This is a genomic window from Sulfitobacter pontiacus (genome assembly GCF_040790665.1).
In the GTDB taxonomy this organism is placed as follows: Bacteria; Pseudomonadota; Alphaproteobacteria; order Rhodobacterales; family Rhodobacteraceae; genus Sulfitobacter; species Sulfitobacter pontiacus.
Genome location: NZ_CP160849.1, coordinates 1022457 through 1079040 on the forward strand (window position 1 = coordinate 1022457; position 56584 = coordinate 1079040).

The 56584-nt window shown below is 61.3% G+C and carries 52 protein-coding genes (2 of these 52 only partly in view); 31 read left to right on the forward strand and 21 right to left on the reverse strand.

Going from position 1 to position 56584, the window contains the following annotated elements:
- Together paaI and paaK are read left to right on the forward strand one after the other, a co-directional pair.
- A protein-coding gene (paaI, locus tag AB1495_RS05080) for a hydroxyphenylacetyl-CoA thioesterase PaaI (protein ID WP_074636457.1) crosses the window boundary here: on the forward strand, positions 1-97 show its 3' end. 341 nt of this gene lie to the left of the window's left edge; the window shows 97 of its 438 coding nt (coding positions 342-438); its start codon lies off the left edge, out of view; the stop codon is at positions 95-97.
- Positions 94-1404 (forward strand): phenylacetate--CoA ligase PaaK, encoded by a 1311-nt coding sequence (paaK, locus tag AB1495_RS05085; protein ID WP_074636459.1) that lies wholly within the window; start codon positions 94-96, stop codon positions 1402-1404. The genes paaI and paaK overlap by 4 nt, the downstream gene beginning before the upstream one ends.
- On the opposite strand, the gene AB1495_RS05090 is transcribed toward paaK, so the two are convergent.
- Positions 1401-2018, reverse strand: a complete 618-nt coding sequence (locus AB1495_RS05090; RefSeq protein ID WP_074636461.1) for a TetR/AcrR family transcriptional regulator — start codon at positions 2016-2018, stop codon at positions 1401-1403. The genes paaK and AB1495_RS05090 overlap by 4 nt on opposite strands.
- Positions 2019-2167: 149 nt before the next feature.
- On the opposite strand from AB1495_RS05090, the gene AB1495_RS05095 reads away from it, so the two are divergent.
- The 6 genes from AB1495_RS05095 (at position 2168) to AB1495_RS05120 (ending at position 7010) form a co-directional block, all read left to right on the forward strand.
- Positions 2168-3097, forward strand: a complete 930-nt coding sequence (locus AB1495_RS05095; RefSeq protein ID WP_074636463.1) for an AEC family transporter — start codon at positions 2168-2170, stop codon at positions 3095-3097.
- Positions 3098-3198: 101 nt separating this feature from the next.
- Entirely contained in the window at positions 3199-4032 is an 834-nt protein-coding gene (gene fghA / locus AB1495_RS05100) for an S-formylglutathione hydrolase (protein ID WP_074636465.1), read from the forward strand.
- 9 nt (positions 4033-4041) lie between these two features.
- Positions 4042-4491 (forward strand): YaiI/YqxD family protein, encoded by a 450-nt coding sequence (locus AB1495_RS05105; protein ID WP_005850449.1) that lies wholly within the window; start codon positions 4042-4044, stop codon positions 4489-4491.
- 49 nt (positions 4492-4540) lie between these two features.
- Positions 4541-5161, forward strand: a complete 621-nt coding sequence (locus tag AB1495_RS05110) for an HAD family phosphatase (protein ID WP_074636466.1) — start codon at positions 4541-4543, stop codon at positions 5159-5161.
- Entirely contained in the window at positions 5158-6078 is a 921-nt protein-coding gene (locus tag AB1495_RS05115) for an ornithine cyclodeaminase family protein (protein WP_074636468.1), read from the forward strand. Before AB1495_RS05110 ends, AB1495_RS05115 begins: the two co-directional genes overlap by 4 nt.
- Positions 6075-7010: an alpha/beta fold hydrolase gene (locus AB1495_RS05120; protein WP_074636750.1), complete on the forward strand. Its 936-nt coding sequence runs from the start codon at positions 6075-6077 to the stop codon at positions 7008-7010. The genes AB1495_RS05115 and AB1495_RS05120 overlap by 4 nt, the downstream gene beginning before the upstream one ends.
- On the opposite strand, the gene AB1495_RS05125 is transcribed toward AB1495_RS05120, so the two are convergent.
- Positions 7007-8248 (reverse strand): MFS transporter, encoded by a 1242-nt coding sequence (locus AB1495_RS05125; protein ID WP_074636752.1) that lies wholly within the window; start codon positions 8246-8248, stop codon positions 7007-7009. The genes AB1495_RS05120 and AB1495_RS05125 overlap by 4 nt on opposite strands.
- 124 nt (positions 8249-8372) lie before the next feature.
- On the opposite strand from AB1495_RS05125, the gene zapE reads away from it, so the two are divergent.
- The gene (zapE, locus tag AB1495_RS05130; RefSeq protein WP_074636470.1) at positions 8373-9431 is read left to right on the forward strand and encodes a cell division protein ZapE; all 1059 of its coding nucleotides are present in this window, start codon (positions 8373-8375) and stop codon (positions 9429-9431) included.
- Here zapE and AB1495_RS05135 read toward each other — a convergent pair.
- The 5 genes from AB1495_RS05135 to AB1495_RS05155 all read right to left on the reverse strand — a co-directional run bounded on the left by AB1495_RS05135 (position 9428) and on the right by AB1495_RS05155 (position 16450).
- Positions 9428-10069: a hypothetical protein gene (locus AB1495_RS05135; protein ID WP_074636472.1), complete on the reverse strand. Its 642-nt coding sequence runs from the start codon at positions 10067-10069 to the stop codon at positions 9428-9430. The two genes, zapE and AB1495_RS05135, sit on opposite strands and share 4 nt — an antisense overlap.
- A 97-nt stretch (positions 10070-10166) precedes the next feature.
- On the reverse strand, positions 10167-11441 hold the full coding sequence (locus tag AB1495_RS05140) for a folylpolyglutamate synthase/dihydrofolate synthase family protein (RefSeq protein ID WP_074636474.1): 1275 nt from the start codon (positions 11439-11441) through the stop codon (positions 10167-10169).
- On the reverse strand, positions 11438-12403 hold the full coding sequence (gene accD, locus AB1495_RS05145; RefSeq protein WP_074636477.1) for an acetyl-CoA carboxylase, carboxyltransferase subunit beta: 966 nt from the start codon (positions 12401-12403) through the stop codon (positions 11438-11440). The genes AB1495_RS05140 and accD overlap by 4 nt, the downstream gene beginning before the upstream one ends.
- Positions 12404-12461: 58 nt before the next feature.
- Positions 12462-13352 carry a CPBP family intramembrane glutamic endopeptidase gene (locus AB1495_RS05150; protein WP_005850461.1) on the reverse strand — a complete coding sequence of 297 codons (891 nt, stop codon included), beginning with the start codon at positions 13350-13352 and terminating at the stop codon, positions 12462-12464.
- Positions 13349-16450 (reverse strand): ABC transporter transmembrane domain-containing protein, encoded by a 3102-nt coding sequence (locus AB1495_RS05155; RefSeq protein WP_074636479.1) that lies wholly within the window; start codon positions 16448-16450, stop codon positions 13349-13351. Before AB1495_RS05155 ends, AB1495_RS05150 begins: the two co-directional genes overlap by 4 nt.
- A gap of 152 nt (positions 16451-16602) precedes the next feature.
- Between AB1495_RS05155 and ilvD the strand changes: the two genes are divergently transcribed.
- The 6 genes from ilvD to AB1495_RS05185 all read left to right on the forward strand — a co-directional run bounded on the left by ilvD (position 16603) and on the right by AB1495_RS05185 (position 22271).
- Positions 16603-18369, forward strand: coding sequence for a dihydroxy-acid dehydratase (gene ilvD / locus AB1495_RS05160; RefSeq protein WP_005850463.1), 1767 nt, complete (start codon positions 16603-16605; stop codon positions 18367-18369).
- Positions 18350-18946, forward strand: a complete 597-nt coding sequence (locus AB1495_RS05165) for a hypothetical protein (protein ID WP_074636481.1) — start codon at positions 18350-18352, stop codon at positions 18944-18946. The genes ilvD and AB1495_RS05165 overlap by 20 nt, the downstream gene beginning before the upstream one ends.
- A gap of 94 nt (positions 18947-19040) precedes the next feature.
- Positions 19041-19814 carry a DUF6478 family protein gene (locus tag AB1495_RS05170; RefSeq protein ID WP_074636482.1) on the forward strand — a complete coding sequence of 258 codons (774 nt, stop codon included), beginning with the start codon at positions 19041-19043 and terminating at the stop codon, positions 19812-19814.
- A 9-nt stretch (positions 19815-19823) separates the two neighbouring features.
- Positions 19824-20195 (forward strand): hypothetical protein, encoded by a 372-nt coding sequence (locus AB1495_RS05175; RefSeq protein WP_074636484.1) that lies wholly within the window; start codon positions 19824-19826, stop codon positions 20193-20195.
- A 73-nt stretch (positions 20196-20268) separates the two neighbouring features.
- Positions 20269-20931 carry a TrkA family potassium uptake protein gene (locus AB1495_RS05180; RefSeq protein WP_005850470.1) on the forward strand — a complete coding sequence of 221 codons (663 nt, stop codon included), beginning with the start codon at positions 20269-20271 and terminating at the stop codon, positions 20929-20931.
- Between the two features lie 77 nt (positions 20932-21008).
- Positions 21009-22271 (forward strand): TrkH family potassium uptake protein, encoded by a 1263-nt coding sequence (locus AB1495_RS05185; RefSeq protein ID WP_197145973.1) that lies wholly within the window; start codon positions 21009-21011, stop codon positions 22269-22271.
- A gap of 80 nt (positions 22272-22351) precedes the next feature.
- On the opposite strand, the gene AB1495_RS05190 is transcribed toward AB1495_RS05185, so the two are convergent.
- Genes AB1495_RS05190 through gpmI form a run of 3 tightly spaced genes read right to left on the reverse strand, consistent with a single transcriptional unit; the run spans position 22352 to position 26337 of the window.
- Positions 22352-23689, reverse strand: a complete 1338-nt coding sequence (locus AB1495_RS05190; protein WP_074636487.1) for a S41 family peptidase — start codon at positions 23687-23689, stop codon at positions 22352-22354.
- Positions 23690-23692: 3 nt separating this feature from the next.
- On the reverse strand, positions 23693-24823 hold the full coding sequence (locus AB1495_RS05195; RefSeq protein WP_064216119.1) for a murein hydrolase activator EnvC: 1131 nt from the start codon (positions 24821-24823) through the stop codon (positions 23693-23695).
- The gene (gpmI, locus tag AB1495_RS05200; RefSeq protein ID WP_074636489.1) at positions 24820-26337 is read right to left on the reverse strand and encodes a 2,3-bisphosphoglycerate-independent phosphoglycerate mutase; all 1518 of its coding nucleotides are present in this window, start codon (positions 26335-26337) and stop codon (positions 24820-24822) included. The genes AB1495_RS05195 and gpmI overlap by 4 nt, the downstream gene beginning before the upstream one ends.
- 185 nt (positions 26338-26522) lie before the next feature.
- On the opposite strand from gpmI, the gene AB1495_RS05205 reads away from it, so the two are divergent.
- The 3 genes from AB1495_RS05205 (at position 26523) to polA (ending at position 30300) form a co-directional block, all read left to right on the forward strand.
- The gene (locus AB1495_RS05205; RefSeq protein ID WP_005850479.1) at positions 26523-26702 is read left to right on the forward strand and encodes a zinc-finger domain-containing protein; all 180 of its coding nucleotides are present in this window, start codon (positions 26523-26525) and stop codon (positions 26700-26702) included.
- 62 nt (positions 26703-26764) lie between these two features.
- Complete coding sequence (locus tag AB1495_RS05210; protein ID WP_244268942.1) at positions 26765-27382, forward strand: TIGR02117 family protein; 618 nt, start codon at positions 26765-26767, stop codon at positions 27380-27382.
- A 119-nt stretch (positions 27383-27501) separates the two neighbouring features.
- Positions 27502-30300 carry a DNA polymerase I gene (gene polA, locus AB1495_RS05215; protein WP_074636492.1) on the forward strand — a complete coding sequence of 933 codons (2799 nt, stop codon included), beginning with the start codon at positions 27502-27504 and terminating at the stop codon, positions 30298-30300.
- A 24-nt stretch (positions 30301-30324) separates the two neighbouring features.
- Here polA and AB1495_RS05220 read toward each other — a convergent pair whose 3' ends face one another.
- Both AB1495_RS05220 and AB1495_RS05225 read right to left on the reverse strand, forming a co-directional pair.
- On the reverse strand, positions 30325-31080 hold the full coding sequence (locus AB1495_RS05220; protein WP_074636494.1) for a hydroxypyruvate isomerase family protein: 756 nt from the start codon (positions 31078-31080) through the stop codon (positions 30325-30327).
- Between the two features lie 49 nt (positions 31081-31129).
- Positions 31130-31708: a DUF1285 domain-containing protein gene (locus tag AB1495_RS05225; RefSeq protein ID WP_074636495.1), complete on the reverse strand. Its 579-nt coding sequence runs from the start codon at positions 31706-31708 to the stop codon at positions 31130-31132.
- 70 nt (positions 31709-31778) lie between these two features.
- Between AB1495_RS05225 and AB1495_RS05230 the strand changes: the two genes are divergently transcribed.
- The 5 genes from AB1495_RS05230 (at position 31779) to AB1495_RS05250 (ending at position 40710) form a co-directional block, all read left to right on the forward strand.
- Positions 31779-32786, forward strand: coding sequence for a MoxR family ATPase (locus AB1495_RS05230; RefSeq protein WP_005850489.1), 1008 nt, complete (start codon positions 31779-31781; stop codon positions 32784-32786).
- Positions 32783-33667 carry a DUF58 domain-containing protein gene (locus tag AB1495_RS05235; protein ID WP_074636497.1) on the forward strand — a complete coding sequence of 295 codons (885 nt, stop codon included), beginning with the start codon at positions 32783-32785 and terminating at the stop codon, positions 33665-33667. The genes AB1495_RS05230 and AB1495_RS05235 overlap by 4 nt, the downstream gene beginning before the upstream one ends.
- Positions 33664-36426, forward strand: coding sequence for a DUF4159 domain-containing protein (locus AB1495_RS05240; RefSeq protein WP_074636499.1), 2763 nt, complete (start codon positions 33664-33666; stop codon positions 36424-36426). The genes AB1495_RS05235 and AB1495_RS05240 overlap by 4 nt, the downstream gene beginning before the upstream one ends.
- A complete protein-coding gene (locus AB1495_RS05245; RefSeq protein WP_074636501.1) occupies positions 36423-38465 on the forward strand; it encodes a hypothetical protein in 2043 nt (680 codons plus the stop codon). The genes AB1495_RS05240 and AB1495_RS05245 overlap by 4 nt, the downstream gene beginning before the upstream one ends.
- Positions 38466-38568: 103 nt before the next feature.
- Positions 38569-40710 carry a response regulator gene (locus AB1495_RS05250; protein WP_074636503.1) on the forward strand — a complete coding sequence of 714 codons (2142 nt, stop codon included), beginning with the start codon at positions 38569-38571 and terminating at the stop codon, positions 40708-40710.
- On the opposite strand, the gene yaaA is transcribed toward AB1495_RS05250, so the two are convergent.
- The 4 genes from yaaA to AB1495_RS05270 form a co-directional block, all read right to left on the reverse strand.
- Positions 40695-41474, reverse strand: a complete 780-nt coding sequence (gene yaaA / locus AB1495_RS05255) for a peroxide stress protein YaaA (RefSeq protein WP_074636505.1) — start codon at positions 41472-41474, stop codon at positions 40695-40697. The two genes, AB1495_RS05250 and yaaA, sit on opposite strands and share 16 nt — an antisense overlap.
- 29 nt (positions 41475-41503) lie before the next feature.
- Complete coding sequence (recQ, locus tag AB1495_RS05260) at positions 41504-43549, reverse strand: DNA helicase RecQ (protein WP_074636507.1); 2046 nt, start codon at positions 43547-43549, stop codon at positions 41504-41506.
- A gap of 109 nt (positions 43550-43658) precedes the next feature.
- On the reverse strand, positions 43659-43946 hold the full coding sequence (locus AB1495_RS05265; protein WP_005850500.1) for a YggT family protein: 288 nt from the start codon (positions 43944-43946) through the stop codon (positions 43659-43661).
- Positions 43947-44048: 102 nt separating this feature from the next.
- Positions 44049-44375 carry a BLUF domain-containing protein gene (locus AB1495_RS05270; protein WP_244268944.1) on the reverse strand — a complete coding sequence of 109 codons (327 nt, stop codon included), beginning with the start codon at positions 44373-44375 and terminating at the stop codon, positions 44049-44051.
- 201 nt (positions 44376-44576) lie between these two features.
- On the opposite strand from AB1495_RS05270, the gene AB1495_RS05275 reads away from it, so the two are divergent.
- The 6 genes from AB1495_RS05275 (at position 44577) to AB1495_RS05300 (ending at position 49967) form a co-directional block, all read left to right on the forward strand.
- Positions 44577-45950 carry an MFS transporter gene (locus tag AB1495_RS05275; RefSeq protein ID WP_074636510.1) on the forward strand — a complete coding sequence of 458 codons (1374 nt, stop codon included), beginning with the start codon at positions 44577-44579 and terminating at the stop codon, positions 45948-45950.
- Positions 45947-46882, forward strand: coding sequence for a penicillin-insensitive murein endopeptidase (mepA, locus tag AB1495_RS05280; RefSeq protein WP_074636512.1), 936 nt, complete (start codon positions 45947-45949; stop codon positions 46880-46882). The genes AB1495_RS05275 and mepA overlap by 4 nt, the downstream gene beginning before the upstream one ends.
- A 2-nt stretch (positions 46883-46884) precedes the next feature.
- Positions 46885-47751, forward strand: coding sequence for an esterase-like activity of phytase family protein (locus AB1495_RS05285; protein ID WP_074636514.1), 867 nt, complete (start codon positions 46885-46887; stop codon positions 47749-47751).
- A gap of 92 nt (positions 47752-47843) precedes the next feature.
- Positions 47844-48464 carry a queuosine precursor transporter gene (locus AB1495_RS05290; protein ID WP_037954002.1) on the forward strand — a complete coding sequence of 207 codons (621 nt, stop codon included), beginning with the start codon at positions 47844-47846 and terminating at the stop codon, positions 48462-48464.
- A gap of 332 nt (positions 48465-48796) precedes the next feature.
- Positions 48797-49219: an alternative ribosome rescue aminoacyl-tRNA hydrolase ArfB gene (gene arfB / locus AB1495_RS05295; protein ID WP_074636516.1), complete on the forward strand. Its 423-nt coding sequence runs from the start codon at positions 48797-48799 to the stop codon at positions 49217-49219.
- Between the two features lie 202 nt (positions 49220-49421).
- Positions 49422-49967, forward strand: coding sequence for a hypothetical protein (locus tag AB1495_RS05300; protein ID WP_037942593.1), 546 nt, complete (start codon positions 49422-49424; stop codon positions 49965-49967).
- Positions 49968-50054: 87 nt separating this feature from the next.
- On the opposite strand, the gene pncB is transcribed toward AB1495_RS05300, so the two are convergent.
- A complete protein-coding gene (gene pncB / locus AB1495_RS05305) occupies positions 50055-51347 on the reverse strand; it encodes a nicotinate phosphoribosyltransferase (RefSeq protein ID WP_009825586.1) in 1293 nt (430 codons plus the stop codon).
- 125 nt (positions 51348-51472) lie between these two features.
- Here pncB and AB1495_RS05310 point away from each other — a divergent pair, with 125 nt between their 5' ends.
- Entirely contained in the window at positions 51473-52132 is a 660-nt protein-coding gene (locus tag AB1495_RS05310; RefSeq protein ID WP_074636517.1) for a MarC family protein, read from the forward strand.
- On the opposite strand, the gene pncA is transcribed toward AB1495_RS05310, so the two are convergent.
- Positions 52119-52715 carry a bifunctional nicotinamidase/pyrazinamidase gene (pncA, locus tag AB1495_RS05315; RefSeq protein WP_159431871.1) on the reverse strand — a complete coding sequence of 199 codons (597 nt, stop codon included), beginning with the start codon at positions 52713-52715 and terminating at the stop codon, positions 52119-52121. The two genes, AB1495_RS05310 and pncA, sit on opposite strands and share 14 nt — an antisense overlap.
- A gap of 102 nt (positions 52716-52817) precedes the next feature.
- Between pncA and AB1495_RS05320 the strand changes: the two genes are divergently transcribed.
- Positions 52818-53717, forward strand: coding sequence for a rhodanese-related sulfurtransferase (locus tag AB1495_RS05320; protein ID WP_074636521.1), 900 nt, complete (start codon positions 52818-52820; stop codon positions 53715-53717).
- Positions 53718-53764: 47 nt separating this feature from the next.
- Here the strand turns inward: AB1495_RS05320 and AB1495_RS05325 are convergent, their stop codons facing one another.
- The 3 genes in view from AB1495_RS05325 to AB1495_RS05335 are tightly spaced (at most 60 nt apart) and all read right to left on the reverse strand, a layout consistent with a single transcriptional unit that may run on beyond the window.
- A complete protein-coding gene (locus tag AB1495_RS05325; RefSeq protein WP_074636522.1) occupies positions 53765-55084 on the reverse strand; it encodes a UDP-glucose/GDP-mannose dehydrogenase family protein in 1320 nt (439 codons plus the stop codon).
- Between the two features lie 60 nt (positions 55085-55144).
- Positions 55145-56473, reverse strand: a complete 1329-nt coding sequence (locus AB1495_RS05330; RefSeq protein ID WP_074636524.1) for an FAD-binding oxidoreductase — start codon at positions 56471-56473, stop codon at positions 55145-55147.
- A gap of 12 nt (positions 56474-56485) precedes the next feature.
- Positions 56486-56584, reverse strand: partial view of an ABC transporter permease gene (locus AB1495_RS05335; RefSeq protein WP_005850514.1) — the end only. It continues 723 nt past the right edge of the window; only the last 99 of its 822 coding nucleotides appear in the window; the start codon falls outside the window, past its right edge; the stop codon is at positions 56486-56488.

Here is a 56584-nt window from a genome sequence, read left to right on the forward strand (position 1 = left end):
GACAGTCACGGGGGAGGACGGGCGCACCATCGCCTTGTTCCGTGGCCTGTCACGCACCATCAAAGGCCACCATTTCGAGGAGGAAATGACCCCATGAAAGACCTCACGCCTGCCCGATCATCGCTTGACCCGATCGAGCTTGCCAGCCGCGATGAAATCAGCGCCCTGCAACTGGAGCGGCTGAAAAAATCCCTGCACCACGCCTATGCGAATGTGCCTTTCTACCGTCAAAGCTTTGATGCCGCAGGGGTCCACCCCGACGATCTGAACGACCTGAGCGATCTGGCGAAATTCCCCTTCACCGTGAAAACCGACCTGCGCGACAACTACCCCTTCGGCATGTTCGCCGTGCCCCGCGACCAGCTGGCGCGCATTCATGCGTCCTCGGGCACCACCGGCCAGCCGACGGTTGTGGGCTACACCAAGAATGACCTCGCCACTTGGGGCAGCGTCATGGGGCGGTCCTTGCGCGCGGCAGGGCTGAAACCCGGCGACATGCTGCACAACGCCTATGGCTACGGGCTGTTTACCGGAGGGTTGGGGGTGCATCTGGGGGCAGATAGCCTTGGGCTAAGCACCGTACCGATCTCGGGCGGGATGACCCCGCGACAGGTCCGCCTGATCGAGGATTTCAAACCCGACGGCATCACGGTCACACCCTCTTATGCGCTGTCGATCCTGGATGAATACGCCCGTCAAGGCATCGATCCGCGCCAGTCTTCGCTGCAAGTAGGTATCTTCGGGGCCGAACCCTGGACCAATGCCATGCGGCTCGAGATTGAACAGGCGTTTGATATGCACGCTGTCGATATCTACGGCCTGTCCGAGATTATGGGCCCCGGCGTGTCCTGCGAATGTGTCGAAACCAAAGACGGTTTGCACATCTGGGAGGATCATTTCTACCCCGAGGTTATCAACCCCGAAACCGGGCAGCCCGTGGCCGATGGCGAACAGGGGGAGCTGGTCTTTACCTCGCTCACCAAAGAGGCGTTTCCCATCATTCGCTACCGCACCCGCGATCTGACCCGCCTGCTGGCCGGCACCGCCCGCAGCATGCGCCGGATGGAGAAAGTCACCGGCCGCAGCGACGACATGATCATCCTGCGCGGCGTCAACGTCTTCCCCACCCAGATCGAAGAGGCGCTGATGGCCACCCCCGGTCTCGCCCCGCATTTCCAGATCGAGCTCAGCAAGCCCGACCGCATGGATCAGATGCGGGTGCTGTGCGAATGTGTCGACGCCACCGTCGACGATGCCGCCCGGCAAACAGCGGCACAGCAGCTGGCCGCGCAGATCAAGGAAACCGTGGGCATCAGCGTGATGATCGACGTGGGCGATGTGAACACCATCACCCGTTCCGAAGGCAAAGCGGTGCGGATTATCGACAACCGGCCCAAGGGCTAAGCCGCGTAGCGCGCCAGAAATACATCGACCGCGCTGTCTACCACGCGGTCGATCTCTGCCTGAGAAATCCTGTCGATGATACCGAAGGTCAGTCTCAGCCAGACATCCCCCTTGCAGAGCTCTCCGAATTGGTCGGCCGCCAGTAGCGGGTCCTCCATACGCAACTGCCCACGGGCGACGGCGGTCTCGAAATACCCCGCCATCTCGCGCCGCACCACAGCTGGGCCGGAGTTGTAAAATCGCTGGCCAAGCTCGGGGAAGCGGTCACATTCGGCCACGCATAGGCGAAACATCTGGTGACCAAAGGTCGATGTGATGAACCCCAACAGATGTCGACCGGCCAGCCCCAGCACCACACGCGGCGGCGCATCGGTGTCGATACTTTCGAAAGCCTGCCGTGACTGACGGGCACATTCGGTATCGGCGACCTCCATGAACAACAGACGTTTGTCGGGGAAATAGCTGTACAGCGTCGCCTTGGACACGCCGGCGGCACGGGCAATCGCATCAACGCTCGCGCCCTCAAACCCGTCCGCCATAAAGACATCACGCGCCCCCGCAAGAACCTGATCGAATTTACGGCCCTTGCGAACCCTGGTCTGGTCAATGGTCATGAAGGCTCCGGCAGTTTGAAAGGGAGAGTATAAACTGAACCGTTCAGTTCCAAGTCCCAAATGCAGCCGCCCGCCCCAAAGCCTGTGTATTTGCGTCACAGCACTGTTGCCCCGTTGCACGAAGCACAGCCAGCCGCTACCAATTTCACATGCTGGCGATCTTTCTCAAGACACTTCCCTTTTTCGCGCTGATCGGCTTGGGCTATTGGGCCGGGCGCACGCGGTTCTTCACGGCAGAGGCCACGGCCTACCTGACCAAATTCGTCTTCTACTTCGCCCTCTCTGCCATGCTGTTCCGCTTTTCCGCCAACCTGTCCTTGGCCGAGGTCTGGGACAGCCGCCTTGTCGCGGCCTATCTATGGGGCACGGGCTTTGTCTATGGCATCGCAACGCTGGTCGGCTTTCTGCGCCGCCTCGATGTCCCCGCCACCGCGATGGAGGCCCAATGTGCCGTGATCGGCAACACCGGCTTCCTTGGCGTGCCCATGCTGACCCTGCTGCTCGGGGCAGAGGCAATCGGCCCCGTCGTGCTGGCCCTGGCGGTGGATCTGATCGTGTTTTCCAGCCTCATCGTGATCCTGATCACCGGGGCGCGCGATGGTCAGCTGAGCCTGCGCGCCCTGCGCACGATTTCCGTGGGGCTGGCGAAAAACCCGATGATCGTCGCCATGACCCTTGGCTTTATCTGGTCCGGCCTTCAGATCCCGATCCCTGATCCGATGAACGAATTTCTGGCCATCCTCGGCGGGGCCGCGACCCCCGGCGCGCTTTTTGCCATCGGGGCATCGCTGGCGACGAAATCGGCGGAAAAGCTGCATGTTGCCGGCTGGCTGTCATTTTGCAAACTGGTACTGCACCCGTCCTTTGTGGCCTTTGCCGCGCTGTGGCTGTTCAACGTGGACCCGTATAAGGCGGGCGTGATCATCGCCACCGCCGCGCTGCCGGTCGCGGGCAATGTCTATATGCTGGCCCAACATTATAACGTCGGGCCGCAACGGGTGTCTGCCGCAATCCTTGTCTCGACACTGCTCAGCATCCTCAGCGTCAGCCTTGTCATCGCGTGGGTCACCGCGCTTTAGCCTTCACCCTTTCGCAAATACTCAGCCAGCGCAGCGTCCTGCCCTTGCCGCGCAGACCGAGGGCCGATAGCCATAGACCAACCACACACAGGAGACGCCCGATGAAAACGATTTCCGAAAACGCCAGCTTCCGAGGCACCCAAGGCGTCTATTCCCACCGTTCCACCGCCTGTAACTGCGACATGACCTTTGCGCTATTCCTGCCCGAAGAGGCGCAGCAGGGCCCGGTGCCCTTGATGTGGTTCCTGTCGGGGCTGACCTGCACCCATGAAAACGCGATGACCAAAGCGGGGGCGCAGGCATGGGCCGCGGAACACGGGATCGCGGTGGTCTTTCCCGACACCTCCCCCCGCGGTGACGATGTGGCCGACGACGACGCCTATGATCTGGGCAAGGGCGCGGGCTTCTATGTGAACGCCACCCAAGACCCATGGGCACCGCATTTCCAGATGTGGGACTATATCGCCGACGAACTGCCGGCGCTGCTGGGTGAAAACTTCGAGCTGGATATGGACCGGCAGGCGATCTGCGGTCACTCCATGGGTGGCCACGGGGCGCTGACGCTGGCGATGAACCTGCCGGGGCGGTTTACCTCGGTCTCGGCCTTCGCGCCGATTGCACACCCGACCAGCAGCGACTGGGGCCGCAAACAGCTGGCAGCCTATCTGGGCAGTGACGAGACGACCTGGGCCAAACATGACGCGACGCTTTTGATGGCGGAACGCGGCTTTGACGGGCCGATTCTCATTGATCAGGGCACCGATGATCAATTCCTTGATCTGCTGAAACCCGAAGCATTGGCCGAGGCGATGGCGAAAGCCCGCCAGAACGCCACATTGCGAATGCAGCCGGGCTATGATCACAGCTATTTCTTTATCTCGACCTTCATGGAAGACCACATCGCCTTCCACGCCGATGCGCTTTATGCGCGATAGGGCGCGGCGATGACGGTGCTTTATATCGACGCGGACGCCTGCCCCGTGAAGGCAGAGGCGGAACGCGTCGCCACCCGCCACAAGGTGCGGATGTTTGTGGTGTCCAACGGCGGGCTGCGCCCCTCGCAGAACCCGCTGGTCGAAACCGTGATTGTCCCCGATGGCCCCGACATCGCCGACATCTGGATCGCCGAACGCTGCGGCCCCGGTGACGTCGTGGTGACCGGCGACATTCCCCTTGCCGCCCGCTGTGTCGAAGCCGGCGCGCGGGTGCTGAAACACAACGGCGAAGCGCTGACCGCAGCCAATATCGGCAATGTGCTGGCGACGCGTGATTTGATGGCCGACCTGCGTGCCGCGGACCCGTTTCGCCAGGGCGGCGGCAAAGGGTTTACAAAGGCCGACCGCTCCCGTTTTCTGGACGCGCTAGAACGCGAGCTTCGCGCGGCACAACGATAGGGCAAGGGCGGCGCAGGTGCCCCCGCCGACCCGGCAAAAGGAAGAGCACATGAAACCAGCGGCAGTCGTCTTTGACATCGGGAATGTGCTGATCGAATGGCAGCCCGAACGGTTCTATGACTCCGTAATCGGAGAGGACCGCCGCCGCGCCATGTTCGCCGAGGTAGACCTGCACGGCATGAACGACCTTGTCGATAGCGGCCAGCATTTCACCGACACGGTCTATGCCGCCGCAGAGGCCAACCCCGCCTGGCGCGATGAGATCCGCATGTGGCATGATCGCTGGATCGAAATGGCCGCCCCCGTGATCCCCCGCTCTCTCAGGCTGAAAGAGGCGCTGCAGGCCAAGGGCGTGCCGGTGTTTTCGCTGACCAATTTCGGCATCCAATCCTATGATCATGCGGCAGAACACTACCCTTTCCTGCGCGCCTTTGACCGCGATTTCATCTCGGGTCATATGGGTATGATCAAACCCGACCCCGCGATCTATGCAGCACTCGAGGAAGGATCGGGCCTGTCCGGCGACGCGCTTTTGTTCACCGACGACCGTATCGACAATATCAGCGCCGCCAACGCCCGCGGCTGGCAGACCCATCATTTCACCGGGCCGGACGGTTGGGCTGACAGGCTCGTCGCTGCGGGGCTGCTGACCGAAGCAGAGGCCGCATGACCCAGTTCGACATCATCCCCTTCGACGCCGGCGACGCCCTGCTGGACTGGATCGGCCTGACCGACGCACTGGCCCAGGGGCACAACCTGCCGCGCGCCGAAATCGCGGATACGTTTTTGTATCGGGGCAAGGATACCTTGCTGAACCGCGCCGCATGGATCGACGGGTTGGGTTTGGCGGTGAAATCCGCCACCATCTTTCCCGACAACCCCGCCAAAGGGGCACCGATGGTGAACGGCGGCGTGTCGCTTTACGCAGATAATCACGGCGCGCTCGAGGCTTTGGTAGATTTTCACCTTGTGACCAAATGGAAAACCGCCGGTGACAGCCTGCTCGCCGCGCGCAGGCTTGCCCGCCCCGACAGCCGCAAAATCCTGATCGTCGGCGCGGGCACCCAAGGGCGCGGGCTGCACGCTGCCTACCGGGCGGCGTTTCCCGATGCCGAATTCACGGTGTGGAACCGATCCGCCCCCAATGCTCAGGCGATGGCACGTGATATCAAAGGGCTGCGCGTTGCCGATGATCTTGAGGCCGCGGTGCGCAACGCGGACATCATCACCAGCGCCACCATGTCGACCGAACCGCTGATCAAGGGCGCGTGGCTGCAACCCGGCCAGCACCTTGACCTGATCGGTGCCTACCGCCCCGACATGCGCGAGGTGGATGATACGGCGCTGACCCGCGCCCGGGTCTTTGTCGACAGCCTCGACACCACGGTTGATCATATCGGAGAGCTGAAGATCCCGATCGCCCAAGGTGTGCTGAGCGCAAGTGACATCGTCGCGGATTACTATGATCTCGGTGCGTTCACCCGCCAGTCAGAGGATGAGATCACCCTGTTCAAAAACGGCGGCGGCGCGCATCTGGACCTGATGACCAGCCGCTATATCCTTGACCGGTGGCGCGCGCGCAGATGATCTGGTTTCTTCTCATTGCGGCTCTGATCATCGCAATCCCGCTTGTGATCGAACGCAACCGTGCCGAAATGGAGGACGCGGACCGCGGCAGCGCCCTTGGCCAATTCGCAGAGCTGCCCGACGGGGTTACCCATTACGCGTGGACCGGCCCCGCCCAAGGCCCTGTTGTCGTTTGCATCCACGGGTTGACCACCCCCAGCATCGTCTGGCGCGCGGTGGCACGTGGGTTGGCGTCGATGGGGTACCGGACTCTCACCTACGACCTTTACGGGCGCGGGTATTCCGACCGCCCCTCCGGCCCGCAAGATCGCCAGTTCTTTATCAAACAGCTGCAAGACCTGCTGGAAGATCAGGATGTCACCGGCAGCTTTACCCTGCTGGGGTATTCCATGGGCGGCTCTATCGCGACGTGCTTTGCCGCCGCTTTCCCCGAACGTGTCGAACGGCTGATCCTGCTGGCGCCCGCAGGGATGGGGCTGGTGCCGAACAAGCTGGTCGACTTTATGGCCAAAACCCCGCTGGTCGGCGATTGGCTGATGCTGGCGCTGTTCCCGCCGACCTTCCGGCGCGGCATCAGGGCTGAACGGGACATCCCCGTACAGGTCCGCCACATCCACGACCATCAGGCCGAACAGCTGGACTATAAGCACTATGTTCCTGCGGTGCTGGCCAGCCGTCGCGGTATTCTGGCGGATGTGCTTCGGGATGAACACCGCGCGATCCGGACGCATGATATCCCTGTGCTGGCGCTTTGGGGGCAGGATGATCAGGTGATCCCCGCGTCAGCCATCGGCAGCCTTGCCGAATGGAACCGCGCCGCCGAACACGAGGTGATCAAAGGCGCGGGCCACGGCCTACCCTATACCCATGCGCCCCAGATCATTGCAGCGATCAAGGCACATATCGACACGGCGGATAAGGCGACAGATTAACTCGTCACCAGCCCGGGCAACCGCTTCTCGCGGATGGGCAAATGGATCAGCGCGCTAAACGCGCCCACGGCCACACCGATCCACCACACGGCGGTGTAATCGCCGTAAGCGTCATGCATCCGCCCGCCCAGCCAGACCCCCATAAAGCTGCCCAACTGATGGCTGAAAAACACGATCCCATAAAGCGTGCCCATATAGCGCAGCCCATAGATATGCGCGACCAGCCCGCTGGTCAGCGGCACCGTCGCCAACCACAATGCGCCCATCCCGATAGAGAACAGGATGACCGACACCGGCGTGATCGGCAGTAGGATAAACAACGCCGCAATCACGGTACGTCCGGTATAGATCGCAGCCAGCAGGTACTTTTTGGAATAGCGTTTGCCCGCCCACCCCGCCAGCAATGTTCCGGCGATATTGGCCAGACCGATCAGGGAAATCGCCACCGCACCCAGGGCAGAGGTTGTTGTGATCCCGATGTTATGCAGCACGCCACCCGCAAGGATCGGACCGCAAAGTTCGGTCACGAAGGCAGGAAAATGCGCGGTGATAAAGGCCAGCTGATAGCCGCAGGAAAAGAAGCCGATAAAGATGAAGGTAAATGTCGGGTCGCGCAGCGCCTTGCCCAGGATTTGCGACAGGCTTTCCTCCAGCTCGGCCTTGCTGGCCATCGCGGGGGCGCGCATCAACGGCAGCGTCAACAACATCGCCATGATCGCGCCCGCAAAGACAAGGAAGGTCGCCTGCCAGCTGAGGAACCCCAGCAACCATTCCGCCACTGGCGCACCAAAGACCTGACCCGCGCTACCCGCCGCCGTGGCAATGGCCAGCGACATGGACCGGTTCTCGGCCGTTGAGGCGCGGCCCACCACGGCCAAAATCACGCCAAAGCCCGTTCCCGCGATCCCGAAACCCACCAACCACGCATAGGTTTGGTGTTCAATCGGTGACACCGAATTGGCCGACAGCACCAGACCCACGGCATAGACCACGGACCCGATGATAATGGCGCGGCGGTCTCCGATCTTCTCGGCCATCGCGCCAAAAATCGGCTGGCCGATGCCCCAGGCGAGGTTCTGGATCGCGATCGCCAGTGAGAATTCGGAGCGGAGCCAGCCGAACTCTTCCGCGATGGGGATCTGAAAAACGCCAAAAGAGGCACGCACGGCAAAGCTCACCATGATGATCAGACACCCGACGATCAGCACCGGTGTGAAGATTGACGTATTTTTTTCCATGATGACCCCCGAAGCACGTGCCGCCACCGTAGCTTTGAAACCGGGGCCGTCAATTTCAAAACTGCGCGCATATCGGCCTGCGGGGGTTCTTCCCAAAGCCTGTGGCACATTGTAAGCCAAAGGCATGACTGATTTACGCACCATTTACGATAACCGCGTTGCCGACGGCAGCCTGTCGCCGGACCCCGCGCAAGAGGCCGTGCTACCAGAGCTTGACCGCATTCGCAGCGCCTTGATGGCCCCGCAGAAAAAGGGCTTTTTCAAGCGCGCGCCCGAGCCACCGCAGGGTCTGTATCTTTGGGGTGGTGTGGGTCGCGGCAAGTCGATGCTGATGGATATGTTCGCGGCAAATATGGGCGATGTGCCAACGCGGCGGGTGCATTTCCACGCGTTCATGCAGGAAATTCACAGCGCGATGCATGAGGCGCGGAAAACAGGCGTCGACGATGCGATTGCGCCAGTCGCAGCCGAGGTCGCAAATAGCGTGAAGCTGCTGGCCTTTGACGAGATGCAGATCACCGACATCACCGACGCCATGATCGTTGGCCGGCTGTTTGAAGCGCTTTTTGCGGCTGGTGTGGTGGTGGTGACAACGTCGAACCGGATACCGGATGATCTGTATAAAGACGGTCTGAACCGCCAGATATTCCTGCCCTTCATCGAATTGATCAAAGAGAAGATGAAGGTGATGGAGCTTGCTAGCCCGCGCGACTACCGACAGGACCGGTTGGCGGGTACGAAATCCTATTTCACCCCCGTCAACCCAGAGAGCCGTGCCGCGATGAATGCCGTCTGGGATGATCTGGCTGGCGGCCCGGGGGAGGAGCTGATCCTGCGGGTGAAGGGGCGCGATGTTGTCGTGCCGGAGTTTCGCAACGGTGTCGCCCGCGCCAAGTTCCACGCGCTATGTGGTCGGCCCCTAGGGGCGGCAGATTATTTGACATTGGCAGAGGCCGTGCGCGTGTTGATGCTGGACGATATCCCCAGTCTTGGCCGGTCAAACTTCAATGAAGCCAAACGCTTTGTGACCCTGATTGACGCGTTATACGAGGCTAAGGTGAGGCTGATCTGCTCGGCCGCGGCCGAACCCGAAATGCTATATCTGGAGGGGGAAGGCACCTTCGAGTTCGAGCGTACGGCATCGCGTTTGCGCGAAATGCAGGGGGAAGGCTGGGGCGCTTAATTGCGCCGCCGCCCCGGGGTGTACCCATCCCGCTGTAGATCGACTGCAGCCAGATAGAGTGGCGCGGCCTGATTGTGGTAAAAGGCGACGGATTGGCGGATCTGCTGCCCGTCGCGAGCATGATCTTGATCGCCGTCAGTCTGGCGCGCGGCCAAAGCCTTGCGTTCAGCGACAACAACCGCCGTCAGCAAACCTGCCGTATCCAGCGCACCAGAGGCTGTCGTAAGCGCCGGTGGTACCTTGAAGTCGCCTTTGGCCGCCGCGCTGTTCAGCAAAGTATCAATATAGCTGTCCGACCGTTCCGTGCTAATCGCCCAGATCAGGTAGGATTCAAGCACTTGGCCGCGTTTGCTATCATCGAACGATTGGACGATCGCGCTGACTGCATCGCCCACGTCAAAGGAAGCGTCCTTGTGCATCTTGTTGAGCAGCGTCGCAGGCGACAGCGGCACAAAGGCTGGCCCACCGGAGGCCAGATACGCCACCTGTCCATTAGCATAGCCCTGCGCGGCGTCGTGGCCCCCGGAAGATCGCCAGTGATCGACGATAAAGGTCACACCGACAAAGATCGTGAGCAGACGGAGATGGCCGAACACCATCCTGCGCAGCGCAAGGAAATTCTGATACGTATTGGTCATTGCATTGGTCCCCCCAAAGGCAAAAATGTTACCCTCGGACCTTAGGACGCAAATTCCCTACAAATCGTAAATATAGCCAATTCTAATTGTTAAAAGGCTATCCGTTTTCCCGCAAAATTGCGCCTGCCAGATAGAGCGAACCGCAGATCAATACCCGCGCGTGGGGCACCTTCGCGACAATGGCTGCAAGGGCTTCGGCGACGCCAGGTGCCTCTTGCGCGGTCAGGCCGACGTCGATCGCTGCGCGCGCGGTTTCGGTGGCCGGCAACGTCGCTGCTTCACCCGGGATCGAGACGGCGAACAATTGTTCTGCATGACCGGCCAGAGGGCGCAGATAGCCGCCGATATCCTTGGTATTCAACATGCCACAGATCAGGAATGTGGGGCGGGCGGGCATCTCTTCTAGCACCGCCGCGATGGCGTCGCCCGCAGCAGGGTTATGCCCGCCGTCCAGCCATAATTCGGCCTGCGGCGCTGCGTCAATCAGCGGTCCGTGACGCAGACGTTGCATTCGGGCGGGCCATTCGGCGCGGGTCACAGCGGCCTCGCACGCTTGCGCGGAGGCCCCCAATTGCCGCAATGCCGCCAAAGCCGCACCGGCATTGGAAATCTGGTGCATTCCCAACAGGTTAGGCTTGGGCACGTCCAGCAGCCCCGTGTCATCCTGATAGACCATGCGTCCCGCTTCGGGGGCCACATGCCACTGCTGACCATAGGCAAAAACGGGGGCGTGGTGGCGTGCCGCCTGCGTCTCTATCACCTCGAGCGCGGCATCTTGTTGCGGGCCGACGATACAGGGAACGCGGCGTTTGATGATGCCGGCTTTTTCACCCGCAATCTCTGTCAGGGTCGTACCCAGAAACTGTTGGTGATCAATCGACACCGGCGTGATGACGGTCAATGCGGGCTGGTCGATCACATTGGTCGCGTCCAGACGCCCGCCAAGGCCGACCTCAAGCAGGGTATAATCCGCCGGAGTACGGGCAAAGGCCAGTAGCGCGGCGCAGGTTGTGATCTCGAAATAAGTGATGCTCTCGCCGTTGTTGGCGGCGTAACATTCATCCAGCATCTCGGTCAGCGCGGCTTCGGAAATTAGCTCTCCGGCAAGGCGGATGCGTTCGTGAAAGCGCGCCAGATGGGGCGAGGTATAGGCGTGGACGCGGTGGCCATCCGCCTCGAGCCCCGCACGGATCATCGCCTGTGTCGACCCTTTACCATTGGTGCCGGCAATATGGATCACAGGGGGAAGGTCGTTCTGGGGGTTGCCCAAAGCGTCCAGCAGCCGCCACATGCGATCCAGCGTCAGGTCGATAATCTTGGGATGCAGCGCCATCATACGCGCCAGCACTGCATCCGATGTGTTCTGCGTCATTTCGCCTTGGGTTCCGCCGCTTCGGCTTTGGGGGTCGCATCGGGTTCTGGCGTCAGCGCATGGGCAATATCGCCGCCTTCGGTCGGCGCAGGCAGATCGCCGCGCACCGCGGGGGGCAGTTTCATCAGCATCCGCGTGATGTCGATCAACTCATCCCGCATCTGGGTGCGCGGAGTCACGCGGTCCAGCATGCCGTGGTCCAGCAGATATTCGGCGCGCTGGAAGCCTTCGGGCAGCTTTTCGCGAATGGTCTGTTCAATCACACGTGGGCCGGCAAAGCAGATCAGCGCATTGGGTTCCGCAATCTGGACATCCCCCAACATCGCATAGCTCGCCGTGACACCACCGGTCGTGGGGTGGGTCAGAACGACGATATAGGGCAGCCCCGCTTCTTTCAGCATCTGCACGGCGATGGTGGTGCGCGGCATCTGCATCAGGCTCAGGATGCCTTCTTGCATACGCGCGCCACCGGCGGCGGAGAAGAGCACCAGCGGGCATTTCAGCTTAACCGCTTTTTCAGCCGCGGCGATGATGGCATTGCCGACATACATGCCCATGGACCCGGCCATAAACGAGAAGTCCTGACCTGCCGCGACGATCGGCGTGCGGCCGATTTCACCGGTGGCGACCAGCATCGCTTCGGCTTCGCCCGTTTGTTTCTGGGCGGCCTTCAGACGGTCGGGGTATTTCTTCTGATCGCGAAAATGCAAAGGGTCCGGCGTCGGCGCGGGGACTTTGACATCGGTAAAGATGCCGCCGTCGAACAGCGCCTTGAAGCGTTCACGCGGGGTAATCGCCATGTGGTGACCACAGCTGGTGCAGACGTTCAGGTTGTCCGACACCTCGCGGTGGAACAGCATGGTGCCGCATTCTTCGCATTTCGTCCACAGATTGTCCGGCGTCTCGCGACGCGAGAAGATGGAGTTAATCCGAGGACGGACGTAGTTGTTGATCCAGTTCATGGTGAACCTTTGCTTCCAGTTTCGCCTTCCAAATAAGCTGACGCGCAGTAAATTGCAATCAACGGCGGATCGCCAGCCGTGCGGCAAGCCAGCTGACCAACATCAGCGCAAAATCGACAGGCAACCACGCGCGCAACGCGTCAACATCATCCATCCCGAAGGGGGTCAAATACAGCGCCAAACCCGATAGGTCATCGGGCAGAGAGGTGATGACGATCGCCGCGACATTATTGCAGAAATGCACTGCAATGGCTGGCCCCAGCGACCCCGCCCGCGCGGTCAGATCGGCCATCAACATCCCGAAGACACCGGCCCAAAGTGCTATGACCAGCGCATTTTCGCCGGCTTGATCGGGAAGATAGTGCCCAAGCGCGAAAATCACGGCCGGCAGCACCATCCACACCAGCGGAGAGTTGAACCGTGCCGCCAACTGCTGCTGGACATAACCGCGAAAGACGATCTCTTCGGCGCTGACCTGTACCAGCACCCCGAGCAGCGAAAACGGCAGCAGCATCAGCCATGTGCCAAGCGCGAGGTTGGGCACATAGGGCGCGCCAAGGTTCCACGGTGGCAGCAAATAGGTCACCGCACCAAGCAGCACCAGCATCTTGAGCACGGCCCAGAACTGCGGCACCACCAGCCCCGACGGGCCGATCAGGCCACGCACGGGACGTTTGTGGATCACCCGTGTCACCACGGCCACGCCGACAATCATCAACCCGAAGCTGCCAAGCAGCAGGAACATCGCCATCGGCGTCTTGCCTGACAGCAAGCTGTCATAAAACCCGTCCGCACGCGGCCCCATCAGGTTGAACAGGGTGGTGAACATCAGGTTGTTGAGCAGCAGGTAGATCGCGGTTGCCGCAAGAAACCCCAAGATCAGCCGCCACAGCGCCGCCGAGGGGATCGCAGGGGCGACAAAGGCTTTGTGGGCAGCGTATCGGGTCACGCGGGGTCATCTCCTACGGGCGGGGGCAAGGCTTCGTCTTCGCGCGGGATATCCACCCGTGCCGCACGAAGCAAGTCGGCGGCGTTGGTCAGATGGCTTGATACCGTGCGTAGAAGGCTCAGCAGGATCACACGGTCGTTTTCAACCACCGACTTGAATTGATCCGCGCCGATCCGAAGGAAACGGCTGTCTTCGAGGGCGACAAAATCCATCTGCCGCGGCTCGTTCACGATGACCGCAAGGTCACCGATCAACCGCCCCTTTTCGACGGTCGAGACGTGATGCGCCAACCCTTCGGGGTCGCGCCAGCTCAGCTCTCCCTTGCCCGACAGACAGAGGTAGACCGCATCTGGCCGTTGGCCTTGAGCAAAGACCATCTCGCCCTGTGCGACGGTGTACCACTGCGCCGCAAAGGCCAGCAGGCGTTGGTTGCGCGGGTCGAGGTTGCCGAACAAGTCATTGCGCGCGATGATCCGCAGCTTTCGTCGCAAATCGTCCGAGATGCTGTCGTCCTGACTGGGGATATCAACCTGCGCCAGACCGTCAATGCGCCCGCCACGGATCTTGATGTACATGTCGAAATCGTCAGGATTAACAAAGGAGCTATCCATGTAAATCTGGGTCGTCTCGGGCAGCAGTTCGCTGACCTTGTCGCGCAACCGTTGCAGGCTTTCTGCGTCATGCCCCGCAAGCGACTGGTTCAGGATCAGGATATCGGGTCGTTTCATCGCCGCGCGGCTGAATCCGGCGCGTTCCTGAAACATCATCGCGATATTTGACCCGCCGATGCTGACCGGCAGATCAAAGACGTTGAGCGCGACGTCCTGTTGCAGCCCGTGTTTCTTGAACACGTCCGACACCACATCCAGAACCAGATCCGCCTGAAGCCCCGCCACGGCGGAAATCCGGCCATACAACACGTTTTCGAGTATCGTCAGACGCGGCAGATACTGGTCAGGTGTGATCGGCACGAACATATCCCGCGCCCGTTCGCGCATCTCGGACCCCTGCTGCTTACGGATTTTCAGGATCTCGTCCTTGAAGGTCGCAGGGAAAGCCGGGCCGATCTGTTCGGCCGTGAAGGCAAAGGGCACGGTAAGCAGCAACGAGAATTCATCCTCGCTCAGCGCTTCATCCCCTTTGGCGCGACGCCGTAGCGCGATATCGACCAGTTGTTCGTACAGTTCTTCCTCGATGCCGAGAGCGGTGAACAGCGGGTGGTCGGTGCCATCACGACCAAAGGTCTGGTGCAACGTTTCTACCAGCGTCTGTGAAATCGCGATGCCCTGCTCGGCCAGACCCTGTTCGATGATCATCGCCAGAAAGCTGCGTTCAAGCGCCAGACCCGCCTGCGAGATGCTGCGGATGGGCGCGGCGAACATCAGGTTCCCCCCAAGCGGCAGCGCCGGGTTGAACCGATCTGGGTCAAAGCGGTGCACCACCTTGTCCAGCCCTTGCTCTTTCAGCCGCTCGTGCACCTCGTCGCGCAGGGCAACCACGCGGGCCGCAAGCTCGGGGTGTTTTTCCGGGTCCATGCGATCGGCGGCCATGCGACGGAACATCATGTCCTGTGTGCCAACGGCGCTGGCCAGCTCATACCACCAGTCGTTGATGTCCTCGCGGGTGCTCAGATCGGCGAGCCCGGGGTCCAGCCAATCCGCCTTGGTGCTGTCCAGACTATTGCCCGACCGCTTTGTCTCGATCGCGGCGCGGTCGGTTTTCATGGGGTCCCAGAGGACGGTTTTCGGGCTCGACCGCAGAGGCATCAGCAGATTGTCCCCGACGGTGCCCTGAAACAGATAGGGGTGCGCATCGGAATAGCCGATCCGCGCCGCAAGCACGGCCTGATGCAGCTCTGCCAGATTATGCCCCGCCATCGTGATCCGCCCGCGGCTCGGCACGGCCTCGCGCACCAAAAGCTCTGCCAGAGCGTTGCGTTCGGATTGGTTGGGCATCTCAAGCGCGACGCGCGCGCCTTTGGGTATTTCGAGGTTTAGATCATCCAGGATCGTGTTCCCGTCCGGCGTGCGCAAAGACACATGTTCCAGTACGATAGGGCCGCGCAGATGCGGGACTTCATCGGGCTCGCCTTCGAACAGGCGCGCGTCGATCTCGCCCCGCGGGGCGAAACGTTCAATGACCACATCCCACCGCAGCGACATGTCCTGCGTCTGGTTGTAATAGGTCAGCAGTTCCTTCCACGGGCTCGACAAATCCTTGTAGGCGGCCAAGGCCGCGACCAGCGCGCCCACCGTGATCTGCCCCTTGATCGCAAGATAGCCCCCAACGGCATAGAAAAAGAACGGTGTCAGCTGGGTGATGAAGTTGTTGAGAAACTTCATGAAGAATTTCTTCTGATAGATCTGGAAGCGGACCTCGAACAGCTGGCCCAGCCGGTCGGTGAACAGCGCCAGACGGTAGCGCCAGCCGCCGTTGGTGCGCAGATCGGTGATACCGGCGGCGGTCTCGCCGATTTCAGACGACAGGTGCCGCACTTCCTTGATGCGCTGTTTGTTCAGCAGGTTGATCTGCCGCTGCAGCATCGGGATGAGATACGCCTGCAACGGGATCAATGCGACGCCCGCCAACCCGAACCACGGGGATTGCAGGAAGAGGAACAGCAGGATGATCAGCATCTGCCCCGCCTGGAACACAGGCTGGGCGACCGCATCGCCCATCAACCCGCCCATCGGCTCTGCCTCCGAGGTGACCATCGACACCAGCTCACCCTGACTGGTGTTTTCGAAATAGCTGCGCGGAAAACGCATCATCCGCGCGATCAACTGATAGCGGAAGCGACGCAGTAGCCGCTCTGCCAGCACCCCCTTCATCGTGTTCAGACGCATCTTCATCAGGCCGTGGATCAGCACCGAGAAAAGATAGGCAAAACACAGCACCATCAGGAACTGCACCTGACTGAACGACATCCCGAAAACGTCGATCACATCGGTCTCTGCCCCAATGGCATCGTTGATGATGCGCTTGGGCAGTTCGAGGGTGATGTAGAGGATCGGGAAGGTAATCAGCGTGAGGACAAGCAAAACCAGTTGGTCACGACGGGAGTATTTCCAAATAAAGGAAAAAATCGAATGCTCCATGCAGGGTCGCTTTCGCTAGGGGCGGCACAGAGCCAAGGATTATTTAACACCTAAGCCCAAGGCCCGCGCTGTTCAACTGGTGGCTTGAGCCTTGCAGCGACAGGGCTGGGTGGCTATTCCGGTGTAAACGTCCACTCAGGGAGGCCTGCCACATGTCCACCAACACCCGCTTTGATAAATCCAGACTGCCAAGCCGGCACGTGACCGAAGGGCCAGAGCGCGCACCGCACCGGTCCTACTACTACGCAATGGGCATGACCGAAGAAGAGATTCACCAGCCTCTGGTGGGTGTGGCAACCTGCTGGAACGAAGCGGCCCCCTGTAACATCGCGCTGAACCGTCAGGCCCAGGCGGTCAAGGTCGGCGTCAAGGCGCAGCAAGGCACGCCGCGCGAATTCACCACCATCACCGTCACCGACGGGATTGCCATGGGCCACGAGGGCATGCGCTCTTCTCTGGCGTCGCGCGAAGCCATTGCCGACACGGTAGAGCTGACAATGCGCGGTCACTGCTACGATGCGATTGTCGGCCTTGCGGGCTGTGACAAATCGCTGCCGGGCATGATGATGGCGATGCTGCGGCTGAACGTGCCGTCCGTGTTCCTCTACGGCGGGTCGATCCTGCCGGGCAAAGTCCCGGAAGGGGCCGATGTGCCTGCCGATTTCGCCAGCCGCGACCTGACTGTGCAAGACGTTTTCGAAGCCGTGGGTAACTATCAGAACGGCAGCATGTCGCAAGCCGCGCTTGAGGTTCTGGAACGCGTCGCTTGCCCGACAGCCGGTGCCTGCGGGGGCCAGTTCACCGCCAACACCATGGCCTGCGTGTCCGAGGCGATCGGTCTGGCGCTGTTGAACTCCTCTGGCATGCCTGCGCCCTATGAATCCCGCGACGCCTATGCGGCGGCCTCGGGTGAAGCCGTCATGAACCTGATCGAAAAGAACATCCGCGCGCGCGACATCTGCACCCGCGAAGCATTCGAGAACGCGGCGCGCATCGTGGCCTGCACCGGCGGATCGACCAATGCCGGTCTGCACCTGCCCGCTATGGCCGCCGAGGCGGGTATCGACTTTAACCTCAGCGATGTATGCGACATCTTCCGCGACACGCCTTATTTTGTCGACATGAAACCCGGCGGGTCGCATGTGGCAAAAGACCTGTATGACGCGGGCGGCGTGCCTGTTGTGATGAAAGAACTGCGCAAGGCCGGCCTGCTGCATGATGACTGTCTGACCGCCTCGGGCCTGTCCATCGGTGAAGAGCTTGACAAGATCGAACGCGAGGCCGACGGCAAGGTGATCCACGCGATCGAAACACCGATCAGTAAGACCGGCGGCGTCGTTGGTCTGAAGGGCAACTTGGCACCCGAAGGGGCCATCGTGAAAATCGCTGGCATGTCCGAAGAAGACATCGTCTTTACCGGTCCGGCGCTGATCTTTGAATGTGAACAAGACGCGTTCGAAGCCGTGCAAAACCGCGCCTATAGCGAAGGCGACGTGTTCGTGATCCGCAACGAAGGCCCCGCTGGTGGCCCCGGCATGCGCGAAATGCTGGCGACCACGGCGGCCCTGTCCGGTCAAGGCATGGGCAAAAAGGTGGCACTGATCACCGACGGCCGTTTCTCCGGCGCGACACGGGGTTTCTGCGTTGGTCACGTCGGCCCCGAAGCCGCACATGGCGGACCGATTGCCTTGCTCAAACAGGGCGACATGATCACGCTGAACGCGATCACCGGTTCGATCTCTGTCGATATCTCGGACGAGGAAATGGCAGAGCGCAAAGCGGCTTGGCCCGGTGCCCGCAAAACCAACTATCAAAGCGGTGCACTGTGGAAATACGCGCAGCTTGTGGGCCCAACCTATCTTGGTGCGGTGACGCATCCCGGCGCGAAGGCGGAAACACATGACTATATGGACCTGTAAAGGTCCGCTTGCCGCCTTTGGCGTGATGCTTCTGACCGCCTGCGAGGGCGGTCAGGGGCTTGGCGCGTCCTCGGGTGCCGCCAAGCCGCCGTTGTCACGCGCGAAAATGGCCGGAGGGGTCGAACTGGTCGCCCCCGATGGTTTCTGCATCGACCAAACCAGCCTCGAGGCGCGCTTTGCCGTGATTGCACGCTGTGACGGATTAGGGGCCCCTGCCTCTGCGGGGTCAGCACCGCGTGGGTTGATCACGGTCAGCCTGACCCAGTCCAAACCCGGCTCCCTGCCAAGCGCCCAGCAGATCGCGGCTGAAACCTCGCTCCAGAATGTGAGCGATGTGGAGAAAGGCGAACAAAGCGTCACCTTCCGCGCGCAGGGGCGTATTCCTGTCGGTGGGCTTTCCCCCAAACAATGGCGCGGCGTCGCACGGATGGGCACTCAAACCGCCGGTATCGCCGTCTACGGCCCCGAACGCGGCGAGATCGTCAGCGCCTCTGGCCGAAGGGTTCTGACACAGTTGATCACCCGCAGCATCGACGCCAGTGCACCTGCAAAAACCACCGTCGCGCAACGCAACTAGCGCGCCGGCCCCCTTGGCCCATTTCATTTGTGCCCCCAGGCCACAGGCGGTAGGGTACGACCAACAACCCATTCGTAATCGGGGCAACAGGCACATGCGCAAACTCGGGAAAAAGCTGATCGACAGCGCCTTGATCGCGCGGTTTACCCGCCGCTGGTCCGCCAAAGCCGACCGTGCCCCCCAGACAGAACTGTCCGTGCTGCGCAAACAAGCAGGCCAAGCGCGCGCCTTGCGTCGGCATCTGGACAAGCTGATCTACACCGCCGAAGACCGGCTTGCCCTGCCCCGCATCGGCTCTAACAAGTTCTCTCGGCCCCATAACACCGATTGGTCCTGGCGCCCGCAGCTTTGGCGCGCGCCCTTGACCAAATCGGGGCTGTCGTCGGTGCAATCCAAGGCGACCATGGGGGATGAGGTCTCGATTTTCCACGACTGCTCCCTGTCCGAACTCGGCATCCGGCAAATCCGCAACCTCGAAGAAAACCATCTCGCGCCCTATGGGCTTCGGCTTGAGGTCTACCGTTTCGACGGGTCTTTCCTGTCGCTGGTGCTGGACCTTCAGGATGATTGCGTTGACGGGATGAAGCGCACCCATGTCCTGCGCGTGGACGCTGTGATCGAGATGGAAAAACCGATCGAGATTTTCGCCCGCCTGAACATCCGCCACGGGCCTAACACCGAACAAATGGTGCAGGAACTGCCGCTGAACAAATCCGAGGTCACGGCAGAATTCGACCTCGCCTATTCCAACCTGAACGAAAAACGCGTCGAGAAAGCCTGGATCGACCTGATTTTTGAAGGGCCCGAAATGAACCAGATCATGCTGCGTGACCTGACCTTTTCGCGCCGCCCCCGCGCCCAGTTGTAGGAGCCCCGCATGAGCAACCTGACCCTCACCAAAACCCAGATGCGCGACGGCACCTGGCAAGGGATCGTGACCGGCGCGGACGATAGCAAACCCGATCTTGCGGTCACCCATGCCGATGCCGATGTCGCGGGGGTGCAGTTGGAACATGACGCGTCCTCGGATCACTGGGTGCTCAGCATCCCTGTGCCCGCAGCCGCAATCGCCGATGGGCTGCATACATTGCTGGTGGTCGACCGCGCGTCTGGCGCGACATTGGCCAGCATCACCCTGATCGGGGACGAGGTCACCGGCCCCGATTTGCGCGCCGAGGTGGATTTGCTGCGCGCCGAGCTTGATATGCTGAAACGTGCGTTCCGGCGGCACTGCGTCGAAACGACCTGACGGCGCTTGCTTGCTTGCCCCTGTGACGCGATGTATCCCTTGGCAAGACTGAGCCCTTCAGAGGACCCTCGTGATGGCAGTGAAAAGACGGACTATCGGCGTGATCGGCCTTGGCAACTTTGGCTCTACGGTCGCAACCGAGCTGCAGCGTTTTGGCAACTACGTGATCGGCGTGGACCTGAACGACCAACGCGTCAGCAACCATGTCGAAAAGCTGAGCCAAGCCGTGATCGTGGACGCCCGCGATGATGCCGCCCTGCGCGAGGCCGGGTTGGGCGACTGTTCGATGGCGTTGGTCGCCATGGGCAGTGATCTTGAATCAAGCATCCTGTCGGCCATCAACCTGAAACTGCTGGGCGTCGAGACGATCTGGGCCAAGGCCAAGACAAAAACGCACCACCGCATCTTGTCGAAACTGGGGGTCGACCGTGTGATCCACCCCGAAGTCGAAGTCGGCCAGCATATCGCCCAGGTGATCCACAACCCCTTGGTGCGCGACTATGTCAGCCTTGGGAACGGGTACCACGTGGTCAACTTCCGCATCCCCGAAGCGCTTGAGGGCAAATCGCTCGAGACGTTGTCATACGGCAAGAAGTTCGACCTGCGCTGTCTGGGGGTGATGCGGGGCACCGAATATATCGGTCGCGACGGGTTGGACTGCACGTTGCAACGGGACGATCTATTGATCCTGCTCGGGCAGCGCACCGACCTGCGCAGCTTTGCGGCAAGCCTTTGAAGCTCTTTTCAAAGTCACAGAAAAGCGCGTGGCGGCTTCTGCCCCCGCCCGCCGTGCTTGTGTTGATCTATCTGACGATGGTGGTTCTGGGCGGATTGATCCTGTGGACTCCACTGGCGAATACTGAGGGGATCAGCCTGTCGGACGCGCTGTTCACCTCTACCTCTGCTGTTACGGTGACGGGGCTGGCGGTGGTCGATACCGGCACCGCCTTTACCGGCTTCGGGCAGGCGGTCATCGCGCTTTTGATCCAGATGGGCGGCTTGGGGTTGATGACCTTTGCCGTTCTGGTGCTGTCTGCACTTGGTATCCCTTTGGGGATGCCGCAGCGCATTATCCTGCGCGAGGACCTGAACCAGCCGAGCATCTACAATCTGACCTCGCTGGTGATGGCGATCCTGAAGATCGCCATTCTGGCAGAGCTTATCGGCGCTGCCTTGATGGCCTTTGTCTTCGTGCCCGAATTCGGTCTGGCGCAGGGGCTTTGGCATTCGGTGTTCCTAAGCATTTCTGCATTCAACAATGCGGGGTTCGCGCTGTTCCCTGACAGCCTGAGTAACTGGGTCAGCGATCCGATTATCAACGTCGTGATCCCCGCCCTGTTCATCATCGGCGGCATCGGCTTCATCGTGCTGGCCGATATCTGGGAAAAACGCAGCTGGCGACGGCTCAGCCTGCACAGCAAGCTGATGCTCACCGGCACGGTGGTGTTGATCCTGCTGGCCTGGGCGCTGTTTGCAGCACTGGAATGGCGCAACCCCGCGACCTTGGGCCAGTTCGGCAACCTTGGCAGCAAGCTTTGGGCCAGTTGGTTTCAGGCCGTCACCCCACGGACAGCGGGCTTTAACACGCTTGATTACGCAGAGGTTCACGAGAGTACTGCCTTGATGACCATGACGCTGATGCTGGTCGGCGGCGGTAGCACGTCGACGGCGGGCGGCATCAAGGTGACCACGCTCATCGTGCTGATCCTCGCCACCGTGGCCTTCTTCCGGCGCAGCACCAGCCTGCATGCTTTTGGTCGGTCGATGGGGCCGGATGAAGTGTTCAAGGTCATGGCGCTGACCACAATCAGCATCCTTCTGGTCCTGACGGGCATCTTCATCATGTCGATCAAACATGACGGAGAGTTTATCGACCTCGCGTTCGAGGCAACATCGGCCTTTGGCACCGTCGGCCTGTCGCGCGGTGCCACGGCAGAGCTTGATAGCACCGGCCGCGCGATGATCATGCTGATGATGTTTCTGGGCCGCGTCGGCCCGCTGACCATCGGGTTCTTTCTGGCGACGCAATCGGTGCCCCGCGTGCGCTACCCCGAAGGCAAGGTCTATCTGGGCTGAACACCCGCCCTTGGCCCAACAAAAAGACCGGCCCGCCTATCTTCGGACCGGTCTTTAATGCGAACGCGTGATCGCCGCGCTTACTTCTTCGGGCCTAATGCGGACAGACCCTTGAGGATGTCGATGGCATAGGCCAGCTGGTAATCCTCTTCGCGCAAGGACGCAGCTTTTTCGGCCTTGGCGCGGTCTTCCATGATCTGGTCGACCTGATCGTCGGTCAGGCTGTCGTTGTTCAGGCTGCCGCGCAGGTCTGCTTCGGACCGCAGGGGGCGTGCTGTTGCATCCTCTTCCTCGGTGTCCGCAGGCTGTGCCGGTGGCTGGGCGACGATGATGTCGGGGGACACGCCAAGTGCCTGAATAGAGCGGCCCGACGGCGTGTAGTACCGCGCTGTGGTCAGGCGCATCGCCCCTTCACCGCGCAGCGGCATGATCGTCTGCACCGACCCTTTGCCAAAGCTTTTGGTCCCGACGACAATCGCGCGACGGTGGTCTTGCAGGGCACCGGCAACGATCTCGGAAGCCGAGGCAGAGCCGCCGTTGATCAGCACCACAATCGGCTTGCCTTCGGCCAGATCGCCGGGGGTGGCGTTGGTGCGGTCGCCTTCCGCGGCATCACGGCCACGGGTGCTGACGATCTCGCCTTCTTCAAGGAAAGCATCCGACACGGCGATAGCCTGATTCAGCAGACCACCGGGGTTGTTGCGCAGATCCACGACAAAGCCGCTGACATTCTCGATGCCGCCGGCGGCCTCGACCTGCTCTTCCAGACCCTCTTTCAGCTTGGGGTAGGTCTGTTCGTTAAAGGTGGTGACCCGCAGCACAACCGCGTCGCCTTCGGTACGGGCGCGCACCGCGGTCAGCTGGATGGTATCGCGCACCAGCGACACGTCGAAGGGTTCGGTCTCGCCTTCTCGCACCACGGTAATCTCGATCTCTGACCCCACCGGGCCGCGCATCAGCTCGACCGCGTCATCCAGCGTCAGCCCCAGCAGGCTTTCGCCGTCCACATGGGTGATGAAATCGCCCGCTTCGATACCCGCTTCAGAGGCAGGCGTACCATCAATAGGGGAAACGACTTTGACGAAACCCTCTTCCTGCGTCACCTCGATGCCGAGACCGCCGAATTCACCACGGGTCTGGTCGCGCATCTTCAGCGCATCTTTCGGCGACAGGTAGCTGGAGTGTGGATCAAGCGAGGTAAGCATGCCGTTGATCGCGGCCTCTACCAGCTCTTCGGTGTCGACCTCTTCGACGTATTGCGCGCGGATGCGTTCAAAGATGTCGCCGAACAGATCAAGCTGTTCATAAACGTTGCTGTTCTTTTCAGTTTCCTGTGCCAGCAAGGGGCCCGCAATCTGCGTCGTGGCAATTACCCCTGCCAGCGTACCGCCCACGGCAGCCATCACGAACTTCTTCATCGTTTATCCATCCTTATCAGTTCGGAACCAGTCTGACGGGTCCTGCGGAACATTGTTCTCTCTTACTTCTATATAGAGCGTTTCTGAACGCTCCACGCCAGCCCCATCACCATTTGGTGACAGCGCCTGTTGATTTACGCCGGCCGGGCCGCCCATAAGGCCAATCGGCGTCTCTGCCCCGATCACCTGCCCTGCCTCGCCATAAACCACATCCAGCCCTGCCAATACAAACAACGCCCCGGCCCGAGGTTCAAGAATGACCACGTTTCCAAGGTCCAGCAGCGGGCCGGTGTAGCGGATTGTCGCCGCCGTCGGCGATGTCACGATGGCACGCGGGCGGGTCGCGAGGATAATCCCGGGGCGCGTCACCCCCGCCGCATCGGTTTCATTGGCGCGGCGCAGGATCACGCCCTGTACCGGCAAGGTCAGGTCGCCCTTCCGCCCTTCGAAATCGGCGGGCGCATCCGCAATCGGGTCCGAGGTCATCTCGGACAGGCCGCTGGCGAACCCCGATAGCGTCTCCGAGGTCGAGATCAGGATCGCGGTGCGCACCGGGTCTTCGTTGAAGCGTTTGGGCAGATCGGTCCGGTTGGCCATCGCCTGATTAAGCTCTGTCCGGGCGCGCTGGATTTCCGTCAGCCCGTCCTGCAAGCGCTGTGCCGCATCGGTCTGAAGCGCCCGCAGGGTCTGCACGTCTTCAAGATCCTGCCGCAAGACATCGGCGCGGGTGTTCAGGGCCGGTGTCAGCTCTGCCAGCAGCATACCCGCGCGTGCGGTGCCAACGGGCCCTTCAGGATGCAGGAACAAGGTGGGCGACGGGTTACCGCCGATGCTTTGCAACACGCCCAGCAACTGCGCGACCTCGCCATCGCGGGCTTGTAGCTTCTTGCTCAGCTGCGCCTCGTTGATGGCCGCCTGACGCAGCCCCTCGCGCATGGCCCCAAGGCCGGTTTCAAACGCCTGAATCGTCTGGGTCAGCGCCTGCACGCGGTCCCGCGCCCCATCTGCGGCGTCCAACTGGGCAGAGGCCGCTTCAAGGTCGGCCATCGCGCGACGCGCCTGTTCTGCCGCCTCGGTTTGCGCAAACACGCCGACGGGCCAGAACATCAGGGCAAGGGCGCAAAGGCGGATCATTCGAGCAGCGACTTTCCCGTCATCTCGGCCGGTTGATCCAGCCCCATCAACTGCAACACTGTCGGCGCCAGATCGGCCAGACGACCGCTGCGCAGGCTGGCCCCATCGGGCCCGCCGACAACCGCCACGGGCACGGGATTGAGCGTATGCGCCGTATGCGCCCCGCCGGTTTCGGGGGCAATCATCGTTTCGCAATTACCGTGGTCCGCGGTGACGATCATCGCGCCGCCGACGTCCTCTAGCGCCTCAAGCACGCGCCCAAGGCCGGTATCCACCGCCTCGCAGGCCGCGATGGCGGCATCAAGATCACCGGTGTGCCCCACCATATCGGGGTTCGCATAATTCACCACAATCAGGTCGTAGCGGTCCTTGATCGCTTGCACGAAGCGGTCGGTGACTTCCGCGCAAGACATCTCTGGCTGCAAATCATAGGTCGCCACATTCGGCGACTTGGGCATATAGCGGTCCTCGCCCGTTGTGGGTGTTTCCTCGCCCCCGTTCAGAAAGAACGTCACATGCGGGTATTTCTCTGTCTCGGCCAAGCGGAACTGCCGCAGGCCGTGCTGTGCGACCCATGCGCCAAGCGTGTTCACGATCTCGGGCTTGGGGTACATGGTGGTCATGAACGCCCCATGCGCGTCGGAGTATTCCGCCATGCCCATCACCGCAGACCACGTAGGCCGCGCACCTGTGTCGAAGGCGTCAAACTCCGGATCCGCAAGCGCCGACATGATTTCGCGCGCGCGATCAGCGCGGAAATTCAGGCAGAAGATCCCATCCCCGTCCTGCACGCCGGTGTAGCCCTCCAGCACCGTGGGCGTGATAAATTCATCGTTTTCGTCCAGACCATAGGCATCATTCACCGCATCGCGGGCGGTTGGGGCGGCACTGCCTTTGCCCTGCACGATCGCCTCATAGGCTTTGGCAACACGGTCCCAGCGGTTGTCACGGTCCATCGCGAAATAGCGCCCCGAGACCGTCGCGATGGTCGCCCCGTCGGGTAAGGCGGCTTGCAGCGTCTCGAAATAGCCCAAGGCCGAGCGCGGCGCGACATCGCGCCCGTCGGTCAGCGCATGGATCACCACCGGAATACCCTGCGCCCGCAGCGCACGTACCGCGGCAATCATATGCGTCAGGTGCCCATGCACCCCGCCATCAGAAACAAGCCCCATCACATGCGCCGTGCCGCCGGTCTGTTTCAGCGTCTCGACAAAGTCCAGCAACGGTTGATGGGTGGCAAACGCGCCTTCCTCGATCGCAAGATCGATCTGACCCAGATCCATCGCGACGACACGACCAGCCCCTATATTGGTATGCCCCACCTCGGAGTTGCCCATCTGCCCCTGTGGCAGACCCACATCAGGCCCGAAGGTGGTCAGCGTCGCCGAAGGGCAGCTTTGCATGATCCGGTCGACATGCGGGGTCTTTGCCAGAAGGGGCGCGTTGCCCTGAGGGTCATCGCGCAGGCCCCACCCATCCAGAATGCACAATACGACAGGTTTTGGGGTGTTCATCCTGAGACCGCTCCGCAGGTTTACAGTGGTTTTCCGTCTTTTAGCGGCTCTGTGGCCGATGGTGAACCTAATTCAACGCAGTTTACAAACTTGTAAGCAGAGGGCGGCCAAATCACACGGCGCACCCTTGCCCTGCCTGCGCGGTTTGGTCATAAGATGGGCGCATCAAAGCCAAGGACGACAGCATGACATCCCAAGCACCGGAAACCCGCATTGTGAACACCTGGCGCGTCGCCTGTGACGGCAGCGAAGGCGCCTTGGGGCACCCGCGCGTCTGGCTGCAAATCCCGCAAGACAAGGGCTGGGTCGAATGTGGGTACTGCGACTGCAAGTTCATCCACGCCGAGTTTGAGGGCAAGGTCTGACCAAAGCGTTACGATGGCTGGGCGCGCTTGCGCTTTTGCCCGCGTGCTTTGTGCTTGCCGCAGTGATCGGCGCCCTCTGGGCCGCTCCTGCCTCTGATGAACGTCGTGCGGTGCCAACGCGCGAGGTGCTGCTGGTCCACGGACCCATCCACTATGATCTGCTGATCCCGATTGATGATATCTCGGGCCCGCGGTTTGCCGCGCTCGAGACGCGGGGTCTGCCGCTATCGCATCCCGATGCGCGGTGGCTTGTCATCGGATGGGGGGCGCGCAAGTTTTATACGGAAACCCCCACCTATCGCGAATTGAAGCCCGGCAATGTCTGGCGCGGGATTATCGGCGATGACGCGGTGCTGCGGATTGATGTCATTGGCCCCATCGCCCCGACCGCCGAACGCCGGACCGTGACGATGACCGAAGGCGCGTACCGCAGGCTGGTCGCAAATGTCTGGTCGGCGCTTGACCCCGGCCCTGACGGGCTGCCGCAACGTGTCGATGTGGATGGGTATACCGCCACCGATGGATTCTTTGCCGCCAAAGGACGCTTTAGCATCCTGCGCACCTGCAACGTCTGGATCGGCGACCAGCTCCGCGCGGCAGGGCTGCGGTTTGGGCGCTGGACGCCGCTCCCCTTGTCGGTGAGCCTCTCCTGGCACCTTTACCAAAGCGAGCCCCGCTAGGCAGGGACGCTCCGCGGGGAGTTTATTTGGCAAAATGAAGCCGGTCGCGGGCAATTGGCCGCTGGAGAGTTTGCCGGCTTCGTGGCACAAGAAAGCTTGTCTGAAAGAGGAGCACCGACATGTCCGGCACATTTGGCAAAGGTCACCATCTGCATCTGATCGACGGGTCGGCGTTTATTTTCCGCGCCTATCACGCGCTGCCACCGCTGACGCGCAAGTCGGACGGGCTGCCGATTGGGGCGGTGGCGGGTTTTTGCAACATGTTGCACCGCTATGTCGAAGGCAACACAGGGCCGGATGCACCGACCCATGTCGCCGTGATCTTTGACAAGGGCAGCCATACCTTCCGCAATGACATGTATGACAAATACAAGGCCAACCGCGAGGCCATGCCCGAAGACCTGCGCCCGCAGATCCCGCTGACCCGTACCGCCACCGAAGCGTTCAACATCGCTTGCAAGGAAAAGGAAGGTTTCGAGGCGGACGACATCATTGCCACGCTCGCCGTGCAGGCACGGGCCGCGGGCGGGCGCTGCACCATCATCAGTTCGGACAAGGATCTGATGCAGCTGGTCGGCGGCGGTGTTGAAATGCTGGATGCGATGAAAAACAAGAGCATCGACCGCGACGGTGTGTTCGAGAAATTCGGCGTCTATCCCGACCGTGTGGTGGATGTGCAGGCGCTGGCGGGCGACTCTGTCGATAACGTCCCCGGGGCACCCGGGATCGGGATCAAGACGGCCGCTTTGCTGATCAACGAATATGGTGATCTCGATGCGCTGCTGGAGCGCGCGGGCGAGATCAAGCAGCCCAAGCGGCGCCAGACCCTGATCGACCATGCTGATCAAATTCGGTTGTCCCGCGATCTGGTCAAGCTGGACGAGAACACGCCGCTGGACTTCACCCTTGACGATCTTGAGGTGCGCGACCCTGATGCAGATCAACTGCTGGGCTTTCTGGCCGAGATGGAGTTTCGCACCCTGTCCAAACGTGTGGCCGAGGTGCTGGGGAAAGAGGCCCCCACCATCGCCGAGGCACCGGTCGCCGCCGATGCCCCCGCCGCGGCGGATGTGCCCTTTGACGCAGAGCTCTATGAACACGTCAGTGACGCAGCCGCGCTGCAGGCCTGGATCGACCGTATCTACGAATTCGGCTATGTCGCCGTCGATACAGAGACCACCGGGCTGGACGATATGGTCGCGCAGCTTGTCGGCGTTTCGCTTTGTGTCGAACCGGGCAAGGCCTGCTACATCCCGCTTATCCACAAGGCGCGCGGCAGCGATGATCTGTTCGGGAGTGATGATCTGGCCGAAGGGCAGATCCCTACCGAAGAGGCGCTGCGCCTGCTGACCCCGATGCTGGAGGATCCCTCGATCCTCAAGATCGGGCAGAACATGAAATACGACAGCAAGATTTTCGCTCAGCTGGGGATCAACGTCGCGCCCATCGACGACACGATGCTGCTGTCCTACGCGATGCACGCCGGGCTGCACGGCCACGGGATGGACACGCTGTCTGAACGCTATCTGTCGCACACACCGATCCCGATCAAGCCGCTGCTGGGGACAGGCAAATCGGCCATCACCTTTGATAAGGTGCCGCTCGCCGATGCGGTGAAATATGCCGCCGAGGATGCGGATATCACTCTGCGTCTGTGGCAATTGTTCAAGCCCCAGCTCCACCGCGTCGGGGTGACGAAGGTCTATGAAACGCTTGAACGCCCGCTTGTGCCTGTTTTGGCGGCAATGGAACGCTCTGGCGTGAAGGTGGACCGCGATACGCTGAGCCGGATGTCCAACGCCTTTGCCCAGAAGATGGCGGGGCTTGAGGACGAGATCTATGAGCTCGCCGGGCGCAAATTCAACGTCGGCTCGCCCAAGCAACTGGGGGAAATCCTGTTCGACGAGATGGGGCTGGAAGGCGGCAAGAAAGGCAAGACGGGGGCCTATGCCACCGGTGCCGATGTGCTTGAGGACCTCGCGACAGAACATGACCTGCCCGCGCGGGTGCTGGACTGGCGGCAGCTGTCCAAGCTGAAATCGACCTATACCGACGCGCTGCAGGACCACATCAACCCCGACACGGGCCGGGTGCATACCTCCTACTCCATCGCGGGGGCGTCGACCGGGCGGCTGGCCTCGACCGATCCGAACCTGCAAAACATCCCGATCCGGTCCGAAGAAGGGCGCCGCATCCGCGAGGCCTTTGTTGCAGAGCCGGGCAAGGCACTGGTCGCGCTTGACTATTCCCAGATCGAGCTGCGGATTCTGGCGCATATCGCCAATATCCCCGAGCTTAAGCAGGCGTTTCAGGACGGGATCGACATTCACGCGCTGACCGCATCAGAGATGTTCGGCGTGCCGCTGGACGAAATGACCTCGGACGTGCGCCGTCAGGCCAAGGCGATCAACTTTGGCGTGATCTATGGCATCTCGGGCTTTGGTCTGGCGCGCAACCTGCGTATCCCGCGCGCCGAAGCACAGGGGTTCATCGACCGATATTTCGAACGTTTCCCCGGCATCCGCACCTATATGAATGACACCAAGGCCTTCGCCAAAGAGCATGGCTTTGTGCAGACGCTGTTCGGGCGCAAGATCCACACGCCCGAGATCAGCGCCAAGGGCCCCCGCGCAGGTTTTGCCCAACGGGCGGCCATCAACGCGCCTATTCAGGGCACCGCCGCCGATGTGATCCGCCGCGCGATGATCCGCATGCCCGACGCGATCAAGGATCTGCCCGCCACCATGTTGTTGCAGGTCCACGATGAATTGCTGTTCGAGGTGGAGAAAGGGGCCGAGGACGATCTGATCGCCGCCGCACGCCAGGTGATGGAGAATGCAGCCGATCCGGTGGTCAAACTGGATGTGAAGCTCGACGTGGATGCAGGCGTCGGGGCGAGTTGGGCGGAGGCGCATTAATCGCCTCTGAAGTGCCCCCTGCGGCTAGCTGAGTGTCATCCAGCCCAGGCTGTCCTCGGTCCGTGGGCCGGGGATATATTCGCCACTGACCCAGCCGCGATACCCCGCGCGGCGCAGGGCGGCGAAGAGCGCGGGGAAATCAACCGTACCCGTACCGGGCGCGCTGCGATCGGGCGCGTCGCCAAGCTGCACATGTACGATCAGGTCTTTGTATTGATCGAACACCGCCACCGCGTCGCCGTGGATCATCTGCGCGTGGTAGCTGTCATACTGCAGCCCGACGTTCGGCCGGTTCACAGCACGCAGCACATCGGCGGCAAGCGCGTAGTCGTTCATGAAATACCCCGGCATCGCGACGGGGTTCAGCGGTTCAACCGTCAGGGTAAGCCCCTTGGGCGCGATATCAGCCGCCCAGATCAGATTGTCGATGAAGGTCTGCCGCGCCAGCGCGCCTTGCCCATTGCCCGCCATGACATGCAGATAGCGGACCTTGAGCGTGGTGGCATATCGAAACGACCGCTGGATATCGACGCGGAAACGCGCCGCCTGTTCGGGCACCGCCGCAAAGCCCTGAGCGCCGCCGGTGTAATTGGGCGGCGGGGCGTTGATCAGGATCAGCTGCAAGCCGTTGGCGACACAGGCGCGCAGCGTCTCTTTGGCCGCCAGATCATAGGGGAAAAGCACCTCTACGGCGGTAAACCCCGCCTTTGCGGCGGCGGCAAAACGGTCAAGATAGGGCAGCTCGGGCCACAGCAGAGTAAGGTTCGCGGCTGGCTTCATGAAGGATCATCCGGTTCGGGCCGCTATCGTCGCGCTGTGGCAGGCAGGATCAATCGGGCAGTTCGTCCGAGGGGATAATACCAAAGAAGCTGCCGTCCGACCATACGCCGAACCAGCCTTCGTGATGCACGCCAAGCTCGACCAGTCGGTAAAAGCTTTTGCGGTCGATCAGCGCCTCCAGGTTGCGGCGGACACGGACGTAGGGCGCGGGTTCACCATCTTCTGGGTCGCGCTCAACTCGGATCGGCAGATCGGGGCCTGCGACGGCGATGTCTTCCAGGTTTGTCTGGAAGATCAGCGTCTGATCGGTGCCACTGCCTTCGGCCTCGAAATCGATGGCGACAAAGGGGGCGTCCTCGACCTTGATGCCGACTTTTTCAACCGGCGTCACAAGGAAGTAATCATCTTCTTCGCGGATCAGAATCGATGCGAACAGCTTTACCAGCCCGATGCGTCCGATGGGGGTGCCTTGGTAGAACCAGGTGCCGTCGCGTTTGATCTCCATGTCCAGATCACCACAAAACGGGGGGTTCCACTTTTCAACCGGCGGCAATCCGCGTGTTTTGGCGGCGGAAACAGAGGCGGCAAGGCTTTCTGCTGTCGGGGTCACGGTTTTTTGTCCACTCATTGCTTTTGCCATTTCCTGTTCACACGATACACTTACATCTAACTGATATAACCCCGAGGACGCAAAAGTCATGACCCAAGCCCGCGATATGGTAGCAGAAATCGAGACGCTTGGCGAAAAGCTGGCCGAGGCGAAGGCGTCGATCAACCGGCGTTTCATCGGGCAGCAACGGGTCGTTGATCTGACGCTGACGGCCCTGCTGTGCGGTGGCCACGGGCTGCTTATCGGTCTGCCGGGTCTGGGCAAGACGCGGCTGGTCGAAACGCTGAGCACGGTAATGGGGCTGGATGGCAATCGGGTCCAGTTCACGCCCGATTTGATGCCTGCCGATATTCTGGGGTCAGAGGTGCTGGACACCGCCGCCGATGGCACCCGCGCGTTCCGCTTTGTCGAGGGGCCGATCTTTTGCCAGTTGCTGATGGCGGACGAGATCAACCGCGCCTCGCCGCGCACCCAGTCGGCTTTGCTGCAGGCGATGCAGGAAAAGACCGTGACCGTCGCCGGACAGGACCGCGCCTTGGGGCATCCGTTTCACGTGCTCGCCACACAGAACCCCATTGAACAAGAAGGCACCTACCCGCTGCCCGAGGCCCAGCTTGACCGCTTTTTGGTGCAGATCGACGTGGCCTACCCCGACCGGGAGACAGAGCGGGATATTCTGCTGGCCACCACAGGGGATACCGATGCGCAGGCCGCCCCCGTCTTTACCACGGCAGAGCTACTGGCCGCGCAAACGCTGCTGCGGCAGATGCCGGTGGGTGAATCGGTGGTCGAGCTGATCCTTGATCTGGTCCGCGCCTTCCGCCCTGACGGGCCTGATGCCAGCCCGCAAGTGCGCGATACCGTGGCGTGGGGCCCCGGCCCACGCGCCGCGCAAGCGTTGATGCTGACGGTGCGGGCGCGCGCTTTGTTGCAGGGGCGTCTGGCACCGTCGGCGGAGGATGTCATCGATATGGCCCGTCCTGTGTTGCTGCACCGTATGGCGCTGAACTTCGCGGCGCGCGCCCGAGGCGACAGCCTATCTGCGCTGATTGACACAACCGCTGCCAGCCTGATCGGGAAAAAGGCCGCGGCGTGAACAGCCCCGACACCCTTCGCATCCGATCAGAGGAGCAAGCCGCCCGTTTGCCCGCGCTGCTGGCCCGTGCAGAGCATCTGGCCGGTGCAGTCCTGCTGGGGGCCCATGGGCGTCGACGCGCAGGGGTCGGGGATGATTTCTGGCAATACCGTCCGGCACAAGCCGGGGATAGCCGCCGCAGCATTGATCACCGGCGTTCGGCCATGGGGGACCATGAGTTCGTGCGCGAACGCGAATGGCAGATCGCGCAGTCGGTCATGCTTTGGGTCGATCAGGGGGCGTCCATGCGCTTTGCCTCGACGGCTGCGTTGGAACAGAAGGGCGACCGCGCGCGGCTGATCGGGTTGGCGCTGGCGATCCTGCTGCAACGGGGCGGTGAACGGGTCGGGCTGACCGGCAGCGCCCTGCCCCCGCGATCTGGCAGGCCGCAGATCCTGCGCCTTGCCGAAGCCCTGTGTCAGGACGACGCCGCCGACTACGCCCCGCCGGAACATCGCGCCATGATCCCCCATGCACGGGCTGTGTTTATCTCTGACTTCATGGGGGATCTTGCGGGGGTGACCACCGCGCTGACCAAAGCGGCGGACCGCGGGGTGCGCGGCGTGCTGTATCATGTGCTGGACCCCTCGGAAGAGGCCTTCCCCTTCACCGGTCGCACCATCTTTGAAAGCGTTGGCGGCACGCTGCGCCACGAGACCTTGAAAGCGAACGACCTGAAAGACCGCTATCTGGAACGGCTCGCCGCGCGCAAGGCAGAGCTGCGGCAGCTTTGTGCCCTGACCGGCTGGCAGTACGGGCTGCACCACACCGACAACACCGCACAATCGGCGCTTTTGTGGCTCTATGCGGCGCTGGATACGCGCAGCGGGGGGGCAGCATGACCGTTCTGGGGGGCATCGGCTTTACCGCGCCGTGGATGCTGCTGGCGCTTCTGGCGCTGCCGATCCTGTGGCTGATCCTGCGCGCGGTGCCGCCTGCACCGATCCGACGCCGCTTTCCCGGTGTGGCGCTGCTGCTTGGGCTGAGCGATGATGAAAGCGTGTCGGATCGCACGCCGTGGTGGTTGCTGCTGCTGCGCATGCTGGCGGTGGCCGCGTTGATCATCGGGCTGGCCGGACCGATCCTGAACCCGCAAGAGGAACAGACCCAAGGCACCGGCCCGCTGCTGATCGTGCTCGACGGGTCGTGGGCAGGAGCCACGCGTTGGCCGCAGCAAACCGAAGCGCTAGAGGCGCAGTTGACCCGTGCGGCACGCGCTGGTCGCACTGTCGGTTTTCTGACCCTCACCCGACCAGAAGCACCCGCCTTTCAATCCGCTGACGCATGGCGCAGCCGCCTGGCCGGGTTTGATCCCGCCCCTTGGCAGCCCGCCCCCGCCGACATTGACCGCGCGATAGAGATCGCGGACACGCTTAGCGGTTTCGATACCCTGTGGTTCAGCGACGGGCTAGCCTATGCCGGGCGCGACGCGGTGCTTGATGCGCTTCAGGGCAAGGGCAGCGTCGAGGTCTATCAGACTGGCGCAGACGTACTGGCACTGGCCCCCGCGACCTATGAGGACGGGGCGATTACCCTGACCGTCAAGCGCGCCCTCGCTGGTGCCGAGCGGTCGGTGACCATCACCGCGCAGGGCCGTGATCCCGCGGGCAATATCCGCGCCCTTGCCAGCGTTCCGGCCACATTTGACGCAGGATCAACACAGGCCAGCGCGGCCTTGTCCCTGCCCGCAGAGCTGCGCGCGCGGATCACGCGTTTCGACATCGCGGGCCAACGCTCCGCCGGGGCGGCGACGCTGGTGGATGATGCGTTGCGGCGGCGCGAGGTTGGGCTGATCGCCGGACGCGAAAACCGCGAGGGGCTGGAGCTGCTGTCCCCCCTGCACTACATCGAACAGGCATTGGCCCCCGCCGCCGATCTGATTGAGGGGGGGATTGGCGATGTGCTGCCCGCAAACCCAGATGTGATCGTGCTGGCCGATATCGCGACCCTATCGGAGGCAGAGCAGGCCCCCTTGATCGACTGGATCGAAGCTGGTGGCATGTTGGTGCGTTTCGCCGGTCCACGCATCGCTGCCAGCGACATCAGCCGAGATACCGAAGACCCGCTGATGCCTGTGCGCCTGCGTGCCGGTGGCCGCAGTGTCGGCGGCGCAATGAGCTGGGGCGCCCCGAAAACGCTGGACAGCTTCCGCGAGTCCTCTCCTTTCTACGGGTTAGAGATACCGCAGGATGTGACCGTCTCGGCCCAGGTCGTCGCGCAGCCCGACCCGACACTGGCAGAGCGTGTGATAGCATCGCTGAGCGATGGCACCCCGCTGGTCACCCGCAAGCAGGTAGGACAGGGGCAGATCGTATTGTTTCACGTGACAGCCACGGCCGAGTGGTCGACGCTGCCGCTGTCGGGGCTGTTTGTTCAGATGATGGAACGGTTAGCGATTTCTTCATCTTCCGCCGGTATCGAGGCTTCGGACCTGCAGGGCACGACGTGGACGCCCCTGCGCGTGATGGACGGGTTTGGCACACTGTCTGACGCGGGTACGCTGCCCGGTGTGGACGGGGCTGATCTGATGGCCGCGGCTGCGGGCCCAGACCTGCAACCGGGGGTCTATGCCTCTGGCGATCGGCGCATTGCGCGCAATGTGGTGGTTGCAGATACCACCCTGACCCCCGCGGCATGGCCAGCGGATGTGCCAGTACGTGGGCTTGATGTGGCCGATGAACAGCCGCTTGCCGGTTGGCTGTTGTCCCTGTCGATCCTGCTGCTGCTCGCTGATGTCATCGCGTCGCTTTCCTTGTCGGGGCGGCTGCTCAAGCACAGCAATGCCGCAGGGCTGATTCTTGCGGCGCTGATCTATGCACCGACGCAGGCCGACGCCCAGGCGGACGACAGCTTTGCCCTGAACGCCACGGCGGAGATGACGCTGGCCTATGTGATCACCGGCAACGCGTCGGTCGACGAGATGTCGGATGCCGGATTGCGCGGGTTGTCGGATACGCTTTATTTCCGCACCTCGGTCGAACCTGCCAACCCCATCGGTGTGGATCTGGAGCGGGATGAGCTCGCCTTCTTCCCAATGCTATACTGGCCCATCACCCCCGATCAGCCCCGCCCATCGGATGCGGCCTATCGCAAGCTGAACGACTATCTGCGCTCCGGCGGGATGATCCTGTTCGACACACGTGATGCGAATATCGCGGGCTTCGGGGCCGCCAGCCCCAATGGGCGCAAGCTACAAGACCTCGCCGCGCCGCTGGACATCCCCCCGCTTGAACCCTTGCCTGCGGATCACGTGCTGACCCGCACGTTCTATCTGCTGCAGGACTTTCCCGGACGGCACAGCGGGCGCGATCTGTGGGTAGAGGCATCGCCCCCCGATGCAGAACAGGTAGAGGGGATGCCGTTCCGCAATCTGAATGACGGGGTGAGCCCGGTTGTCATCGGTGGTAATGACTGGGCTGCGGCCTGGGCCGTGTCCTCGAACGGCGCGCCGATGGTGCCCATCGGGCGCGGTTTCGCTGGGGAACGTCAGCGCGAGCTGGCCTACCGCTTTGGCGTCAATCTGGTCATGCATGTGCTGACCGGCAACTATAAATCCGATCAGGTGCATGTGCCTGCGCTGCTGGACAGGTTGGGCCAATGACATCAACCATCATCTTCGACCCGCTGATTCCGCTGCCGATGTTATGGGGCGTTGCCGCACTGGCGCTGGTGGCCGTTGTCTTGGCGGTGCTGCGCGGGTTGCAAGGCTGGGCGCTGCGGGGGGCGGCGATGCTCGTCGTTCTGGCGGCGCTTTCTGGCCCCTCCGTGCAGCGGGAAGACCGCGCGCCGCTGACCGATATTGTCGTGATGCTGGAAGACGAAAGCGCCAGCCAATCCCTCGCAGACCGGCCCGCACAAACCACCGCCGCCGCAGAGACGCTGGCAGCACAGATCACCGCGCGCGAGAACACGGAACTGCGCCGCGTGACCGTGCCCGATGGAGAAGGCGATAGCGGCACGCAGCTGATGACCGCCCTGTCAGAGGTGCTTGCCGAAGAGCCGCGCGCCCGTATCGCAGGCATCCTTGCGCTTAGTGACGGACGCATTCACGACGCCGACCTGCCAGTCGATCTGCCCGCACCGATGCATCTGTTGATGACCGGAAAGCACAGCGATTGGGATCGCCGCCTGTCCGTCCGCAACGCCCCTGCCTTTGCCATCATCGGCGAACCCGTGACCCTGACCCTGCGCATCGACGACCTCGGGGCCGCCCCGCAAAAAGACGCGCTGGCCCCGCTTGAAATTTCGGTCGATGGGGAGCCGCCACAGACCTTCCGCGTCCCCGTGGGGCAAGATCTGGAACTTCCCGTCACCCTGCCCCACGGCGGGCGCAATGTGATCCGGTTCTCGCTGCCCGAGGCCGAAGGAGAGCTGACCGACCGCAACAATGCCGCGCTGATCCAGATCAACGGGGTGCGCGACCGTCTGCGGGTGCTTCTCGTCAGCGGGGAGCCGCATCAGGGCGGGCGTACGTGGCGCAATTTGCTGAAATCAGACAGCTCTGTCGATCTGGTGCATTTCACGATCCTGCGCCCGCCGGAAAAACAGGATGGCGTGCCGGTGGACGAACTTTCGCTGATCGCCTTTCCCACCCGCGAGCTGTTCATGGAAAAGATCGAGGATTTCGATCTGATCATCTTTGACCGCTACAAACGCCGCGGCATCCTGCCCTCGCTCTATCTTGAAAACGTCGCGAATTATGTGCGCGGCGGGGGTGCTGTGCTGGTCGCTGCCGGGGCGGATTTCGCGAGCGCCGACAGCATCTACCGTTCTCCCCTCGGAGAGGTCTTGCCCGCCACGCCGACCGCGCGGGTGATCGAACAGCCCTACCGCCCGCTGGTCTCTGAACTGGGGCACCGCCATCCGGTGACCAGCGGCTTGCCAGAACAGGAAACGTGGGGACGTTGGCTGCGGCAGATCGATGTGGCCGATCCCTTGGGCCATGTGGTGATGACCGGCGAAGATGACCGGCCGCTGCTGATCCTGAACCGTGTGGAAGAAGGGCGCGTTGCGCTCATGGCGTCTGATCATGCGTGGCTGTGGAACCGTGGCTATGAAGGTGGCGGCCCGCAACTAGAGCTGTTGCGACGGCTGGCCCACTGGATGATGAAAGAACCCGAGCTTGAGGAAGAGGCCCTGACCGCCACAGCCGAAGGCCAGACCATGCGCATCACCCGTCGCACGCTGGGGGACGACATCCCCCCTGTCACCCTGACCAACCCCGATGGCAGCACGGCAGAGATCACGCTTTCGCCAGCCACGCCGGGTGTCTTCGAAGGGGTTTACGAAGGCCCCGAGATTGGCCTGTACCGGCTGGAAAATGGCGACCAAAGCGCGGTGATCGGTTTGGGCCCTGCCGCCCCGCGGGAGTTTGTGGAAACGATTGCCAGCGACGAAGCCCTCGCCCCCGTCCTTGCGCCCCTGCGCGGTGGTGTCGCGCGGATCGAAGACGGCCTGCCTCGCCTCCGCGACATACGTGTCGGGCGCCCCGCAGCCGGACGTGGATGGATCGGGCTAACCCCTCGCAACGCCTATGAAACACGTGACGTGCGGCAGATGCCGATCCTGCCCGCGTGGCTCGTCCTGTTGCTGGGCAGCGCCCTGATCCTTGCCGCATGGCTGCGCGAAGGACGGCGTTAACCTTAAAAACAACTCCGCCGCCCGATAAATCACGCAACGCTTAAGCAGTTGTTCACCCCAAGCCCCCCATGATCCCCCCGATAGGAGGGATTCGGAGCTTTGGATGAAACCAGCTGACCAGCTTGCCCATGAACAACGCCGCCGCGCAGAGGTGGAAGCGCTGCTTGAACAAACCCAGGCAGAGCTTTGTGCCGCTTACCGCAAGCTGGATGACCACGCGCAAACTGTCTCTGTCGAGATTTCTGAAACACGGGCGGAGGTTGAAAACATCCGCGGCGAAAACAAACGGGTGATGTCCGATCTATGTGCCGCGCGGGAACAGATCGAACTGACCCAACGCCGGCTGTGGCATTCGGTCGAAACCATCCACGACGGCTTTGCCTTTTTCAACAAAGACAATGAAATGATCATGGCCAATCGGTCTTATCTGGCCGTGTTCGACGGTATTGATGCCATCCGTCCGGGTGTCAGCTACTCTACCATCCTTCGCGTGCTCACCGATGAAGGGATCGTTAACATCGGGCGCCGCACGCCAGAGGAATGGCGCGCCAAGATGCTTCTGCGATCGCAGCAAAAGGCTCCGGCACCCATCATCATAAAGCTTTGGAATGGCGCATATATCAAGATTGTCGATCAAAGGGGAAAAGGCGGTGATATCGTATCACTCGCCCGCGTCATTACCGAAACCGTGGAATATCAACGCAAGCTCGTCGATGCCCGCGCCACGGCCGAGGCAGCCAACAGCGCGAAATCGCTTTTCCTTGCCAAGATGAGCCACGAAATCCGCACACCTATGAACGGGATCGTAGGCATGACGGAGGTGCTTGGCGATACCGCGCTGACCCAAGACCAACGCCTATATGTTGACACCATAAAGACCTCTGGCGAAGCGTTGCTGGTCATCATCAACGACGTTCTGGATTTCTCGCGCATCGAGGCAAACCGGCTGAGCATCCACCCCGCCCCGTTTGATCTGGAACGTGTTTTCCAAGAAGTACTGCTGCTTTTACAGCCCCTTGCGGTGCAAAAGGGGCTGGACCTCGCGCTGGATTACGACCTGTTTCTGCCGCGCAAACTGGTCGGGGATGCAGGGCGCATCAGGCAAGTGCTTACCAATCTGGTGGGAAATGCTGTCAAGTTTACGCAAAATGGACATATCCTGATCCGCGCCACGGGGCTGCCCGACGCGGGCTCTGGCAACGTGCTGATCAAAATCTCTATCGAGGATACGGGCATCGGCATCGCGCCGGACATGATTGAACATATCATGGGGGAATTTACCCAAGCCAGCAGTGACCCCAGCCCCAATGCAGAGGGGACGGGACTGGGGCTCGCTATCTGCCAACGTCTGGTACAACTGATGGGGGGCGAGATTTGGGTCACGTCAGAGCATGGGGTTGGGTCGTGCTTCGGCTTCGAACTGCCCCTGAAGGCCCAAGAGGACAGTGCCGCGCCACCGCTTAAGCCCCCCCCCTTCCTGCGCCATGTCCTGATTGTCGAAAGGGAAACGATCTGCCGATCGATCTTGCAGCGCAATCTGGAACATATCGGTGTGCGCGTGACGTCCTGTGGCACCGGTGAAGCGGGGCTGGCCGCGCTGGACGGCAGTATTGATCTGCTGCTTGTCGACGACACGCTGCCCGATATGGACGGGATCGAATTTGCCCGCGCGGTGCACGTCTCCGACCCCGCGACCGAGGTAATCCTGTACAGCCAGACTCCCGACAAAATCCGCGATAGTATGGATGATACGAGCGTGCGCCGGATCATGAAGAACCCGATCAGTGTCACCGAGCTGCTGGCCGAAGTGTCAACGATGCAGCCGGTGCCTGTTGGTACCCGTCCGATGCGGGTCTTGGCGGCCGAGGACAATAAGACCAATCGTCTGGTGCTTCGAAAGATGCTGCAACGGCTGAACATCGACCTGCAACTTGCCACCAACGGGCAAGAGGCAGTTGCGCTGTTTGAAACCTTCCGGCCCGATCTGGTGTTCATGGACATTTCTATGCCCAAGATGAATGGAAAAGACGCCGCCGCCGCCATTCGTGCGCTGGAAGACGGGGCGAGCAGCTGCCCGATTGTCGCGCTGACAGCGCATGCCATTCAGGACGAAAAGGAAAGGATACTCGCCGCCGGGCTGGATCATTTCCTCACCAAACCCTTGCGCAAGGCGGAGCTTGTGGCGCTCCTTAACCGTTACTGCCCCAACGCGGCTTTCCCGCTGGAGGGTCAGTTGGTGGGATAGGGCCGCACAAATACAGGTTTTTCCGGCGTCGACAGCTCTTTCTGCCATGTGTACCCGCCGATATCGAAATCCTTGATCGCCTCGGCGTCGGTAAGCCGGTTCTGCATCACGAAACGCGCCATCGCCCCGCGGGCTTTCTTGGCGTAAAAGCTGACAATCTTGGGCCCTTTGCCGTCCGATTTATCTTCCATGAACTGTGGTGTCACAACCGTCGGCACCAGCGCCTTAAGGTCGACCGCGCCGAAGTATTCCTGACTGGCACAATTCACCAACGCCTTGCTATTGGTCTGTTCCGCCTGTTCGTTCAACGCTTCGGACAGACGCGCGCCCCAATAGTCGTAAAGCGATTTGCCCTGCGGCGTTTTCAATCGGCTGCCCATCTCAAGCCGGTAGGCCTGAATGGCATCCAAGGGGCGCAGCACACCATAAAGCCCCGACAGAATGCGCAGGTGATCTTGGGCATAATCCAGTTCATCAGGGTCCAGGCTGGTCGCTTCCAGCCCCTGATAGGTGTCACCAGCAAAGGCAAAGGCAGCGGGGCGCACAACATCGGGGGACGGATTTTCCTCGAACGCGGTGAAACGGTCGCGGTTCAGCTTGGCCAGTTTCTCGCTCAGGTGCATCAATGATTGCAAATCGCCAACGCTCAGCTCGCGGGCCACCTTGACCAAGGCGACCGCATCTTCCTGCAGGTCGGGCGTCGTCATAGCGACGTCGCGTGGGGTCCAGTCCATTTTCTTGGCGGGAGAGATAACGGTCAGCATGGATTTTCCTTTTTTGGTCGCAGCAAGAGCTAGCCCGCTTGCTGCAAAACGTCCAGAAATGCGGGGCCAAACCTTTCGGTGCGTTTCTCGCCCAAAATGCGTTCGATGGCATCAAGGTTCGGCGCGTGCAGCTGCGCCACTTTTGCCAGCAGCGAGGTTGAGCAGCTCAACGGTTTTTCGCCGCCATCCGCCCCGCGAGACAAGGTGGTTTGCACTTCGCGCAATTGATCGAACACCGACCCTGCCGCGCGCCCCGCCAGCTTGCGCCGCGTCGGGTGCATCTCGGCGGCGGCCCCATTGATCACCTCTAGAAACGCATCGCCAAAATTCTCGAGCTTTTTGGCCCCCACCCCGCCGATACGGGCCATGGCGTCCAGTGTATCCGGGCGTTTCTCGGCCATCTCGATCAGGGTGCGGTCATTAAAGATGATATAGGCGGGCACTTTGGCGGCTTCTGCCAGCCCGCGTCGCTTCGCCTTGAGCGCAGAGAGCAGCGGCGCGTCCTCGTCGCTGACCATCGCCTTGACCGCAGGACGGCGCTGCGATGCGGCGGCGCGGATACTGTCCCGGCGCAGAGAGATCGACGCCTCCCCGCGCAGGATTGGCAATGCGGCATCGGTCATGCGCAGCGCACCGTGACGTGCGGCATCGGGGCGCACCAGATCGTGCCCCATCATTTGCCGGAACACCGCCTGCCATTCGCGTTTGTCATATTCCTTGCCCACGCCATAGGTCGGTAAATCGCTGTGCCCGCGTTCACGGATTTTATCGGTTTCATTGCCCAGCAGGATGTCGATCAGATGACCTGCGCCAAACCATTCCTCGGTGCGCAGCATCGCCGACAGCGCCTTGCGCACGGCGGTGGTCCCGTCAAACACATCGACAGGCGTATCACAAAGGTCGCAATTGCCACAGGTGACATCGGTTTCGTCAAAGTATTTCAACAGGTTCGCACGGCGACACGCCAATGCTTCGGCCAGCCCCAGCAGCGCGTTCAGCCGTGCATGATCAGCGGCGCGCCGTTCCGGCGGGGCGAGCCCTTCATCGATCTGGCTGCGGCGCAATCGGATATCATCAGGGCCGAACAACGTCAGCGTCTCGGCCGGCGCACCGTCGCGACCCGCCCGCCCGATTTCTTGATAGTAGGCTTCAATGGATTTGGGCAAATCGGCGTGGGCCACCCAGCGGATATCCGGCTTGTCGATGCCCATGCCAAAGGCCACTGTCGCCACCACAATCAGCCCGTCTTCCTGCTGGAAACGGCGTTCGGCGGTGCGGCGGTCGTCCGCCTCCATCCCACCATGATAATGCAATGCCAGGTGTCCGTCGTCGCGCAACGCTTTGGCCAGCCCTTCGGTCTTGGCCCGCGTTCCGCAATAGACGATGCCCGACTGCCCCCTACGCCCTGACGCAAAGTTCAGTATCTGCGCGCGCGGCCCGTTTTTGGCCGCAAAGGCCAGATGGATATTGGGCCGGTCGAACCCGCGCAGGAAGGCGCGCGGGGGGACACCGTCGAATAGTTTCTGAACGATCTCGGCTTGGGTTTCCGTGTCCGCCGTTGCGGTGAACGCGGCCAGCGGAACGTCAAGCGTGCGGCGCAATTCGCCGATGCGCAGGTAATCCGGGCGAAAATCATGGCCCCACTGGCTGACGCAATGCGCCTCGTCCACGGCGATCAGCGATACGCCAACCCGTTTGAGCATGCCCGTAACGGACCCGGCAGCGAGCCGTTCGGGGGCCATATAGAGCAGCTTGAGCGTCCCAGCCTCAAGCCCTTTCCACACGGCATCGGTTTCGTCGGGCGTATTGCCAGAGGTCAGCGCCCCCGCCCCGACGCCAAGCTCTTGCAGCGCGCGGACCTGATCGCGCATCAGCGCAATCAACGGCGATATCACCACTGTCACCCCGTCGCGCAAAAGCGCAGGCATTTGGAAACAAAGAGATTTACCGCCACCCGTAGGCATGATGGCCAATGTGTTTTCGCCGGCGGTAACGGCCTCTACGATCTCTTGTTGGCCGGGGCGGAACCCGTCAAATCCAAAGACATCACGAAGTAGCGTGGCAGCGCCTGACATGAAAAACCCAACTGTATCTAACCTGCAGTTTGCAGAATCTCATAGTCGCGGGCGGGGAACAATCCCTGCCCGTGCGTCCGGCGGGGTCTTTGCCCCAGCAGCCGCCCGATCAGTAGAACAGCGCGGCGTTGTTAATCAGCAGGATACGCAGAACGGCAACGGCGATCAGAACGACCAGCGGTGCCAGATCAAGCCCGCCCATTTGCGGCAGAAAGCTGCGGACCCGCCCATAAACAGGCTCCAACAAGCGATTCAGCCCATCCCAAACTTGCGCCACCAAAGGTTGACGAAGATTTAAAACCTGAAAATTAATCAGCCAGCTCATGATGACATGCGCGATGATGATGAACCAAACGATGTTCAGCAGAAGCATCAGGATCTGAAACAGGGATGTCATAAGGGGGCCTTTCGTTGCACAGCGCGAAAGTAGGTGCGCAGGCATCAAAGAACAAGAGCGGCAGCGCCTTGGCACCGCCGCTCTTGGTAAAATCGCATCACATCACGCTTGCATCGCGTTGATGACGACAGAAAAATCCAGACTATCGACCTGAAGCATGGACCAATCGGCGAAATGCCGTGTCTCGATCGGCTTTTCGTCGAGGATTTTGAAGCCGCTGTGACGACTGTCTTTCTGGATGTTTTCGATCAACTGGCGGATGTCGGCTTCTTCGCCCTCAAGCACCTGACAAAAGTTGCGCCCGTTGTAGGCCAAGGCACCAGTGACGCCGTGTTTTTCATTCTCGCGCACAGCGACGGTAAATATGTCGGCAACATCCGCCTTAGAGACCGAAGGAACTGCGGTGCTGAAGTACAAAAGCCGGATCATCGACATACGGAGCCTCGTAAAATTATCCAAAACATTCTTAACGTTGGCACCCTGTGTAGGCAAAAAGGATTTGAAAAGCGACCCTTTTGAGATGTCTTATGACATACTGATGGGCAATTCACGCTAGCGTTGCGCATAACACCGCTCTTGCGCCGCGTAGGGCTGCTGCACTACCGTCCGTCAAAACAGGAGAAAGCAGTCATGGCAGCCACGTCAGCGCGCAAGAAAATCTGGGGCTGGTACTTCTTTGACTGGGCCAGCCAACCCTATAACACGCTTCTTCTGACGTTTATTTTCGGCCCCTATTTCGCGCAAACAGCAACGGCAAATCTGGTGGACGGCGGCATGGCGCTGGATGCGGCCAAGGCGCAGGCACAGGCCTATTGGGGTTACGGGCTGACGGTTGCGGGGATCATGATCGCGATACTGGCCCCGACACTTGGGGCGGTGGCTGATTCATCGGGCAAGCGGATGCCGTGGATCTGGCTGTTTTCGGGGCTTTATGTGGTGGGATCAGCCGCGCTGTGGTGGACCGCGCCGCAAGATTTCTCGGTCCTGTGGGCGCTCTTCTTCTTTGGCATTGGCCTGATCGGGATGGAATTCGCGACAATTTTCACCAACTCCTATCTGCCAGAGTTGCATCCCGACCCGGGAGAGCGCGGGCGGCTGTCGGGGTCAGGCTGGGCTTTTGGCTATGTCGGCGGTGTTGTGGCGCTGATTGTGATGATCGCGCTGTTTCAGGCGGGTAGCAACGGGCGCACGATGGCGGGGCTGAGCCCGCTTTTCGGGCTGGACCCCGCGACCAAAGCCGATACGCGCATCGTCGGGCCGCTGACCGCAATCTGGTACGCGGTCTTTATGATCCCCTTCTTTCTGTATGTGCGCGATACGCCGGTGACCGGCGCGGCGCGGTACCGCGTGGGCCAAGGGCTTTCTGATCTGTGGGTCACGCTCAAGAACCTGCCGCGCCACCCGTCGCTGCTGGCCTATTTGGGGTCATCCATGTTTTACCGCGATGCACTTAACGGAATGTACACATTCGGCGGGATATACGCGCTTGGCGTATTGAACTGGAGCATTATTGATATCGGCGTCTTCGGGATACTTGCCGCGATTTCAGGCGCGGTGTTCTGCTGGGTGGGCGGGCGTGTGGATCGTGCGATCGGGCCGATGCCTGTGATCGTAACATGCTGTCTGATCCTGATTGCAACGGCCGTGCTGATCATCTCGCTGACGCCCAACTCGATTATGGGCGTCACGCTGGCCGAAGGTTCCTCCGCGCCCGACATCGCCTTTTACATCGCTGGTGCTTTGATAGGGGCGGCGGGCGGAGCGCTGCAGGCATCGTCGCGCAATATGCTGACCCGTCAGGGCAACCCCGACCGCATGACAGAGGCGTTTGGCCTTTACGCGCTATCGGGCAAAGCGACCTCGTTTCTGGCCCCTGCGCTGATCGCCATCGCAAGCGACGTATCCGGCAGCCAACGGATCGGGATCGCCCCTGTCGTAGGGCTGTTCATCATCGGCCTGGTTCTGTTAGTCTGGGTGAAACCGAACGGAGATTTCGCGAAATGATCCTGACACGAATCCTCACATGTACCGCGCTGGCCCTCACGCTGGCGGCTTGCGGCGGGTCACCGTCCAAGCCGAATGCGGAAGCGTCCAAAATCCTGCCGACCATCGGGTCGTCGGGGGGCGCGCGAAGCAACATTCAGGCCAAGAAGCTTTTTGGCGCGAAAGCCGACGGGTCACGGCAGACTTCCGCCGCTTACGGCAGCTATTCCAAGGGCTGCGTCGCGGGGGCACAACAACTGGCGGAAACGGGGCCGACCTGGCAAGCGATGCGCCTGTCGCGCAACCGCAACTGGGGCCACCCGGAGATGATCGATTACATCAAAACGCTCAGCGCGAAGGCCGCGCAGCAACCCGGATGGGAAGGGCTGTATGTCGGCGATATCAGCCAGCCCCGTGGCGGCCCGATGCTGACAGGGCACGCCAGCCACCAGATGGGTCTGGACGCCGATTTCTGGATGCTTCCGCCCAAGTCGCTGTCGCTCAGCCGGGCAGAGCGTGAAAGTATTTCCTCTATCTCCATGCGTCGGGCCAGCGGCGCATATGTGAACAGCAGCTGGACCCCGCAGCACCATCAGGTGCTCAAGGCCGCGGCATCTGATCCCCGCGTGGCGCGCATCTTTGTTTTCCCCGGGGCCAAGGTGCAGATGTGTGCCGACGAAAAGGGCGACCGCAGCTGGCTGCGCAAAATCCGCCCTTGGTACGGGCACCACTATCATTTCCACGTCCGGCTGAGCTGCCCCAAAGGGGCGACCGGCTGCGTCAACCAGGATCCGCCCCCTGCGGGCGACGGCTGCGCCGATGCGCGTCAGTGGCAGGCGAATATCCTGAACCCGCCCCCCCCAAACCCCAATGCGCCCAAGCGCAAGCCAAAGCGCGAACTGCTGCTTGCTGACCTGCCAGCGCAATGCCAATCCGTGCTGGATTCGAACTAAGCTTGCTACAGATCCTTTTTGCCCTCGGCTTTGCCTCCGCTGCTTTTGCGGCGGGTGCAAATGGCCCTATCGCGCAGCATCAGCAGTTGACGTGGGAGCATGACGCCCCCTGGTTCGGTGGCCTGTCCGGTGTCGAGATGCGCGCGGATGGCAAACAGCTTACCGCGATCAGCGACCGCGGGCGGATCATCGTGGCCGATCTGTCGCGCGACGCGCTTGGCACGCTGACGGGGATGGAGATCATCCATTCCGTCGCGCTGCGCGATAAGAACGGCGCGGTGATGGACAAACCCGAGGCCGACGCCGAAGGTCTGGCGATTGCGCCGGATGGCAGCATCTTTATCAGCTACGAAGGCGATCATCGAATCGCGCGTACGAACCTTGCCGACGGCACCCCATTGCAGTTCATCGCCCCGCCCGAGGGCGCATTGCTGCGCGACAACGCCGGATTTGAAGCTTTGGCGTTTGATGCAACGGGCGCGCTTTATGCCTTGCCCGAGGATAACCGCGGCGATCAGATCCCGCTGTACAAATACCAAGACGGCGCGTGGCGCATCGCGGCCTACCTCGAAAATGACAGCCCCTTTGTCCCCGTGGGTGCGGATTTCGACGACGAGGGTCGGTTGTATCTGCTCGAGCGTACGGTCACCCCGCTGGGGTTTCGCACGCGCCTGCGGCGGATCGAACTTTTTGAGGATCAGGCCAGCGCGGTGACGCTGCTGCAAACTTTGCCCGCGCGATACGACAATCTAGAGGCGCTGACCGTTTGGCGCGACGCCATCGGGCGCACGCGGGTGATGATGATATCAGACGATAATTTCCTCTCCGTGCAGGAAACCCAGGTGATCGAGCTGACGATAACGCAATAGCTTGCGCGGATGCCCCGCCTTCCCTACAACGCATGACGTCTGCGATCCCCGCAGGCCAAGTCGCCGCACCCTTGCAAAAAACGGTTTCAAATATGACACGCACCTACCTTCCCGGCATTCTTGCCATGGCTGCCATCGTTGTGGCCTCCAACATTCTTGTTCAGTTCCTCTTTGGCCAATGGCTGACCTGGGGCGCGTTCACCTATCCGCTGGCGTTTCTGGTCACCGACGTGATGAACCGCGTCTACGGCAAGGATGCCGCGCGCCGTGTCGTACTGGTAGGCTTTGTCGTCGGGCTGGTCTGTTCGCTAATCGGGACACAGATCATGGGCGAATTCGGGCCGCTGGTGACCCTGCGCATCGCGATCGGGTCCGGTGTGGCATTCCTCGTGGCGCAATTGGTCGATGTCGCGATCTTCTCTGCGCTGCGCGATGGCACGTGGTGGCGTGCACCTTTGGCCAGCACGCTGGTCAGCAGCACGCTTGATACGTTGCTGTTTTTCTCGATCTCATTTTCCGGTGCCCTGTCGTTCCTGCATCCTGCAACCGATGTGTCCTGGGCGGCCGAAATGTTGCCATTGCTGGGTAGCGGCCCGCTCGCGCCGCTTTGGGTATCGCTAGCCGTTGCAGACTGGTCTGTGAAACTTGGGATTGCGCTTATTGCCCTGATCCCCTTCCGCATCATCACTGCACAACTTTTGACCCGCAGTTGATAGGCACCCTTTTGTGAACCGTGACGGGTGCAGAAAACGTTTTGCGTTTTCAGATTACTGTGCCAGTCTTCAAGTGAGTTCAACAAATGTAAAGGAGGTGATCCAGTGTCAAGAACGGTATTGGAGCGAGGTGTCGGAACAGCTTGGGAGGTATCCCGTTAGGGCAGCCCCTGACGGTTGAAACAACCCGGGTGGATCGCCGATCTAACCGATCCCACCTCCTTAAACCATTCGATTGGGCCGCTCCGCACCGGGGCGGCCCTTTTCGTATCTGGGCGTTCCCCTTTCCCTTGGGTCTGCGCGATGCGATAGTCGCCATGAAGGAGAGTTTGATGCTGCGGATCACGGACGAGATTGCCATTCAGGACTGGGAGCTGACGGAAAGCTTCATGCGTGCCTCCGGGCCCGGCGGTCAGAATGTGAACAAGGTCTCGAGCGCCGTGGAACTGCGGTTCGAGGCCGCGACCTCCCCTTCTATTTCGACGCCGGTCAAAAACCGTCTGCGCAGACTGGCGGGCCGTCGTTGGACGACCGAGGGCGCGTTGGTGCTGCAATGTGACGAAACCCGAAGTCAGGTCCGCAACCGCGAGATTATCCGCGAGCGCCTGAAGGAACTGATCACCGCCGCGTTGAAGCCGCCCAAAAAGCGTATCCCGACGCGCCCCACGCTCGGTTCGAAGAAACGCCGGCTGAAGGCGAAAAAGACGCGGGGCGAGGTGAAGGCGCTGCGCGGGCGGGTAGATCCGCCGGAATAGCCTGCCGCGGGGCCTGCCCTGCGCGCCCGTTCCATCACTTCTATTGCAGCGCCCCTATCTCGCCGTTTTTTGCCGATATGCGCCCCCTATCGGCAAATCGCCGCCATAGCGCCGAATCCGCGCCGGAACGGATCGCCGCGGCCCGGTGTTCCCCTCGCAGACATACAAGCGATGTCTGGTAGTAAATCTAAGGAGAACTCAGATGAAACTTACGACCACAACACTGATCGCGACCCTGATGGCCACCGGCGTTTCCACCGCAGCGATGGCGCAAACCTCTGTTGATGGTGCCGTTGGCGGCGCAGCAGACGTAGGCTCGGGCATCAGCGCTGACGTTGGCGCATCCGGTTCACTATCCACCGATTCCACACTGAAACAAGCCAAGGGTGCCGTGACCGACACCGGCGACACCGCGCAGGAAAACTATGGTCAGTTGATCCAGGAACTGCGCGCCGGTGCCGAAACCGACACGCAGACCCAAGCAGAAATTGATGCGTTCGATGCCGACGCCAAGCTGGACGTCGTAACCGTGTCGGAGCTGAAAGCCTCCAAACAGGGGACCACAACCGCGCTGGACGACGCGCTGGACGCACAAGCCGAGGCCGTTGACGACATGCGCGCCTCTGTTGACGCCAATGCTGACCTGAGCGCAGAGCTGGAAGCCGAAGGCTTCACCTCGGAAGAGGTCGTGGCCGTGCGCGGTAACGGTATGGGCGGTCTGACCCTGATCGTCGACGACCGCGGCTAAGCGATTTGCAGTTATGCCCCGCACCCCACGCAGGCGGCATAAAGCAGAGGGGCCGGTGGGAAACCACTGGCCCCTTTTGCCGTCGGATCAGACGATAACTTTCTGAGCCGCTTGATCGCCGACGCCAAAGACACGTTTGTAACGGTCAATCTCTGACTGCGGGCCCATTGCTTTGTTAGGGTTATCCGACAGCTTCACCGTCGGGCTGCCGTTCGCCTTGACCGCTTTGCACACCAACGAAAACGGGGCGAGCGCGTCGTCAGGCACCAGCCCGCGGAAATCATTTGTCAGCAAGGTGCCCCACCCGAAGGAGGCTTTGACCTTGCCCGCGAACTGTTGATGCAGTTCCTTGATCTTGGCGACATCCAGACCGTCGCTGAAAATAACCCGCTTTTCGCTGGGGTCTTCACCGCGGGACTTCCACCAGTCGATCGCGGTCTGTGCCGCCACCGCCGGATCACCACTGTCGACGCGGATGCCGGTCCAGCCCGCCAGCCAGTCGGGCGCGTTATCCAGAAAGCCTTTCGTGCCGTAAGTATCAGGCAGAATGATGCGCAGGTTACCTTCGTGTTCGTCGTGCCAGTCTTGCAGAACGTCATAGGGCGCTTGCGCAAGTGCGGCGTCGTCCTTGGCCAATGCAGCATAGACCATCGGCAGTTCATGCGCGTTGGTGCCGATCGCCTCTACCTCTCGGCTCATGGCGATTTTGCAGTTTGACGTGCCGGTAAAGGCGTCGCCCAAGCCTTCCTGCATGGCCTGCACGCACCAATCCTGCCACAGGAACGAATGGCGACGACGGGTGCCGAAATCGGCGATGGACAGATCGGGGATTTCCCGCAGGGCTTCGATCTTTTCCCAGACACGGGTCATGCCGCGCGCATAGAGCACCTGCAGTTCGAACCGGCCCATACGGTCCAGCACGGCGCGGCTGCGCAGCTCCATCAGGACGGCGAGGGCGGGGATCTCCCACAGCATCACCTCGGGCCACGACCCTTCGAATGTCAGCTCGTATTGGTCGCCCTTCCGCTCTAGATGATAGGGCGGCAGGCGCAGGCCCTCGAACCACTCCATGAAGTCGGGGCGGAACATCTGGCGCTTGCCGTAAAAAGTATTCCCACGCAGCCAGGTGCTTTCCCCACGGCTGAGTGACAGCGACCGGATGTGATCTAGCTGTTCGCGCAGCTCGCCTTCGTCAATGAGATCGGCCAGCGGGATATGCTTGGAACGGTTGATCAGGCTGAATGTGACCTGTGTTTCCGGCTTGTTGCGAAAAACCGACTGGCACATCAACAGCTTATAGAAATCCGTATCGATCAGGGACCGCACGATAGGGTCGATCTTCCACTTGTGGTTCCAGACGCGGCTTGCAATGTCGACCATGTTCAAAGCTCCCTTAGGCGGTGTGTTTGTGGCCCATCCATCTTGTACGGGCAAGGGAATTGCCGCTGACACAGTGCAAAACCTGTGGTAATCCACCGACTTAACCCCCTAAGGAGCGCTGCTAGATGCTGGAATGGCCCAATCTCTTGCGAGAGTTGATTACACTGTTTGTCGTGATCGACCCTATTGGCAGCCTTCCCGTCTTTCTTTTCGCGACGGCCAATGTGCCACAACGACTGCACAAAAGCTTTGCGCTGCGGGCCGTACTGGTTGCCGGTCTGGTCTTGCTTGGGTTCCTCGTGGGCGGGCAATATCTGCTTGAGAACCTTGGGCTGCGGCTGGGGTCGTTTCAGGTCGCGGGCGGGATTATCCTGTTCCTCTTCGCGCTCAGCATGATTTTCGGCGACCCGAAACCGACACAGGAAATCGAGGCGGCAGAGCGGGATCATCTCGCCGGTGCGGTCTTTCCGCTCGCCATGCCGTCTATCGCCTCTCCGGGGGCGATGCTGGCAATTGTGATCCTGACGGACAACCACACCAACCAGATATCAGACCAGTTGGTCACGGCAGGCCTGCTGGTTGTCGTGCTGCTGTTCACGCTTGTGCTTTTGTTGCTCGCGGGGCGGATCGGTCACCTGATGGGGACCACGGGCGCCAGCGTGATCAGCCGCGTCATGGGGATCATTCTGGCGACCGTCGCGGTGGATGCCACGCTTGGCGGGCTGGATGCGCTGGATATCCTCAACATCGCCCCCGTCGAAGACGCCCCGCTTAGCGCAGAGTAACCCCCGCCGCCGTCATCGCCGCGCGGGCGGCAGAAAGCGACCCGTCCAGATCAATCGCACGACACAGGTCCAAGCGGACCTCGACATCAAAGCCCAGCTTCGCCGCGTCCACGGCGGAAAGGTTGACGCAGAAATCAAGCGCCAGCCCGACCATCGTCAGCTTGGTTATGCCGCGTGTCCGCAAATACCCTTCAAGACCGGTAGGCGTCGTCTGGTCATTTTCGAAGAAGGCAGAATAGCTGTCTATGGCGGGGTTGTACCCTTTACGAATGATCATATCGGCACGGGTTTGATCCAGCCGCGGGTGGAACGCGGCCCCGTTGCTGCCTTGGACACAATGATCCGGCCACAGCACCTGCGCGCCATAGGGCATCTGCGTCACCTCGAACGGCACCTTATCCGCATGGGACGACGCAAAGGAGGAATGGCCCGCCGGATGCCAGTCCTGCGTTAGAACCACCGCATCCACCTGCCCCATCAGCGCGTTGATCCCGTCGACGATGGCGTCGCCGTCTGTCACCGCAAGGGCGCCGCCGGGGCAGAAATCATTTTGCACATCAATCACGATCAGGGCGTGGGTCATATCGGGTTCCTCATGGGTCAGCTTATGCCAAGGGGCATAGCACGGCGGGTGCGGCACGGCACCCCCTTGCCTGAACCGCCGCATGGGCGTATCTCAGCGCGCATGTATACCATTGCCGCCCTCTATCATTTCAGCCGTTTTGACGCGCCTGACGCCCTGCGCCCGCCGTTGATTGCGCTTTGTGCGCAACATGACGTCAAAGGCACGCTGCTTGTCGCCGCCGAAGGCATCAACGGCACCATCGCCGGCCCCCGTGCGGGGATAGACGCGGTCATCGCGCATATCCGTGCCCTGCCCGGCTGCGCCGATCTTGAGTGGAAGGAAAGCACCGCCACGACGCCGCCCTTCGGCAAGATGAAGGTCCGCCTGAAGCGCGAGATCGTGACCATGGGTCAGCCCGATGTCGATCCGCTGGCCAAGGTCGGGCATTACGTCGATCCCGCCGACTGGAACGATCTGATCGGCCGCAACGATGTTGCCGTGATCGACACGCGCAATGATTATGAGGTCGCGATCGGCACCTTCGACGGGGCCATCGACCCGGAAACCCAGAGCTTTGGCGAATTCCCCGCCTGGTGGGAGGCGAATAAGGACCGGTTCCACAACAAGAAAATCGCGATGTTCTGCACCGGCGGTATCCGGTGTGAGAAATCGACCAACTACCTGATCGGCCAAGGGGTGGAGGACGTGTTCCACCTCAAGGGGGGCATCCTCAAGTACCTTGAAGAAGTCCCCGAAGAGCAAAGCAGCTGGAAAGGCGATTGCTTTGTCTTTGATAACCGGGTCAGCGTAGGTCACGGGTTGAAAGAAGGGCCGCATATGCTGTGCCACGGTTGCCGTCGCCCGATCCTGCCCGAAGATACCGCAAAGCCCGGATACGAGGCCGGCGTCAGCTGCCCGCAGTGCGTCAATGAAACCTCTGACGCGGATAAGGCGCGGTTCCGTGAGCGCCAGCGGCAGATGACGCTTGCCAAAGCACGCGGCGAAACCCACCGCAGCTGATCACGCTGTCGGCCCGCCCTGTTCCAAGCGCGGGCCTGTGGTTCAGGTTAAGCCCCGAACCCTTCGCGCCCGATAGAGACATAGGCCGAGAAACCGGCGCGTTTGGCATCTTTGGGGCTGTAGATATTACGCAGATCTGCCATCGCAGGGGTCGTCATCCGCTTGGCCATCCGCTTGAGGTCCAGCGCGCGGAATTCATTCCACTCCGTCAGAATGACCAACGCATCCGCATTTTGCGCGGCCTTATAGGCATCCTCCAGCCACGACACGCCCGGCAGCAAGGCTTCGCCCTCGCGTTTGCCCTGCGGATCAACCACACGCACCTTGGCCCCGTTGCCCACCAGCGATGGCACAATCGTCAAGCTGGGAGAGTCGCGCATATCGTCGGTGTTGGGCTTGAACGTTACCCCCAGCACCGCGATGGTCTTGCCGTTTACCGACCCGCCACAGATGTCGACCACCTTGTCGATCATCCGGCGTTTGACCTCGTCGTTCACCTTGATCACGGTTTCGGTCAGCTGCATCGGCACCGAATGATCCTGCCCCATCCGCGCCAAGGCCTGCGTGTCTTTCGGGAAGCAGCTGCCGCCATAGCCCGGGCCCGCATGCAGGAACTTGGACCCGATCCGGTTATCCAGCCCCATGCCTTTCGACACCATTTTCACATCCGCACCCGTGCGTTCACACAGGGCCGCGATTTCGTTGATAAAGGTAATCTTGGTCGCCAAAAACGCGTTGGCAGCGTATTTGATCATCTCTGCGCTTTCCAGATCGGTCGACATGATCGAAAACTCGCGCAGCGAGAGCGGGCGGTAGATGTCCTTCATCACCTGTTCGGCGCGTTCATTCTGCGTCCCTACAACCACGCGGTCGGGGCGCATAAAGTCGTCAATCGCAGCCCCTTCACGCAGGAATTCCGGGTTCGAGGCGACGTCGAATTCGGCCTTAGGATTGGCTTTGGCGACGACCAGTTTGACCTGACGGTTGGTGCCCACGGGCACAGTCGATTTGGTGACGATCACCGCATACCCCGTCAGGACAGAGGCGATCTCTTCTGCGGCGGCCATGACATAGGTCAGATCCGCATGGCCATCCCCGCGCCGGGTCGGCGTCCCAACCGCGATAAACACGGCATCCGCACCATCCACTGCACTGGCAAGATCCCCGGTGAAAGACAGACGCCCCGCTGCAACGTTCTTGGCCATCAAGTCATCAAGGCCGGGTTCGTAGATCGGGACGATGCCCTTTTCCAACTTCTCGATCTTAGACGGGTCTTTGTCGACACAGACAACTTCATGCCCGAAATCCGAGAAACAAACACCCGAGACCAAACCGACATAGCCGGTGCCAATCATCGCAATCTTCATGAAACTTTATCCTAAATCAATTTGACAGTCAGCAAGCCAAGCCAGCCGGTGCACCCACATCTAGTGATCTGACAGCGCAAAACCAAGATAGGCAAATGGCATCAAAAGTCGACGCCAGCGCCCCAGCTCGAACTTTCGCAGCGGTTTTTGCATGACCTGGGGGTAGGGCCGGTCGATGGGTTTGCCCATCACTAGATCCGCGACCAACCCGCCCGAATAGCTGCCCATTGCAACACCATTCCCATGATAACAAAGACTTGCATAGACAGCACCGGGGTCAGGGAGTTTGCCGACAAAGGGCATTTGCGCGCGCGAAAGACATACCATACCCGACCATTGGTAGGGTGTCTCAACGTCTTTCCATGCCGGGAAAAACTTTTCGAAATCGCGGCGCACACGCGCAATGGCGCGCGCCTCTGCCGCTTTGCCTGTCACCAAACCGCCGCGCATGCCGAACAACATCCGGCGGTCCGGCATCAGCCTGAAATAATGCAGCAAATTGCGCGTATCTGCGGACATATAATCGCTCTTCCATCCCGCGGCATCTAGCTCTGCCTCGGTCAGGGGGCGGGTCACAAGGACCGTCGACTGCGTGGGCATATAGCGCGCAGACAGCCCCGGCACCAAATCTTCCGACGAATACCCGTTCGTGGCGACAATCACTTTCTGTGCACGCACCCTACCCTTGGGCGTTCGAACGTCGTGACCCTGCGCCGCCTGCTGTACCTCAAGCGCAGGCGTATCATGGTAAATGACCGCACCCGCCTTTTCCGCGGCTGCAGCAAGGCCGGTCACGTATTTCCGCGGGTTCAGCGCAAAGCCCGCCGGAATATGCAGCGCCCCATGGAACGGCCCTGAAAGCCCATGCGCCGCGAAATCCGCGGGATCAATAAGCCGCGCCTCTAGCCCGTAGTTCTCTCGCACCTCGCGGGCGCGCGTGCGAAAATCGTCCATATCCTTGGGCCGATGCGCCAGCTCGATCTCCCCGTCGGAGTGGCGGTCAACCTCGATCCCATGCCGCGTGATCAACGCATCAACAAAGTTGATCGCCGCCAGCTCAGCCGCGCGAAAGCGCAACCGATCCTCGCGCCCCGCAAGCTTGTCCAGCGCGGCATCACTTAGCCGTCCGCCCCCAAGGCAGCAAAAGCCCCCGTTGCGGCCCGACGCGCCCCAGCCGACGTATCGGTTTTCCAGCACGACCGCAGAATACCCAGCCTCCGCAAGGCGCAACGCGGCAGAGAGCCCGGTAAAGCCGCCACCCACAATCGCCACGTCACAGGATACGTCACCTTCCAACGCAGACCTGTCGGTAGCGGCGCAGGTTTGATCCCACCAACAATTTTCCCTAGGCGCATCTGTATAGGCAAAATCGTTAAATATTCGTTTCATGCCGCCGCTCTTTCATGCCACGGCGCGTTCCGCCGCCTGCACATCGCGTTGCGCCTTGATCGCCTTGCGCTTCGACATCAGTGACGCCGTGATAACCCCGAAAGTCACGAT

What these genes read in the sequence shown, in the direction of transcription:
- AB1495_RS05230 (WP_005850489.1), top strand. Translation starts at nt 31,779, where the DNA reads ATGACCCAAGCCCGCGATATGGTAGCAGAAATCGAGACGCTTGGCGAA.
- AB1495_RS05155 (WP_074636479.1), bottom strand. Translation starts at nt 16,450, where the DNA reads ATGGAGCATTCGATTTTTTCCTTTATTTGGAAATACTCCCGTCGTGAC.
- AB1495_RS05140 (WP_074636474.1), bottom strand. Translation starts at nt 11,441, where the DNA reads ATGACGCAGAACACATCGGATGCAGTGCTGGCGCGTATGATGGCGCTG.
- accD (WP_074636477.1), bottom strand. Translation starts at nt 12,403, where the DNA reads ATGAACTGGATCAACAACTACGTCCGTCCTCGGATTAACTCCATCTTC.
- AB1495_RS05090 (WP_074636461.1), bottom strand. Translation starts at nt 2,018, where the DNA reads ATGACCATTGACCAGACCAGGGTTCGCAAGGGCCGTAAATTCGATCAG.
- recQ (WP_074636507.1), bottom strand. Translation starts at nt 43,549, where the DNA reads ATGTCAGGCGCTGCCACGCTACTTCGTGATGTCTTTGGATTTGACGGG.
- arfB (WP_074636516.1), top strand. Translation starts at nt 48,797, where the DNA reads ATGCTGCGGATCACGGACGAGATTGCCATTCAGGACTGGGAGCTGACG.
- AB1495_RS05095 (WP_074636463.1), top strand. Translation starts at nt 2,168, where the DNA reads ATGCTGGCGATCTTTCTCAAGACACTTCCCTTTTTCGCGCTGATCGGC.
- AB1495_RS05180 (WP_005850470.1), top strand. Translation starts at nt 20,269, where the DNA reads ATGGCAGTGAAAAGACGGACTATCGGCGTGATCGGCCTTGGCAACTTT.
- AB1495_RS05185 (WP_197145973.1), top strand. Translation starts at nt 21,009, where the DNA reads ATGGTGGTTCTGGGCGGATTGATCCTGTGGACTCCACTGGCGAATACT.
- AB1495_RS05190 (WP_074636487.1), bottom strand. Translation starts at nt 23,689, where the DNA reads ATGAAGAAGTTCGTGATGGCTGCCGTGGGCGGTACGCTGGCAGGGGTA.
- gpmI (WP_074636489.1), bottom strand. Translation starts at nt 26,337, where the DNA reads ATGAACACCCCAAAACCTGTCGTATTGTGCATTCTGGATGGGTGGGGC.
- zapE (WP_074636470.1), top strand. Translation starts at nt 8,373, where the DNA reads ATGACTGATTTACGCACCATTTACGATAACCGCGTTGCCGACGGCAGC.
- AB1495_RS05110 (WP_074636466.1), top strand. Translation starts at nt 4,541, where the DNA reads ATGAAACCAGCGGCAGTCGTCTTTGACATCGGGAATGTGCTGATCGAA.
- AB1495_RS05105 (WP_005850449.1), top strand. Translation starts at nt 4,042, where the DNA reads ATGACGGTGCTTTATATCGACGCGGACGCCTGCCCCGTGAAGGCAGAG.
- AB1495_RS05125 (WP_074636752.1), bottom strand. Translation starts at nt 8,248, where the DNA reads ATGGAAAAAAATACGTCAATCTTCACACCGGTGCTGATCGTCGGGTGT.
- AB1495_RS05245 (WP_074636501.1), top strand. Translation starts at nt 36,423, where the DNA reads ATGACATCAACCATCATCTTCGACCCGCTGATTCCGCTGCCGATGTTA.
- AB1495_RS05120 (WP_074636750.1), top strand. Translation starts at nt 6,075, where the DNA reads ATGATCTGGTTTCTTCTCATTGCGGCTCTGATCATCGCAATCCCGCTT.
- AB1495_RS05220 (WP_074636494.1), bottom strand. Translation starts at nt 31,080, where the DNA reads ATGAAGCCAGCCGCGAACCTTACTCTGCTGTGGCCCGAGCTGCCCTAT.
- mepA (WP_074636512.1), top strand. Translation starts at nt 45,947, where the DNA reads ATGATCCTGACACGAATCCTCACATGTACCGCGCTGGCCCTCACGCTG.
- AB1495_RS05240 (WP_074636499.1), top strand. Translation starts at nt 33,664, where the DNA reads ATGACCGTTCTGGGGGGCATCGGCTTTACCGCGCCGTGGATGCTGCTG.
- AB1495_RS05300 (WP_037942593.1), top strand. Translation starts at nt 49,422, where the DNA reads ATGAAACTTACGACCACAACACTGATCGCGACCCTGATGGCCACCGGC.
- AB1495_RS05115 (WP_074636468.1), top strand. Translation starts at nt 5,158, where the DNA reads ATGACCCAGTTCGACATCATCCCCTTCGACGCCGGCGACGCCCTGCTG.
- AB1495_RS05250 (WP_074636503.1), top strand. Translation starts at nt 38,569, where the DNA reads ATGAAACCAGCTGACCAGCTTGCCCATGAACAACGCCGCCGCGCAGAG.
- AB1495_RS05195 (WP_064216119.1), bottom strand. Translation starts at nt 24,823, where the DNA reads ATGATCCGCCTTTGCGCCCTTGCCCTGATGTTCTGGCCCGTCGGCGTG.
- AB1495_RS05320 (WP_074636521.1), top strand. Translation starts at nt 52,818, where the DNA reads ATGTATACCATTGCCGCCCTCTATCATTTCAGCCGTTTTGACGCGCCT.
- AB1495_RS05205 (WP_005850479.1), top strand. Translation starts at nt 26,523, where the DNA reads ATGACATCCCAAGCACCGGAAACCCGCATTGTGAACACCTGGCGCGTC.
- AB1495_RS05225 (WP_074636495.1), bottom strand. Translation starts at nt 31,708, where the DNA reads ATGAGTGGACAAAAAACCGTGACCCCGACAGCAGAAAGCCTTGCCGCC.
- AB1495_RS05290 (WP_037954002.1), top strand. Translation starts at nt 47,844, where the DNA reads ATGACACGCACCTACCTTCCCGGCATTCTTGCCATGGCTGCCATCGTT.
- AB1495_RS05325 (WP_074636522.1), bottom strand. Translation starts at nt 55,084, where the DNA reads ATGAAGATTGCGATGATTGGCACCGGCTATGTCGGTTTGGTCTCGGGT.
- AB1495_RS05175 (WP_074636484.1), top strand. Translation starts at nt 19,824, where the DNA reads ATGAGCAACCTGACCCTCACCAAAACCCAGATGCGCGACGGCACCTGG.
- pncA (WP_159431871.1), bottom strand. Translation starts at nt 52,715, where the DNA reads ATGACCCACGCCCTGATCGTGATTGATGTGCAAAATGATTTCTGCCCC.
- pncB (WP_009825586.1), bottom strand. Translation starts at nt 51,347, where the DNA reads ATGGTCGACATTGCAAGCCGCGTCTGGAACCACAAGTGGAAGATCGAC.
- polA (WP_074636492.1), top strand. Translation starts at nt 27,502, where the DNA reads ATGTCCGGCACATTTGGCAAAGGTCACCATCTGCATCTGATCGACGGG.
- yaaA (WP_074636505.1), bottom strand. Translation starts at nt 41,474, where the DNA reads ATGCTGACCGTTATCTCTCCCGCCAAGAAAATGGACTGGACCCCACGC.
- AB1495_RS05270 (WP_244268944.1), bottom strand. Translation starts at nt 44,375, where the DNA reads ATGATCCGGCTTTTGTACTTCAGCACCGCAGTTCCTTCGGTCTCTAAG.
- AB1495_RS05135 (WP_074636472.1), bottom strand. Translation starts at nt 10,069, where the DNA reads ATGACCAATACGTATCAGAATTTCCTTGCGCTGCGCAGGATGGTGTTC.
- AB1495_RS05170 (WP_074636482.1), top strand. Translation starts at nt 19,041, where the DNA reads ATGCGCAAACTCGGGAAAAAGCTGATCGACAGCGCCTTGATCGCGCGG.
- AB1495_RS05165 (WP_074636481.1), top strand. Translation starts at nt 18,350, where the DNA reads ATGACTATATGGACCTGTAAAGGTCCGCTTGCCGCCTTTGGCGTGATG.
- AB1495_RS05265 (WP_005850500.1), bottom strand. Translation starts at nt 43,946, where the DNA reads ATGACATCCCTGTTTCAGATCCTGATGCTTCTGCTGAACATCGTTTGG.
- AB1495_RS05330 (WP_074636524.1), bottom strand. Translation starts at nt 56,473, where the DNA reads ATGAAACGAATATTTAACGATTTTGCCTATACAGATGCGCCTAGGGAA.
- AB1495_RS05310 (WP_074636517.1), top strand. Translation starts at nt 51,473, where the DNA reads ATGCTGGAATGGCCCAATCTCTTGCGAGAGTTGATTACACTGTTTGTC.
- AB1495_RS05275 (WP_074636510.1), top strand. Translation starts at nt 44,577, where the DNA reads ATGGCAGCCACGTCAGCGCGCAAGAAAATCTGGGGCTGGTACTTCTTT.
- fghA (WP_074636465.1), top strand. Translation starts at nt 3,199, where the DNA reads ATGAAAACGATTTCCGAAAACGCCAGCTTCCGAGGCACCCAAGGCGTC.
- ilvD (WP_005850463.1), top strand. Translation starts at nt 16,603, where the DNA reads ATGTCCACCAACACCCGCTTTGATAAATCCAGACTGCCAAGCCGGCAC.
- paaK (WP_074636459.1), top strand. Translation starts at nt 94, where the DNA reads ATGAAAGACCTCACGCCTGCCCGATCATCGCTTGACCCGATCGAGCTT.